This window comes from Pseudomonas sp. RIT411, from assembly GCF_003057735.2.
Lineage (GTDB): Bacteria > Pseudomonadota > Gammaproteobacteria > Pseudomonadales > Pseudomonadaceae > Chryseomonas > Chryseomonas oryzihabitans.
Map to the genome: position 1 here is coordinate 1 of NZ_QBIZ02000028.1, position 48,331 is coordinate 48,331.

Genomic DNA, 48,331 nt, shown 5'->3' on the forward strand with positions numbered 1-48,331 from the left:
AAGAAAGTCGAACGGAGTTCGGGATGCCGTTGCTGAAACTGCTGAGTGATGGAAAATTTCATTCCGGCGTCGAGCTTGGTGAAGCCTTGGGCGTCTCCAGAAGTGCCATCTGGAAGCGGCTGAAGACGCTGGAAGATGACTTGGGCGTCGAGGTGTTCAAGGTTCCGGGACGGGGTTACCGCCTGGAGGAGCCCCTGTCGCTGCTCGATGCCGAGCGGATCGCGCAGGAGGGCGGTTGGCCGGTAACGGTCCTGGCCTCCATAGACTCCACCAATGCCGAGGCGCAACGCCGTCTGCCTCAGCAGCAACCGCCATTCGCCTTGCTGGCTGAGCATCAGCAGGCCGGTCGTGGTCGTCGTGGCCGCGCCTGGGTCAGCCCCTATGGCAAGAATCTCTATCTCACCGCCGTGGTCTCCAGCCCGGGCGGGATCCAGAAACTGCAGGCCCTGAGCCTGACCATGGGCCTGGCGGTGATCCGTACCCTGCAACAGCTGGGCGTCGAGGACGCCTGCCTGAAGTGGCCCAACGACGTCCTGGTCCGGGGGCGCAAGCTGGCCGGCATCCTCATCGAGTTATCGGGTGATCCGCAGGACGTCTGCCAGGCCATCATCGGTATCGGCATCAACGTCAACATGCGCCTCGCTGACAACATCGATCAGCCGTGGATCTCCATGGCCGAGGCCTTGGGCGGTCTGCAGGACCGCAACCAGGTCGCCAGCCTGCTGCTCCGGGAAATCGACAGTCTGTGGCAGATTCATCGCCGGTCCGGATTCGCCGCCCTGCGCAGCGAGTGGGAGCGTTATCATGGCTGGCAAGGTCGAGCGGTAACCCTTTCTTCGGGGGTTCGCTGTATCCAGGGCACAGTGGCAGGAGTTGCCGAAGATGGGGCTATTCTCATGCATGTAGACGGTCAGACGCAGGCATTCAGCGGTGGCGAATTGAGCCTGAGCCTAGATCATGATTCTTGAACTCGATTGCGGTAACAGCCTCATCAAGTGGCGCCTTCTCGCGGCCGGTGCCGAGGTGGTGGATACCGGCATCGTCGACAGCGACGACGCCCTGATCGCGGCGCTTTCCCAGTCGGACAGTCCTGCCCTGGCGGCCTGCCGGCTGGTCAGCGTGCGCAGCGACGAAGAGACCCAGCAGCTCAAGGAGCGGCTCACCGCCACCTTTGGCATCGCCTGTCACCAGGCCCTGCCGGTCGAGGTATGGAATGGCGTGCGCAATGGCTATCGTGACCATCAGCGTCTGGGCATGGATCGCTGGCTGGTGATCCTGGCCGCGGTGCAGTTGGCCGAGGGCAAGGCCTGCGTGGTCCTGGACCTGGGGACGGCGGTCACCGCGGATCTGGTCGATGCCCAGGGCGAGCATCAGGGAGGGTTCATCTGTCCGGGGATTCCGTTGATGCGTCGGGAACTGCAGACCCATACCCGTCGGATCCGCTACGATCCACATTGGGCCAGTGGTGAACGCTACGAGGCGCCGGGACGCACGACCATCGAGGCCGTGGAGCGTGGGTGTCTGTACATGCTCAAGGGTTTCGTCCGTACCCAGTACGAACTGGCTCAGGAAATGTTCGCCGAAGGGTGCGAGATCTTTCTGACCGGGGGTGACGCGGAACTGGTCAAACATGTCGTTCCGGGCGCGCGGATCGTGCCCGATATGGTGTTTGCTGGATTGGCTTTGGCGTGTCCGCTCGAGAACGAATGATGCGTTGGTTGTTTCTGCTATTGGTGGTACTGAACGTTTTCTACTACATATGGCACCAACAGCAGGTGCCGTTGCTGGGTAAGGAAATCGCCCCTCTGGCGCTGTACAAAGGCGAGCGTGAGAACATTCGCCTGTTGAACGAGACGGCATCTGGTGACGCTGCGCGGCGTCAGTGACGGCGGTACCCTTCGATGAGGAGCGAAGATGCTGACGCTAGGTAATCTCTGCCTGTTGCTGGGCGCGGTCGGCATTGGTCTGTGGTTCTGGCATGCCCATGGCATTCGCGAGCGCGCGCTGCTGCTGGCCGAGCAGGAGTGTCGTCGGCGCAAGGTGCTGCTGCTCGATGGCGCCGTGGCTTTCTCGCGCTTTCGCTGGCTGGCCGATGCCAAGGGACGCAAGCGCCTGGCGCGACTGTTTTCCTTCGAATTCACCGTGACGGGGGAGGAGCGGCTCGACGCCTCTCTGGCCCTGTTCGGCAAGACCCTGGCCAAGGTCGAATTCGCCCCCTTCGTGGTACCCGAGGTCGAACGCCCGACGGCCGATTCGGTAGTGGCTTCGGCGCCTGCCTATCAGGCCAAGCCCGAGCATGGCCAGGTGGTCTATCTGGACCAGTGGCGGCAGCGCCAGCGTACCGAGACCAATCGGCGGCAAGAGCCGGAGTAGTCCGGCATACCTGCATTCGACAGCTTTCCCTTCCCCCATCCCGACGCTCAGCACCGCTGCTCCGCTCCGGCTTTTTCGTTTCTCTTCATGTGATCCCTGATGTTCAGCCCTCTCGTTACCTTTCCTGCGCTCTATTTCGCCACCCTCCTGATGCTGGCCGGCTCCGGTCTCTTCACCACCTATATCGGTCTGCGACTGACCGAGCAGGGGGCGGGGGACCTGTGGACCGGCGCCCTGATGGCGGCCTATTACTTCGGGCTGGTGTGCGGCGGCAAGTTCGGCCATCGACTGATCGCCAGTGTCGGCCATATCCGCTCCTATGTGGCCTGCGCCGGTGCGGCAACGGTCACCGTGCTCATCCATGCCCTGATCGATGACCTGAACGTCTGGATCGCGCTCAGATTCGTCATGGGCGTGGTGATGATGAATCAGTACATGGTGATCGAGAGCTGGCTCAACGAGCAGGCGGAAAATCACCAGCGTGGCAAGGTGTTCGCCGGCTACATGGTGGCGGTGGACCTGGGGCTGGTGATCGGCCAGGCGCTGCTGGCCTGGCATCCGCAACTCGACTACAAGCCGCTGCTGCTGGTGGCCATCTGCTTCGCCTCCTGCCTGATTCCCCTGGCCATGACCCGGCGGGTGCACCCGGCCAAGCTGGTGGCGGCACCGCTGGAGATCCGTTTCTTCTGGCAGCGGGTGCCCCAGTCGCTGGTGACCATCTTTACCGCGGGGCTGCTGGTGGGGGGCTTCTATGGCCTGGCGCCGGTGTTCGCCAGTCGCAGTGGCCTGGATACGGCGCAATCGAGCTTCTATGTGGGGCTGTGCATTGTCGCGGGGTTCTGCGCCCAGTGGCCGCTGGGCTGGCTGTCGGATCGCCTCGATCGCTGCAAGCTGATCCGCGCCAATGCGGTGTTGCTGTGCCTGGCGGCGGTACCGCTGTGGGGACTGATCACCTTGCCCTATCCCTGGCTGCTGGCCGCGGGCTTCGTCTCGGGCATGCTGCTGTTCACCCTCTATCCGCTGGCGACGGCCTTTGCCAACGACCATGTCGAACCCGAGCGGCGCGTGGAATTGTCGGCGATGCTGCTGACCACCTATGGCGTGGGTGCCTGTATCGGGCCGCTGCTGGCCGGTGCGGCCATGGAGCATTTCGGCCCGGGCACCTTCTATGTGCTGACCTCGGCCTATGCCGTGATTTTGATCGTCTTCGTGCAGCCCCGCTTCGTCAGTGGCGAACACCGGCTGGACGAGGCGCCGCTACATCACGTGGCCATGCCGGATACGGTGAGTCCGATGGCAGCGGCACTGGATCCGCGCATCGACGAGGTGCCGCAGGAGCTGGTGGTGGAGGCGCCGGCCAGTATCGGGCCGGGTAGCGAGAAGAGCCACTGAGCGAGCCCGGCGCAAGGCCGGGCAGGAAGGGACGGCTAGGACTCAGGCCTGGCGGGTCTGGCCGGCCTTGATCAGGCGGTCGAGGGTCTGGGCCGAACCGTTTTCGGCCAGGGCGTCATCCTGCAGGCGATGCTGCTGACGGTCGATCAGCCGACCCATGGGACGCTGGCTGGATTCTTCGGCCACCGTATCGTCACCGAGGCGCTGTTGCTGGCCTTCGATTACCTGGCCCAGGGGGCGCAGGCTGGATTCCTCGGCGATCCGGCGTTCCTGCACCTCGCGTTGCTGCTGCTTGATGACTTCACCCAGGGGACGCAGGCTGGACTCTTCGGCCAGGGTGCGCTGCTGCAGGCGCTGCTGCTGTTGCTTGATCAGCTGGCCCAGCGGGCGCTGGCTGGATTCCTCGGCGACCTGGGTGGCGGCGCTGGGGGTGAAGGCGAAGTCCTGGGCGAAGGTGTTCAGGGCCAGGGCGGTCAGGGCGAAACCGAAGGCGATACGCAGGTTCATGATGGTGTCCTCTGGGGAAACTGTGCTGGAGTGAGTTCAGTATCCCGAGCAGGACCGCTCGAAAAAAATAGACTGGCGAGATAGTGACTATCAGCGCCGTCGATGCCTTTCAGAAAGTCTCTAGCCTCCCGTCGATGATTGCTCCTTTTCCGCTTCACTCAGGTGCGCGCCGCCGAACAGCTCGCGCAAGGCGGCGGCATAGTCGCGCGTGCCTATCACCATGCTGTTGGAGTGGGTCCCGCCGGGGATCAGCAGCAGGCGCTTGGGCGGCCGGGCCGCCGCATAGAGGGCTTCGCTGAAGCGGGGAGGGACATAGCGATCGTCGCTGCCGTGGACGATGAGCACCGGGATATGGATGTCCGGGATCTTGTCCAGGGAATCGAATTTCTCCGACATCAGCCAGCGCAGGGGAAAGCGGGTGTCGACCACCGCCGAGGCGGCATCGGCCAGGGTGGTGAAGGTGGATTCGATGATCAGACCGGCCGCGGCGGGGTAGTCGCCGGTGGGATCCCCGTCGCGGCCGATGCGCCAGGCCAGGTCCACCGCCACGGCGCCGCCCAGTGAGTGGCCGTAGATGTATCTCTTGCGGGGATCCGGCTGCAGGCTCTGCAGGTGCTTCCAGGCGACCCGGGCGTCCTGGTAGACGCTGCGTTCGGAGGGCACGTCGCCAGGACTTTCGCCAAAGCCGCGATAGTCGATGGCCAGCACCGAATAGCCGAGTTGCCGCAGGGTGGCGATGCGCCGGACCTGGGCGGTGAGATTCCAGCGGGTGCCGTGCAGATAGAGCAGGGTGGGGGCGTCCGGACGGCGGGCGGGCCACCACCAGGCGTGCAGGTAGTCGGTGCCGGTCAGGCCGTCCGGCACCGGCAGGTTGAACTGGCGGACGCCTTCCGGCACGCCGGTGAACCAGCTGGCATTGCCCGGCTCGATGCTGAACACCCACTGGCGTTCGCGATAGGCCAGTTCCGAGCAGCCATAGGGGACCCCGACCCCGACCAGCAGGGTGACGAAGAGCAGCGGGATCAGGCGACGGCGGAGCAGGGTGGCGAGGGACATGGCTTTCTCTGGATACCGGAAGACGCAGGGTAGGGGCATTCGTCGCCTGGCGCGAACCCCCGTTTCGGTTGGACAGTCATCCTAGAGACAGCGACTGCAGTGACCCCCAACCTGAGGTGAGCCATGAGTGCGACGGCCAAGAAGAGCGATCCCGAACTCTGGGAAAAGGTGAAGAAAGAGATTACCGAGGGCGACAAGGGCGGCAAGCCCGGTCAGTGGTCGGCGCGCAAGGCGCAGCTGGCCTCTCAGGAGTACCAGAAGCGCGGTGGTGAATACCAGGGCGGCAAGGGCAAGGACAATCATCTGCAGCAGTGGACCGACGAGAAGTGGGATACCCGCTCCGGCAAGAAGTCCGAGGAGACCGGCGAGCGCTATCTGCCGGAAAAGGCCCGCGACTCCCTGAGCAAGGAAGAGTACCAGCGCACCACCGCCAAGAAGCGCCGTGACACGCGCCGCGGCAAGCAGCATTCCAAGCAGCCGGCCGACGTGGCGCGCAAGACGGCGGCGGCGCGTGAGTCGGGCCTGGCCGGTCTGACCAAGGACGAGCTGATGAAGCGTGCGGCGCGTCGCGAGGTGCGGGGCCGGTCGCGCATGAAGAAAGACGAACTGGTGAAGGCGTTGCAAAAGGCAGGTGAAAAATGAGCACCAAGAAGGCTTCCAACGACGACAAGAAAGACGACAAGAAAGAGGTCCGCAGCGAGTTCAAGCAGGTGGTCAACATGACCCCGAGTCAGCTGCGCAAATGGCTCAGCGGTGACACCAGCAAGGGCGTGGGCATGACCAAGGGTGGCAAGAAGGTCAAGGCCGCCAACGACGGCAAGGCGGTCGGTCATGCCATGGGTGAGCGCATCCTCGAGCTCAAGGGCAAGCGCCAGGCCGAGCTGGAAGACGACGACTACAAGGCCATGCGCAAGGTCATCGGCTATGTGCATCGCCACCTCAAGCAGCGACCGGACGGCGACATCGAAGACTCGCGCTGGCGCAAGTCGCTGATGAACTGGGGTCATGACCCCCTGCGTGACAAGCGCAGCGCCTGATCCCGACGAACCGCAGCCCAGGCTGCGGTTTTTCTTTTCATGCAGAGTGACTGGCCGAATTTGTGTGCAACTGTGACGCCGCAGCGCGGGCGCAAAGGAGTAGGGTAGCCGCCTAACTATCTGAATGCGTTCAAGGAGTTGTCGATGGCACCCCGGGATCTGTTGCTGGCACTGGTCGTCATTCTGGCCTGGGGGGTGAACTTCGTCGTCATCAAGCTCGGCCTGCATGGCGTGCCGCCCATGCTGCTGGGCACCCTGAGATTCTGCCTGGCGGCCTTTCCGGCCATCCTCTTCGTGCGGCGTCCCCAGGTGTCCTGGCGACTGCTGCTGGCCTACGGCCTGACCATTTCCCTGGGTCAATTCGCCTTCCTGTTCTCGGCCATGTACGTGGGCATGCCGGCGGGGCTGGCCTCGCTGGTCTTGCAGGCCCAGGCCTTCTTCACCCTGGCATTCGCGGCGACCTTTCTCGGTGAGAAGGTGCGCCGGGCGAGCCTGGTCGGGCTGCTGGTGGCGGCGCTGGGCCTGCTGCTGATCGGTACCGAGCATGGCGTCACCATGACCCTGGCCGGCTTCCTGCTGACCCTGGCAGCGGCGGCCATGTGGGGACTGGGCAATATCGTCACCAAGAAGATCGGCAAGGTGGACATGCTCGGCCTGGTGGTCTGGGGCAGCCTGATTCCGCCCATTCCCTTTTTCGTCCTGTCGCTGCTACTGGAAGGTCCCGAGCAGATCGCCACGGCGCTGACCTCGCTGTCGGCCGGTTCGATCTTCGCCATCGTCTACCTGGCCTTTATCGCCACCCTGGTCGGCTACGGCATCTGGAGTCGGCTGCTGTCACGCTATCCGGCTGGCCAGGTGGCGCCCTTTTCCCTGCTGGTGCCGGTGGTGGGGCTGACCTCGGCCGCCGTGTTGCTCGGTGAGCAGATGACCCTCCAGCAGGAGGTGGGTGGCGTGGCGGTCATGCTCGGCCTGCTGATCAACGTCTTTGGCGGCCGCTGGCTGGATGCCAGGAGCAAGATGTCATCCAGTGCATGATGTTGCACGTTCGTAAATGATTGTGCATGATCTGCTGATCCTCCTGGAGTATCAGCCATGACTGCCATTCACCTTCCCGAAGAACGCCAGGCCGCGATCCTGGCCCTGCTGCGCGAACAGGGCCGGGTCCTGTCCGCCGAGTTGGCCGCGACCTGGGGCATTTCCGAAGACAGCGTGCGTCGCGACCTGCGTGAGCTGGCCCGCCAGGGGCTGTGCCGCCGGGTGTATGGCGGGGCGCTCTCGCTGCTGACGCCACCGGAGGCGCTGCCGGCGCGTATCGGCCAGGACGAGGCGGCCAAGCAGGCGCTGGGCCTGGCCGCGGCCAGGCTGGTGCAGCGCGGGCAACTGCTGTTGCTGGATGCCGGCTCGACCAATCTGGCCATCGCCCAGGCGCTGCCCACGGATCTCGACCTGACCGTGGCCACCAATGCGCCGGTGATCGCCGCGGCGCTGCTGCAGCGCCCGGGCATCCGGGTGCTGATGATCGGCGGCCTGGCCGCGCCGGAATCGGGTGCCTGCCTGGGTGCCCGGGCGCTGCGCGATCTGCGCGGCGTGCGCGCCGATCTGGCCTTTCTCGGGACCTGCGCCCTGGCGGTGGAAACCGGGGTGACCGGCTTCGACCTGGAAGAAGCCGAATTCAAGGTGGCCGTGGCCGAGCAGAGCGGTCAGGTCGCCGTCGCGGTGACCGCCGAAAAGCTCGACAGCGTGGCCTTCTATCACGTGCTCCGCCTCGATCAGCTGAACCACCTGGTGCTGGAACCGGGGCTGAGCGAGGAGCGTCTGCAACCCTATCGTGACGCCGGGCTGCAATTGCATTCGCTCGCCAGCGACCGCTAGCCCGCTCACCCAAGGATCGCCATGACTTCCGCCGTTTTGCGTCGCCAGCGCCGCGCCACCTTTACCGTCTTTCTCGCCAACGGCTGCGGGATCGGCGGCTGGGCGGCGGCCATTCCCGAACTCAAGCGCGATCTGCTGCTGGGCGACGGCCAGCTGAGTCTGGTGCTGTTGGCGGTCGCCCTCGGCGCCCTGCTGACCATGCCCTTCGCCGGGGTGCTGGTGCCGCGCCTGGGAGGGACCGGCCGCCTGACCCGCCTGGGCATCCTGACCTTCGTGCTGGTGCTGAGCGGGCCCGGGGTGGCGCCGTCGCTGGGCTGGCTGCTGCCCTGCGCACTATTGCTCGGCGCTTGCAACGGATTGATCGACGTGGCCATGAACGCCCATGCCAGCGATGTCGAAAGCCGCTGGAACGGTCCGCTGATGTCGTCCTTCCATGCCGCCTTCAGCCTGGGTGGCTTTCTCGGCGCCGGCCTGGGGGCGCTGGTGCTGCACCTGGGCGCCTCGGCACTGGCGGTACTGCTGGCCGCCGCCCTGGTGGCGCTGGTGCTGGCCCTGCCCGCCGCCCTGGCGCTGGACGAAGGCGATCGCAGTCCGGTCAGTCATGCCCTGCGCCTGCCAGATCGGCGAGTGCTGGCACTGGGGCTGATCGCGCTGGGCTGCCTGATGCTGGAAGGCGCCATGACCGACTGGAGCGCCGTCTACCTGGGCCAGGTGGGCGGGGCGAGTCCGGTGGTGGCCACCCTGGGCTATGCGGCCTTTTCGCTGACCATGCTGGTGGGCCGGCTGTTCGGCGACGGCATCCGCGGCCGCTTCGGCGGTCCTCGGGTGATCGTAGGCGGCGCCCTGCTGGCGACCCTGGGGCTGGCCCTGGCGGTCCTCCTGCCGGCGCCCGGGACCGCGATCCTCGGCTTCGCCCTGGTCGGCCTGGGCCTGTCCAATGTGGTACCGGCGGCCTTCAGCGCCGCCGGCCAGGTGGCCGAGACACCGGCTGCCGGCATCGCCATGACCGCCACGGCCGGCTATCTCGGCTTTCTGCTCGGTCCGCCGCTGATCGGCGCCGTGGCGGGGCAGGTGGGCCTGCGCGGCAGCCTGCTGCTGCTGACCCTGATCGGGGTGGCGGTGGCGCTGCTGGCACTGCGTCAGCGCAAGACATGATGTCTATCCAGGGAACCCCGCTGCGCTGAGCAGACCCAAGAGGGAACGGAAATCCAAGGAGGCGGCCATGACGCGCCCACGCAAGATCCTCGCCTGGCTGCTGGGAATCATCCTGCTGCTGCTCGTAGTGCTGGTGGTGGTGCTCGCCACCTTCGACTGGAATCGGCTCAAGCCGACCATTAACGAGCAGGTGTCGAGCGCCTTGCACCGCCCCTTCGCCATCGAGGGCAACCTGGGCGTGGTCTGGCACCGCGAGCCGGATCAGGGCGGCTGGCGCGCCTGGATTCCCTGGCCGCACATCGCCGCCGAAGACCTGACCCTGGGCAATCCGGACTGGGCCAAGGAAAAGACCTTCGTTCACCTCGACCGGGTGCAGCTGCGGATCTCGCCGCTGGCGCTCTTGGCCAAGCAGATCTATATCCCGCGCATCGACCTCACGGGGCCGGTGGTCAATGCCCAGCGGCTGGCCGATGGCCGCAACAGCTGGACCTTCGAGACCGCGGAGAAGGACCCCAAGGCCGAACCCTCGGCCTGGACCGTGGACATCGGCACCATCGGCTTCGACGCCGGCCAGGTCGGCTTCGACGATGCCCAGACCGCCACCCGGCTGCGCGCGCGGATCACCTCCCTGGACGCCCCCATCGCCTATGCCGACCTGGTGGGCAAGCAGGGCACCTCGCGCCAGCGCTCCCACGTCAAGCAGACCCAGCCCTTCCAGTTCGCCCTGGCGGTGGAAGGCAGCTACAAGCAGGTGCCGGTCAGTGGCCGTGGCCAGATCGGCGGACTGCTGGCGCTGCAGGACGCCGATGTGCCTTTCCCCATCCAGCTCGATGCCCGCGCCGGCGAGACCCGTGCCCAGGTCTTTGGCACCCTGACCGATCCGCGGCGCCTGGGCGCCCTGGATCTGCACCTGGTGCTGGAAGGCAAGAGCCTGGCGCAGCTCTATCCGCTGACCGGGGTCACCCTGCCGGAGACGGCGCCCTATGCCACCGATGGCCATCTCACGGTCAAGCTCAACGATCCGGCGGGCGCGCGCTTCAGCTACGAAGACTTCAATGGCCGGGTCGGCAAGAGCGACCTGCACGGCGAGGTGCTGTTCACCGGCGGCAAGCCACGGCCCAAGCTCAGTGGCACCCTGCGCTCCGATCAGCTGCTGTTCGAGGACCTGGCGCCGCTGATCGGCGCCGATACCAAGGAACAGCAGGCGGCCAAGGGCGAAACCAGCAAGCAGCCGGCGGACAAGGCCCTGCCGGTCTCCGAATTCCGCACCGAGCGCTGGCGCGCCATGGATGCGGACGTGCGTTTCACTGGCAAGCGCATCGTGCAGAACGCGCAGCTGCCGATCACCGATCTCAACACCCACGTGCGCCTGACCGATGGCGTGCTGCTGCTCGACCCCCTGCGTTTCGGCGTGGCCGGGGGTGATCTGAACACCACGGTGCGCCTGGAAGGCGACAAGACGCCCCTGCAGGGGCGGGTCGATCTGCATGTGCGCCGGGTCAAGTTGAACCAGCTGTTCCCCACCGTGGAGACCATGAAGCGCAGCATGGGCGAACTCAATGGCGATGCCACCCTGAGTGGCACCGGCAACTCGGTGGCGGCGTTGCTCGGCACCAGCAACGGCGAACTCAAGCTGCTGATGAACGACGGCCGCATCAGCCGCAGCCTGATGGAGCTCGCCGGACTCAACGTCGGCAACTATCTGGTCGATCGGCTGTTCGGCGATGACGAGGTGGAGATCAACTGCGCGGTCGCCGATCTCGATTTCAAGAAGGGCCTGGTGCAGCCCCAGGTCTTCGTGCTCGACACCGAGAACGCCCTGATCAACATCACCGGCACCATCAACCTGGCGAGCGAACGACTGGATCTCACCGTCGATCCCCACAGCAAGGGCCTGCGCATCTTCTCGCTGCGCTCGCCGCTCTATGTGCGCGGTACCCTGAAGAATCCATCGCCAGGGGTGAAGGCGCTGCCGCTGGCGGCCCGCGGCGCGGCGGCGGCACTGCTCGCCACCTTCGCGGCGCCGGCCGCCGGTCTGCTGGCACTGGTGGCGCCGAGCAACGAGCAGGGCGCCCAGTGCAGCACCCTGTTGCAGCAGATGCGCGCAGGGCGTTGAACTCTTGCGCTAGAGCGGGTTCGCGGTACTTGACAGACGACCGTTCGGCGGCGTCTGACGGGCGGAAAAGAACCGCTCTGGTTGCCCGGGCTCTATAGAAATAACCCGAGTCGGGCAGCCTTTTCGCGGAGACCTCTCATGCGTGACGACACCGATAGCCAATACGAAATCCACTACAAGTTGCTGGGCGAAAGCTATACCGACCGTATCAGCAATCTCGACGTACCCATCACCGACGTGGTCCGCGAACTGGCCTGCCGGCACCTGGATGCGATCAACGACGAGCGCTTCCACCTGGCCGATATCGAGTCCGGTCAGGCGCTGGTGGCGCTGCACGATGTGTCCATCCATCGCGTCTCGCCGGAAGCGCCATGAAGCGCCTGCTAAGCGGTGGATTGCTGGCCCTGACCCTGCTGGGGCTGACGGCCTGTTCCACCGAGACGGTGGTGACCCTGCAGGACGGTACCCAGTACATCACCGAAGATCGTCCCAACACCAAGACGGCCGACGGCTTCTATGAATTCACCGACGTGGCGGGTCGTCATGTACGGGTGAAGGCAGCCGATGTGGCCACCATCAAGGCGGAAGACTAGCCAGGAGACTGCCATGCCCCGCGGCGACAAGTCCAAGTACAGCGACAAACAGGAACGCAAGGCCGAGCACATCGAGGAGAGCTACGAGAAAAAGGGCGTCTCCAAGGAGGAAGCCGAAGCGCGGGCCTGGGCGACGGTGAACAAGCAGTCCGGCGGTGGTGAAAAGGCGGGCTCCGGCAAGAGCAAGAGCGGGACCGCCAAGCGCGCGGATCGCAAGGACTCCGCGCGGCGGGCGGTGGCCACCAAGCAGGGCCAGTCGCCCAACAGCGGGCGGGCCTCGGCACGGCGTTCGCGCAGCGGCAGCACCTCGCTCAGCGACATGACCCGCGACGAACTGGTGAAGAAGGCCGCCGAGCAGGATATTCGTGGTCGTTCGCGGATGAAGAAGGACGAGTTGATTCGTGCCTTGAGCTGACAGTCGAACACGCAAGAAAAAGCCGGACGTGGTCCGGCTTTCTTTTTGCCTGGCGCCTTAGCTGGGCAGCAGCCGGCAGGTGAGGCTCTTGATGTAGCGGGTCTCCGGGATCGCCGGGTGTACCGGGTGATCCGGGCCCTGGGCACCGCGTTCGAGGATCTGCAGGTTGCGGTCCAGATGACGGGCGCTGCCGAGCAGGATGTTCTGCAGGTCGTCTTCGGGCAGGTGCATGGAACAGGAGGCACTGACCAGGATGCCGTCCTTGTTCAGCAGCCGCATGGCCTGTTCGTTGAGGCGACGATAGGCGGCTTCGCCGTTCTTAAGGTCCTTGCGCTTCTTGATGAAGGCCGGCGGGTCGGCCACGATGACGTCGAATTTCTCTTCGCCGGCCTTGAGTTCCTTGAGCGCCTCGAAGACATCGCCTTCGACGCAGACCAGCCTTTCCGCCAGGCCGTTGAGGGTGGCATTGCGCTCCACGCCGTCGAGGGCGAAGCCCGAGGCATCCACGCACATGACCTCACTGGCGCCAAAGGCCGCGGCCTGCACGCCCCAGCCGCCGATGTAGCTGAACAGGTCGAGCACCCGCTTGCCTTGGACATAGGGCGCCAGGCGCGCCCGATTCAGGCGGTGGTCATAGAACCAGCCGGTCTTCTGGCCTTCGCGCACCGGCGCCTCGAAACGCACGCCGTTCTCTTCCAGCGCCACCCAGTCGGGGACCTCGCCATAGGCCACTTCCACGTAGCTGGAAAGGCCCTCGGCCGCGCGGGCGCTGCCGTCGTTCTTCCACAGCACGCCGTGAGGCTTGAACACCTGCAGCAGGGCGGCCAGGATGGCGTCGCGCTGGCGCTCCATGGTCGCCGAGGCGATCTGCACCACCAGGATGTCGTTGAAGCGATCCACCACCAGACCCGGCAGGAAATCCGAATCGCCATAGACCAGGCGATAGCAGTGGCTGCCGAACAGCCGCTCGCGCAGGCTCAGGGCGACCTTGAAGCGGTGCACCAGCAGCGACTTGTCCAGCAGGTAGCCGGTGTCGCGGGAGAACAGGCGGGCGCAGATCAGGTTGTTGGGCGACAGCGCCACCAGGCCCAGCGGCTTGCCGCTGGTGGTTTCCAGGATGGCCTGATCGCCCGGCTCGAAGGCGGTCAGCGGGGTGGCGACGACGTCCACCTCGTTGCTGTACACCCAGAGGTGCCCGGCGCGCAGACGGCGGTCGGCATTGGCTTTGAGGCGCAGGCGAGGCAGGGTCATGAAGGTCTCCGGCGAAGGGGGCAAAAGCGCGGAATTATAGCGCAAAGCTACCCGCCCGGGCCGGCCGTCAGTCCCGCTGGCTGACCTCGATGTCGCTCAGCCCGGCTTCCTGGGCGCGCCGGGCGATGCTCGGCTGAGCATGGCGTTCCCAGGGCGCATCGACCACCACCTGGGGTTCCTCGACGTGCTTGATCAGCAGCTGCAGTACGGCTTCCTCTTCGGTGACCGGCTCGAAGCTCTCCAGCTCGTGAGTGAGGGGTTCGCCGTTGAAACGGTAACTGATCTGGTAGTGGTGCAGGGTATGCATGGACTCGACCTCGGCAGCGGGGAGATAGAAAGATGGACCCCGCGAGCCCTCGGCGGTTGCGTCAGCCGCCGAGGGTATCGAGGATCGGACACTCGGGGCTGGCGTCGCCATGGCAGCAGGAGACCAGCTCGCCGAGGGTGCTGCGCAGGCGGGTCAGTTCGGCGATCTTCAGATCCAGCTCGGCGATGTGCCGCTTGGCCAGCGCCTTGACGTCGGCACTGGCGCGTTGCCTGTCCTGCCAGAGGCTGAGCAACTGGCGGATCTCTTCCAGACTGAAGCCCAGCTCCCGCGAACGGCGGACGAAGGCCAGCACCCGCAGGTCTTCGGCGCCGTACTGGCGATAGCCGCTGTCGGTCCGTCCGGCGGGGGCCAGCAGGCCGATCCGCTCGTAGTAGCGCAGCATCTTGGCGGTGAGCCCGCTGGCCTTGGCGGCCTGACCGATGTTCATGAGGGGAGGTCTCCGGACGGGCGCCAGCGGCCGAGCAGCAGGGCATTGGCCAGGACACTGACGCTGGAAAAGGCCATGGCGGCGCCGGCATAGACCGGGTCGAGCAGACCCAGGGCGGCCAGCGGCAGGCCGATGACATTGTAGATGAAGGCCCAGAACAGATTCTGGCGGATCTTGCGTTGGGTGCGGCGGGCGATGTCCAGCGCCGCGACGACCTGGCGCGGGTCCTCCTGCAAGAGGGTGATGCCGGCCGCGTGGCGCGCGGCGGCGGTGCCCGAGCCCATGGCGATGCCCAGTTCGGCGGCGGCCAGCGCCGGGGCATCGTTGAGGCCGTCGCCGACCATGGCCACGCCGCCCCGGGTCGCCTGCAGCCGGGCCACCAGGGCCGCCTTGTCGGCGGGCAGCACCTCGGCCTCCCACTGGGTGATGCCCAGGGCCGCGGCCACCTGGCGGGCGCTGCCACGGTTGTCACCGGTCAGCAGCCAGCTGTCGATGCCGTCGCGGCGTAGCTGGGCGATGGCCGCGGCAGCACCCGGGCGCAGCGCATCGCCAAAGGCCAGCAGCCCCAGCACCCGCGGCTGGCCGCCGCCTTCCAGCAGCCAGGACAGGGTCAGCCCCTGGTCTTCCCAGGCGCGAGCGGCCTCGACCAGGGGGCCGGCGTCCAGCTGTCGTTCGGTCAGGAGCCGCGCATTGCCCAGCAACAAGGCGCGACCCTGCCAGCTGCCCTGGAGGCCACGACCGGGCAGGGCGCGGATGTCTTGGGCGGGTGGGGTGTCCAGGCCGCGGTCACGACAAGCCCGCAGCACCGCCGCGGCCAGGGGATGCTCGCTGCCGCGTTGCAGGCTGCCGGCCAGGCTCAGCAAGTCGGCTTCCTCGATGCCGGGGGCCGTGGCCAGCTGGCAGAGGCGCAACTGGCCGGCGGTCAGGGTGCCGGTCTTGTCGAAGACCACGGTGGTGATGCCCTGGGCACGCTCCAGGGTCTCGGCGTCCTTGATCAGGATGCCGTGACGCGCCGCCACCCCGGTACCGGCCATGAGGGCGGCGGGGGTGGCCAGTCCCAGGGCACAGGGGCAGGCGATGACCAGCACCGCTACGGCCGCGAGCAGACTGGGCTCCAGGGGGTGGCCGCTCAGCAGCCAGCCGAGCAGGGTGACCAGGGCCAGGCTCACCACCACCGGCACGAACACCCGGCTGATCCGATCCACCAGCTGCTGGATGGGCGCCTTGGTGGCCTGGGCGTCTTCCACCAGGCGGATGATGCCGGCCAGCACCGTCTCGCCACCCAGGGCGGTGACCTCGATCTGCAGATTGCCCTCGCCGTTGATGGCGCCCCCCACCACCTCGTCACCGGGGCCCTTGGCGACCGGGCGGCTTTCGCCGGTGAGCAGGGCTTCGTCCACCTGGCTTTCGCCCTGCAGGATGCGGCCGTCGGCGGGGATGCGCTCGCCCGGGCGCAGCTGCAGGCGGTCGCCCAAGCGCAGGCGATTCAGGGCGACCTCTTCTTCCTGGCCGGCCGCATCCAGGCGCCGGGCGCTTTCCGGGCGCAGGGCTTCCAGGGCGCGCAAGGTCGCGCCGGTGCGGCGCTTGGCGCGGGTCTCCAGGTATTTGCCCAGGCGCACCAGGGCGATGACCATGGCCGCCGTCTCGAAATAGAGATGGGGGCTGTCCTTGACCAGCCAGAGATAGAGGCTCAGCCCATAGGCGGCGCTGGTGCCCAGGGCGACCAGCACATCCATGTTGCCGCTGCGGGCGCGCAGGGCATGCCAGGCACCGCGATAGAAGCGCGCGCCGACGATGAACTGCACCGGCGTCGCCAGCAGGAATTGCAGCCAGGCGGGCGGCATCAGGTGCCAGCCGAAGGGCGCCAGCAGCATGGGCAGGATCAGCGGTGCGGTCAGCAGCAGCGCCAGGGTCAATTCGAGATGCTCCCAGGGCACCCCCTGCCGCGCCGGGGCTGAACGCTCGTCTTCGGCGCGGCGATCCTGGGCGCCGTAGCCGGCGCCTTCCACCGCGGCGATCAGGGTGTGGGTGTCGACCGCGGCCAGGGTCCTGACCCGCGCTTTTTCGCTGGCCAGGTTGACTTCGGCGGCCAGCACCCCGGGCACGGCACGCAGGACCTTTTCGATCCGCCCGGCGCAGTTGGCGCAGCTCATGCCGGACAGCGCCAGGTCATGCTCGGCCTCGGCTACCCGGTAGCCGGCGGCGGTGACGGCTTCGGCCAGCGCCGGCGCCGCGTCGCCCGGTGCGCTGACGCGGGCCTTTTCGCTGGCCAGGTTGACGCCGGCCGCGCTGACCGCCGGGACCTTCTGCAGGGCGCGCTCGACCCGACCGGCGCAGGTCGCGCAGGTCATGCCGCTGATGGAGAGTTCGAATTCGTGCATGGGCACCTCCTGATAACAGTGTTGACCTTGACCTCGGGTCAAGGTCAACACTGGAACCCGGTCCTGGCGCTGGCGTCAGGAGAGAGAGGTCAAGACAGACAGGAGCAGACCATGCATGTCATCAAGGTGATCGGAATGAGTTGCGCCCACTGCGTGAGCGCCATCGAGGCCGCAGTCCTCAAGGTGGACAATCGCGCCCGGGTGGAGGTGGATCTGCAGGCGGGCGAGGTGCGCATCGACAGCGCCGAGGTGGCTGCGCCCTTTCGCGCGGCCATCGAGCAGGCGGGCTATACCGTCGGCGACTGAACCCAGTCGCGCACGATGGCGCGGAAGAAGGTGGTGAACACCTGATCGGCGGCCAGCAGCGGGGCGAAGGTCTGTTCGTCGCGCAGCAGATCCGAGAGGGTGCCGAGAAACAGGCTGTGCAGCATCCGGCTGGCCAACTGCGGCGTCACGCCCGGCTGCAGGCGATGCGCCTGGGCGGTGAAGAGGGCGTCGGTGATGCGGATGAACTGCCGCAGGAACTGCAGATCGCGCTCCTCGGCCTCGCGCAGTTCCTCGGTGAATTCGCAGCGGTGCAGCATGATGGTCATCACCCGTTGCTCCCGGCCGGGCTGGGTGAATTTCGTCATGCCTTCGATGCACAGTTTGAACAGCCGTTGCAGGCTGTCTTCCTCGCCGTCGACGCGCAGGCGCTCGGTCAGTTCGTCGGCCGGGATCCTTATCTGGCTAAGCATTTCGTGGAACAGGTGGGCCTTGTTCTGGAAATGCCAGTACACTGCACCCCGGGTGACGCCGCATTCGCGGGCGATCATTTCCAAGCTGGTACGCGCCACGCCATTGGTCAGGAACAGGGCTTCCGCCGCATCGAGAATGGCTTGGCGGGTCTGTTCGGCTTCTTCTTTCGTACGACGCATGGGCGATCTGACTGGCAGTGGGTCTGCCACGCAGTCTAGCGCGCCTCGCCGCTTTTACAAACATGATTGTATGTAACTGCGTGACACTTCCGCTTCCATCGGATCAGGCTTCATGACCTTTCGCTTATTGTTGATTCTCGGGGCCCTCTCGGCCTTCGCCCCCTTCGCCATCGACATGTACCTGCCCAGCTTCCCGTCGCTGGCCCGGTCGTTCGCCACCGATATCGAACACGTGCAGCTGAGTCTGGCGGTGTATTTCGCCGGTCTCGCCAGCGGCCAGCTGTTCTATGGCCCCCTGGCGGACCGCTTCGGCCGCCGCCTGCCGCTGCTGATCGGCATCGGCCTGTTCTGCCTGGCGTCGCTGGGCTGCGCCCTGGCGCCCAGCCTGCCCTGGCTGATCGCCGCGCGTTTCGTCCAGGCCCTGGGCGGCTGCGCCGGCATGGTGATCGCGCGGGCCGTGGTACGGGATCTCTGCGAGCCGATGGCCGCGGCGCGGGCCTTTTCGCAGATCATGCTGGTGACCGGCATCGCGCCCATCATCGCGCCCTTCGCCGGCAGTCTGCTGCTCAGCACCTTTGGCTGGCAGGCGATCTTCGTCAGCCTGGCGCTGTTCGCCGCCGCCTGCGGCACCGCGGTGGCGCTGTGGCTGCCCGAATCCCTGCCGGCGCATCATCCGCGGCCGCCGCTGCGAGGTGCCCTGCGCAACTACCTGCGGCTGCTGCGCGATCGCACCTTCATCGGCCACACCCTGACCGGCGGCATCGCCATGGCCGGGATGTTCGCCTACATCTCCGGTTCGCCCTTCGTGCTGATCGAGCTCTATGGCGTCGCGCCCGAGCACTACGGCTGGGTCTTCGGCCTCAACGCCGCCGGCTTCATCCTGCTCGGGCAGCTCAATGCCCGCCTGGTGGTCCGCCAGGGACCGGCCTTCTGGTTGCGCCGCGCGGTGGTCGCCTATGCCGCGGCGGGGCTGATCCTGTTGCTGGTCGGGGCCTTCCAGCCCAAGGCGCTGCCGGTGCTGATGATCCCGCTGTTCTGCGCCATCGCCCTGCTCGGCGGCATCGTGCCCAACGCCTCGGCCTGCGCCCTGGCCGGGCAGGGCGCCAATGCCGGCAGTGCCTCGGCGCTGATGGGCAGTCTGCAATTCATCCTCGCAGCGCTGGCCTCCAGCAGCGTGGGCGCGCTGCACAATGGCACCGTGGTGCCCATGTGCGCGGTATTGGCACTCTGCGCGGTGGCCACCGCACTCATGGCGCGCTGGACCCACAGCCGCACGCCTGCCTGAAGCGGAGTGGATTTTTCCCGGTCGGGCGGGTCAGATAGGCGAACCCTCACACTTCCAGGGACGCCGACATGACCTTCGCCTACTGGTGCATCTTCCTCGTCTACCTCGTGCCCTATGGCGCGGCCTACTACGCCAAGTTCAAGGGCAGCGGCTTCACGCCCGAGGACAACCGGGATCCGCGCAGCTTTCTCGGCAAGCTGGAAGGGGCCCGGGCCCGGGCCAACGCCGCCCAGCAGAACGCCTTCGAGATCAATCCGCTGTTCGCCGCCGCGGTGATCGTCGCCCACGTCACCGGTGGCGCCGAGCAGGGCACCATCAACTTCTGGGCTTTTCTCTTCCTGCTCAGCCGTATCGCCTACACCTGGCTATACATCCGCGATCATGCCACCCGCCGCTCGCTGGTCTGGGCCGGCGGCATGTTCTGCTGCCTCTGCCTGTTCATCGCCGCGGCCTGAGTGCACCGTCGCTGCCGGTCTTGACCGGCAGCGACGGCTGTAGCTTCATTAGCGCCCTATCTTTCTCGGCTGGCCGCCTGCATGACGTCTCCTTCGCCCGCCCAGCAGGTGCTGGCACACTTCGCCCAGCTCGCCCAAGCCCGTGGCTACACCCTGGATGCCGCGCAACAGGCCGCCATCGACCGTTTCGCCCAGCTTGCCGACGAGTTGCTGCGTCCGCGGCTGTTCCGCCGCCAGGCGCCACGCAGTCTCTATCTCTGGGGGCCGGTAGGCCGTGGCAAGAGCTTTCTGCTCGACGGCTTCTTCGCCGCCCTGCCATTCGCCGAGAAGCGCCGGGTGCACTTCCATGCCTTCTTTCGCGAACTGCACGAGCGGATGTTTCGCCAGCCGCCCGGCGGTGATGCCCTGGCCGCCAGCCTGGACGAACTGCTCGACGGTTGCCGACTGCTCTGCTTCGATGAATTCCATGTGCATGACATCGGCGACGCCATGCTCATCACCCGGCTGTTCAAGGCCTTGTTCAGCCGCGGCGTGGTGCTTATCACCACCTCCAACTATCCGCCCGAGGGGTTGCTGCCCAATCCCCTCTACCACGAGCGCTTCCTGCCGGCGATCAGGCTGATCGAGACGCGCATGGACATCCTCTCGGTGGCCGGTCCCCAGGACTATCGCGGCTCCAGTCCCGCCGAGCCCGATCCCTTCGGCGTCGGCGCCTATCTCTGGCCTGGCACTCCGGCGCAGCGCCAGGCGCTGGGATTGCCGCCGCTGGCGCAGACACGCGTGGAGGTACCAGTCGGGCATCGCAGCCTGCCTGCCGTCAGCGCCGCGGATGGGCTGCTGCACTTCAGCTTCGCCGATCTTTGCGAAGGCCCCACCGCGGTCCTCGACTACCTGACCCTGAGCGAAACCTGGCAGCGCTGGCTGCTGGACGCCGTGCCGCCGCTGCGCGACGCCAGTCCCGCCGCCCGGCAGCGGTTCATCAATCTGGTGGATGTGCTCTACGACCGGCGCCTGGCGCTGTTCCTGGTCAGCGCCGCGCCCCTCGACGAAACCCTGGCCGACAGCGACATCGCCGACATGTCACGGACGCGCAGCCGGCTGTCCCAGCTGCGGCAGATCGGACCGGACTAGCGCTCGGCCTTCAGCTGCGCACCTTCCAGGTGCCAGCGGCGCTGCTCGGCCGAGGCGCCGTCGACGTCGTTGACCCGGCGTAGTTGATAGTGGCCGCTGAAGGTCTGGCGGGTGCCGTCGACCAGGCGCGCCCTGACCGTCACCGGGATGCTGACATGGCTCGAATCGGCCGCCCCCTCGACCGGGCCCGGTTGGCCGAGGGTCACCTGCACGCCGCGGGTCCTGGCATAGCCCTGGCGGAATTTCTCGTAGCTGTTGCCAGGCTGGCCGTCCAGGCCCCACTGCTGCCAGGCGGTGCCGTAGTCCCGCGCATCCAGTGCCCGGTAGTAGCGCTGGACCACGGCGGCCGCCGCCTCGGCGCTGCTGGGCAGCGGACCGCAACCCGGCTCCTTGGCCGCTTCGCCATCGCCGTACAGGGCGCAGCTGCGGGCGATCTCGTCCTGCATCAGGGCGCAGCTGTTGGCGGCGTTGCACGGCGGATGGGTGGCGGGGGAGAGCGCCCGGCAGCGGGTGGCCAGGGCCTGGGCCGGCTGCCGCCCGATTTCCTGGGCGCAACTGCGCGGTGAAGGCTCCGTGGCGGCCAGGGCGCCAGAGACAAGGGGCAGCAGCAAGACAGGGCAGAGCAGCCAGCGGGGGGACATCGACGCGATCCTCGGGCAAAGCCCCCAGCCTAGCAGGCCGGGTCTCTGTTGAAAAAAAAGCCCGCGGCGGTCATCCGTCGTCTGGCCATCTGGCTGACGTAAAAACGTCATGCCGGCAGCGCAGGGTGGGTGGATCCCGTGTCGGAGTTCGCCCCAATGCCTTCGTCCAGTCCAGCCGCTTCCCTGTCGCCGCTGTCCCATCCCCTGCACAGTTCACGCAAACCCGGTCCGCTGCGGATCGTGCTGTTCATCGTGCTGCTGCTGACCGGTCTGGCGGTGACCCTCGGCGGTATCCACAACGACGTCAGCGATACCCAGTCCCCGCCCACCACCTGGTTGCCCTTCGCTGGCCTCGCGCTGGCGCTGGTGATCGCCCTCGGCTTCGAATTCGTCAACGGCTTCCACGACACCGCCAACGCCGTGGCCACGGTCATCTACACCCACTCGCTGCCGCCCAATGCGGCGGTGCTCTGGTCCGGCTTCTGCAACTTCCTCGGGGTGCTGTTCTCCAGTGGCGCGGTGGCCTTCAGCGTCATCGCCCTGTTGCCGGTGGACCTGGTGGTTGAGATGGGCGCGGGCAAGGGCTTCGCCATGATCTTCGCCCTGCTGATCGCCGCCATCATCTGGAATCTCGGCACCTGGTGGCTGGGCTTGCCGGCGTCCTCGTCCCATACCCTGATCGGCTCCATCATCGGCGTCGGCCTGATGCACGCCTGGTTGGGCGGCCTGGATGGCAGTAGCGGGGTGGACTGGGGCCAGGTGGCCAAGGTCGGCTATGCGCTGCTGTTCTCGCCGCTGATCGGCTTCGTCTGCGCGGCGCTGCTGCTGGTGCTGCTCAAGCGGATCGTGCGCGACCAGACGCTCTACCAGGAGCCGAAAAGCGCCGAGCCGCCGCCGCCGTGGATCCGCGGCCTGCTGATCCTGACCTGCACCGGGGTGTCCTTCGCCCACGGCTCCAACGATGGCCAGAAGGGCATGGGGCTGATCATGCTGATCCTGGTCGGTGCCCTGCCGACCGCCTATGCGCTCAATCGAGCGGTACCCGCCACCGCGACGCCGGCCTTCGCCGCCGTGGCCGAGGTCACCGCCAGCGGACTGCGCCAGGCGGCGCCCCAGGCCGCGCCGGCCGATCCCCATGGGGTGCTGTTGGAGTTCGTGCGCAAGCGGCAGAGCAATCCCGAGGTGCTGCCTGCGCTCGCGGCCATCACCGACGACATCGCCCGCGAGGTGCGCCAGTACGGCGCCCTCAACAACGTCCCGGCGCAAAGCATGCCCAACGTGCGCAACGCCATGTACCTGGCTTCGGAATCCATCCGCCTGCTGGAAAAGGAGCACCTGCCGGGGCTGGCGCCCAAGGCGCAGGAGGATCTCCGGGAATTCAAGCGGCAGATCGACCAGGCCACCCGTTTCATCCCGCTGTGGGTCAAGGTGGCGGTGGCCATCGCCCTGGGCCTGGGCACCCTGGTCGGCTGGCGGCGCATCGTCATCACGGTCGGCGAGCGTATCGGCAAGACCCACCTGACCTATGCCCAGGGCGCCTCGGCGGAGCTGGTGGCCATGGGCACCATCGGCGCGGCGGACGCCTTCGGCCTGCCGGTCTCCACCACCCATGTGCTCTCGTCCGGGGTGGCCGGGACCATGGCCGCCAACGGTTCCGGACTGCAGTGGGCGACGGTGCGCAATCTGCTGCTGGCCTGGGTGCTCACCCTGCCGGTGGCCATGGCGCTGTCCGCTTCACTGTACTGGCTGCTGGTGCAGCTGTTCTAAGAGCCTGATCAAAATCTGCTGCGCGTCGGCCAAACTGCGTTGAAAATGGCCTGGAAGGCCAGCCCCGTCGGAATGCTCATTTACCACTCGTAAACCCGAGCGCGGGTCCGATCCGCTTCCTCAGCTATTTTCGCGGGGCCGCCCAGGCCTTGTTTGTCTCTAGCTCGCGAGACTTTAATCAGGCTCTGACACGGCTTCGGTCAGGCAGCGGCGAAACAGTGCCACGGCTGGCAGGTCACGCCCCGCATGGCGGGCGATGACCTGCAATTCACGATGGAAGGTAAGGGCGCCCAGGGACAGCCGCCGCACCCGCGGATGCTCCAGCCAGAGGCCGGCGCAGGGCACCAGGGCCACGCCCAGGCCGTGCTCGACCATCTTGACGATGGCATCGAGTTCGTCGAGTTCGAGCACCTGGCGCACCGCCAGGCGCTGCTCGCGCAGAAAGGCGCTGACCCGCCGCCCGCCAAAGGAGTGGCGGTCGTAGCGGATGAAGGGCTGGGTTTCCAGCAGCAGGCGCGGATCGTCGCCGGGCAGGTCCGGCGGGGCGATGAGCACGAAGGGTTCCTGCAGCAGGGTGGTGGCGTGCAGTTCCTTGGGCAGTTCGAAGGGCGGGCGGATGAGGACGGCCAGATCCAGTTCGCCGGCATCCACCTGGCTGAGCAGGGCCAGCGAGACGCCGGGCACCAGCCGCGGCTCCAGGCGCGGCGCCTGCTGGCGCAGCCGCACCAGGGTGCCGGGCAGCAGGCCGGTCTGGACGCTGGCGATGGCGCCGATGCGCAACTCGCCCTGGATCTCCTCGCCGGCGCCGGCCATGCGCGCATAGGTGGCGAGCATTTCCTCGGCCAGCGGCAGGGCGCGACGTCCGGCGGCATTGAGCAGGGCGCTGCGGCCATTGCGGTCGAACAGCTGCACGCCCAGGTGCTGCTCAAGGTTGCGGATCTGGGCGCTCACCGCCGAGGGCGTGAGGCCCACGTGCAGCCCGGCCGCGGCAAAGCTGCCATGGCGGGCCACGGCGAGCAGGGTCTTGAATTCGCGAAGCATGGGGGTGGCCTGCAGTCCGGTGCGGTCACTGTAGCGAGATGGCTGTCGAGCAACAAAATTTTTGTCGCTCGGAGGCAGGAAAATGCGCTTCATGCACAGGAAAACCTGGGGTGAGAATGGCTGCATCCCCCTCAACAGGATTTCCCCCATGGCCCTGTCGCCCTTTCACCTCGCCATTCCCGTCTACGACCTGGCCGCCGCCCGGCATTTCTACGGCGACGTCTTCGGCCTCGCCGAGGGTCGCTCCAGCGACCACTGGGTCGACTTCGACTTCTATGGCCACCAGCTGGTGATCCACGAGCACCCCAAGACCGCGTCCCAGGAGGAGGCCCATACCAACGCCGTGGACGGCCACAACGTGCCGGTGCCGCACTTCGGCATCGTGCTGGGCTGGGACGAATGGGAAGCCCTGGCCGACCGTCTGCGGGCACGTGAGACGCAGTTCGTCATCGAGCCCTATATCCGCTTCCAGGGCCAGGTCGGCGAGCAGGCCACCATGTTTCTCTTCGACCCCTGCGGCAATGCCCTGGAGTTCAAGGCCTTCAAGGACATGAGCCAGCTGTTCGCCAAATAGGGCGACTCGGCAGGTCGGATGTCGCGCAACCTAGGCAAAAGACGCGGCAGCGGCCATCCTTGAAGCCTTGCCCGTCGCACGGTTGCCGTCATGAATGCCCGCCAGCCCTTTCTCGATCCCTATCACCAGACCATTCGCCAGCTGTCCGACCGCATCGTCGCGGCCCAGGCGCCGATCCGCATCCTCGATGCGGTGAAGTGGGACGACGGGGTGCGCCAGGGCTTCCTGGAGGGCAAGGGCAAGCGCCTGCCGGCGGTGGATCGCGCCTTCTACGAGGGGCGGCCGCTGGGCTTCGACGGCGATGCGCTCAAGGGCGAATTCCAGAGCATCGAGCGCGAGGTCACCCGCCGGCTCGGCCAGTTCAATCCGGTCGGCCAGATCATGAGGCGCATGTGCCGCGAATACCGCATGGTGATCCGCATGCTGCAGGCGCGCGGCACCCCGGACTTCGGCCTGATCTCCCAGGAACTCTATGGCGCGGCCTCGGATGCCTTCCACGCCGGCGATCCGACCCTGGCCGACCTGGGCATGATGATGTCCAGCTACTTGGACAACATCGCCCATCGCGGCGCCCTGGAAGACGAACCCAAGACCCTGACCGCCAAGGACGCCGTGCCCATCCTGCAGGCGCGGCTCAACCGGGTGTTCGGCGAGACGGAAGGCACCATCCGGGTGTTCGAATCCGACGGCATCGTCGCCGACGCCGCGGCCGGCGCCGACTACATCAAGGTGCGCGCCGACGCCCTGTTCAACGAGCGCGACGTCCGCGCTCTGGAGGTCCATGAAGGCCTGGTACACGTCGGCACCACCCTGAATGGCCAGAACCAGCCGATCTGCACCTTTCTGGCCAAGGGCCCGCCGTCGTCCACCGTGACCCAGGAAGGCCTGGCGATCCTCATGGAGGTGATCGCCTTCGCCTCCTATCCGACCCGGCTGCGCAAGCTGACCAATCGCACCCGCGCCATCCACCTGGCCGAGGGCGGCGCCGATTTCCTCGAGGTCTTCCGCTTCTTCCAGGAGCAGGGCTACGACTTGGAATCGGGCTACCAGAACGCCAGCCGGGTGTTTCGCGGCTCGACGCCGACGGGGCTGCCCTTCACCAAGGACCTGTCCTATCTGAAGGGCTTCATCCTGATCTACAACTACATCCAGCTGGCGGTGCGCAAGGGCAAGCTGGAGCAGATCCCGCTGCTGTTCTGCGGCAAGACTACCCTGGAAGACATGCGCATCCTGCGTCAGCTGGTGGACGAAGGCGTGGTGGTACCGCCCAAGTACCTGCCGGCGCAATTCCAGGACCTCAACGCCCTGGCGGCCTGGATGTGCTTCTCCAACTTCCTCAACCACCTGAGTCTGGATCGGATCGAGGCGGACTACGCCAATATCCTCTGAGGCTTGCCCAAGCGACATGAAAAAGCCCCGGCGGACCGGGGCTTTTTCGTTGCAAGGCGTCGCGGGTATCACTCGCCCTTGAAGGCGGCCGCGATGCTGCGTTCGCCGTCACCCGCGCGCGGGTCGGTCGAACGCTCCGGCACGAAGGCCAGGGCGCGATTGAGGGCGCCGCAGGCTTCCAGGCCGCTGGCGCGGGCGATGGCTTCGGCCACGGCGCTGCCGGGGATGGTCTCGTCGCGCAGCAGCTGGTCGGTGATGTCGTCCAGCGCCGGCTTGAGCTCGGTGATCAGCGCCAGGCAGCGATGATCCAGGCTGTGCAGCAGCTGATCGGCGGCGGCGATACTGGGCGCGGCGTCGAATTCGATACCGGCATCGCGCAGGGCCTGCAGGCTGAGCAGCGAGCCGCTCGGACCCATGCCCAGCGAGGCGACCATGGACAGCGCCAGCTTGGAGGCTTCCTGCAGATCCTGGGCGGCACCCGAGGAGACCTCGTTGAAATACAGCTGCTCGGCGCAACGACCGGCCAGCAGCATCTGGATGCGGCCTTCGAGTTCCGACTTCAGATGCAGGCGCTTGTCTTCGGTGGGGGTGATCAGGGTCACGCCCAGGGCCTGGCCACGCGGCAGCAGGGTGACCTTTTCCACCCGACCGACATTGAGCACCGCGGCGACCAGGGCATGACCGGCTTCGTGCACGGCGATGCGGGTGCGCTCGGCCGAACCCAGCGGGGTGACGCCGACGGGTTGCTCGCCGATGCGGCAGGTCTCGATGGCCTCGACGAAGTGGGCCATGGTCACGGCGCTGGCGTTCTCGCGAGCGGCCAGCAGGGCGGCGTGGTTGCTGATGTAGGCGATGGCCGCCGGGGTCAGGCCCACGGTGCCGCGGGAGAGGGCGGCCAAATCCAGTTCGCCCTGGCAGGGCAGCTTGCCGGCATAGAGTTCGAACAGCGCGCGGCGGTCTTCCAGGCTCGGCAGCGGCACGGCGATGGTGCGGTCGAAGCGACCTTCACGGCGCAGCGCCGGATCCAGGGAATCGGCGAAGTTGGTGGCACCCAGCACCAGCACGCCGCTGGTGCCGTCGAAGCCGTCCAGCTCGGTGAGGAACTGGTTGATGATGCGGTTGGCCTCGGCATCGCTGGAGCGCGACTGCTCGGCGCGGCGGCCGATGCCGTCGATCTCGTCGATGAAGATGATGCAGGGCGCCTTCTTGCGCGCGGTGCGGAACAGCGACTTGACCTTCTGGATGCCGACCCCGAAGAACATCGAGGAGAAGTCGCTGCCGGTCACCTGGATGAAGTGGGCGTTACACTCGGTGGCCAGGGCCTTGGCCAGCTGGGTCTTGCCGGTGCCGGGTTCGCCGGTCAGCAGCACACCCTTGGGCGGACGGGCACCCAGGGCGGCGAAGGCCTTGGGATTGCGCAGGCAGGTGGTGACGTCTTCCAGCGCCCGCTTGGCTTCGGCGGCGCCGACCACGTCCTTGAAGGAGATGCCGGTGCCCTTGCGGTGCAGCTTGAAGGGGCTGGCGAAACGCAGCGCCAGGGGCACGGCGAGCAGCAGCAGGAGCAGATAGCCCGGCAGGTTGATCAGCAGGGCGTCCAGCCAGGGATGGCGCTGCCCGGATTCGCTCCAGGTGGCGACCGGGAACAGCGGCTCGGCCTGGGTGGCGTAGTCGGCCAGCAGGCGATCGGCGATGCGGCCGCCGTTGTCGGCCACGGCATAGTGTTCGCCGCGGGTGGTGTCTATGTAGAGGGTGTGATCCCCGATCACGGCGCCGCTGATGGCCTGGGCGCGCAGATCGGCCAGCAGCACGGAGAGGTCACGTGGCTGCCCGGTCCAGTGTTCGGGCGCCTGCTGCACGCTGGCGAGCATGGCGGTGGCGGTCGGGGCCGGCGTGGCGGGCTTGAGCCACAGCCAGCTGGCCAGGCCGAGGACGGTGACGAGGGCCAGAGCGCCGGCGACGAGCAGGCGCGGATACTTGGAAACGACGGACTTCTTCATTCACATACCGTTAGGGTCGGAGCGACATCGGACGCGGACTCCCGGATTATCGGCCTGTGGCGAAAAGGGTGAACCTCAGTTCCCCGGAAAACGATGAGTGGACTCACCATCCGTCGAGTAGCGTCACACTTCTGGCCTTTTTCGCGGTCCGCAAGACCCTGTTGTTTTGCCGCAGATGTCAGGAGTGAACGCATCCATGCCCGATCCCATCGATTGTCGAAGCGGTCTCGCCGCCTTGCCGGCGGTGTTGCTCGACCGCCTGCGCCAGGCCGACGAGGTGCTGGTCCTGACCGGTGCCGGCGTGTCGGCGGAAAGCGGCATCGCCACCTTTCGCGAAGCCCTGACCGGGCTCTGGGCGCGCTTCGACCCGGCGCAACTGGCCACCGCCAAGGCCTTTATCGAGGATCCGGTGCGGGTCTGGAGCTGGTACGAGGGGCGCCGCGCCCAGGTGCTGGCGGCCCAGCCCAACCCGGCCCACCGCGCCCTGGCGCAGTGGGGCGACAGGCACGGCCGCTTGCACCTGGTTACCCAGAATGTCGACGACCTGCACGAGCGCGCGGGCAGTCGCGCGGTGATCCATCTGCACGGCAGCCTGCACGCGCCGCGCTGCTTCGAGTGCGCGCGACCGCTGACGGCGCCGGCGTTGCCGGAAGCGGCGGAGCAGCTCGTGGCGCCGCCGCGCTGTCCCGCCTGCGGCGGCCTGGCCCGGCCGGGCGTGGTCTGGTTCGGCGAGTCGCTACCGGAAGAGGCCCTGGCCAGCGCCTGGGCCCTGGCCGAGCGTTGCGACCTCTGCCTGGTGGTCGGCACCTCCGGCCTGGTGCAGCCGGCGGCCAGTCTGCCAGGGGTGGCGCGCCAGCAGGGCGCCACGGTGGTCCGCATCGATCCGCAGCCGGTGGTGGACTTCAGCCATGACTGGCAACTGCTGGGCGCGGCCGGGGTGATCCTGCCGGCGCTGCTGGAGCGCCTCTAGACCCTCAGTGCAGCGCCTGGCCACCGGTCCCCAGGGCATCCAGGGTGCGCTTGAGGGCGGTGTAGGCCTGGCGCTGGTCATCGTCTTCGGTTAGCAGGCCGTCGAACAGGGTGGCGACCAGCGCCGGATCCTGGGCGACGAAGCGATCGATGAGAACGTCGTTGTCCTGGCGCCCGGCGGTGATCAGCAGCACGGCGAGCTGGGCGACATAGCGCGCCGCCAGCGGATAGGCCTTGAGAAAGACCTTGAAGGGGGCATCGGCCAGCCCGGGGGCGAAGCCCTTGGCCAGGCCCTGCTGGGCGGCGGCGATGGCCTGGCGGACGGCGTCCTGCCAGTTGCCGGCGGTCACGGCACCCGCCGGCAGGGCGCGGCGCATCTGGCCGAGCAGGCTGTTGAGGAAGATGCGGCGGTTGGCCTGGTAGTCGTCATCGGTGTCGAGCAATTCGCGGCGAATGCGGGTCAGGACCCGGTCGTCCTCGGCATCGGCGGTCACCGCCTGCTTGAAGGCCAGGGTCAGTTCGCGATCCAGCAGGCCGGGCTTGCGGCCTTCCAGTTCGGCCTGCAGCAGCGGACCGCTGGAATCGGCGAAGAAGAAGCGCTCGGCGTGGGGCGCCAGGCGTTCGCGCAGGCGCGGCCAGAGCTCCGCCGCGAACAGTTGCTCGGCCGTGCCGCCGGAAACGATGACGCGGTGCTGCGGCGCCTCGGCCAGATAGTCGAACAGCGCGGGGGTATCGAGCGCGGTGCGATCGACGATGAGGTAACGGTGCTTCACGGCAACTCCTGAACGCGACGGCCGCACCTGTCGAGGTACGGCGGGGATGGCCATTAGTCTATAGGAAGGGGGGAACGCTTGGCCCGGCCTTTGGCCTAACCAGCAGGGTGCAGCCCGCGACACCCTTCCTTTCGCGGCCGGAGGACACCAAGATGCGCAAGACCCCGCTGATCCTTGCCCTGAGCGCTGCCCTGGCCCTGGTGGCCGGTCCCAGCCTGGCCGCCAGCAACAACAACGACGCCGGGGTGACCGGCAACGGCATAGGCGCGCCGGGCAGCTCCAACACCAGCAACAGGGACAGCGCGGACGACACCTCCAGCGCCACGCCCTCGACCCAGAAGAAGGTAGACAAGACCCCGGCCACCAAGGCCCAGGGCAGTCAGCAGAAGCGCGTGCTCAACGATTGAGGGTCAAGCAAAAGGCGCCTCTCGGGGCGCCTTTGGGCTGGTTGGCATCTGACCGCAGGAAGCGGCTTCAGGAGGCGCGGGTGTAGCGTACCTGCCAGTCGAGTCGCTCATGGGTCGCCCGCTCGATGCGGGCGCGACTGTCGCAGATGAAGGCTTCCAGCAGGGAGTTGTCCAGCAGATCGACCCGGGCGATGCGGCGTTGCAGGAGCGCCGTGCCGTTGGGCGCATAGACCTCGACGTTGAAGGTCGCCGGATCCTGGGCGGTCATGGCGCACAGCATCGGTTGAAAAGCGCCCTTGATAATGGTGTTCGCATCCGTGAACTTCAGCGGCTCGGCCATCGCAATCACTCCTGTCAGCTATAACGCTTCGACCGATTCTTGCGGTACCCGTTCGACTTTTGCCATGACCGGCTGGCAGATTTTTGATCCAGGCGGTGGCGCTGGCCCGGCAAGGGACGGCCGGTCAGTTGATCAGGGTACCGAAGGCCTTGTCCGCCTCTATGACCTCGGGCAGCTCGCCCAGTAGCAGCTCCAGATCCACGCCTTCCAGCAGGGGATTGGCCAGGGCCGCCTTGGCCTGGTCGTTGATGCCGCCATGACGACGCAGGACAAAGGACACCAATCGCGCCTGGGCGACCATGCGCGCCTGGGTGGAATCCTCCGGCGCATCCTGGGGGTGCAGCTGGTAGGCGATGGCATGCTGGATCACCACCGGCAGTTGCCAGCGACGGGCCAGCTCGGCGCCCACCTCCGGATAGCCGAAGCCGATGGCCTGGTCGGCGGGCACCGGGGCGCGCTGCTCGGCGTCGATGCGCACGGCGATATCGGGCGCCGCCGTCCTGATCAGCAGCTCGCCGATGCTGTGCAGCATGCCGCAGGTGAAGGCGGTCTCGGCATCGGCACCGGCCTGGCGGGCGAGGACGCGGCAGATGCTGGCCACGTCGAAGCTGTGCTGCCAGAAATCCCGCGGATCGAAGCTGGGGTTGTGGCGGAAGGCGGCGGTTACCGCCGAAGCCAGGACCAGGGTGCGCAGGGCATCGAAGCCCAGGCGGATGGCCGCGCCTTCGATGCTGGTCGAGGGGCGCACGCCGCGAAAGCGCACCGAGTTGGCCAGGCGCAGGACCTTGGCCGAAAGCACCGGATCCAGCGCCAGATTGCGGGCGACGTCTTCGATGCTGCTGTCGGGATCGTCGAACTGCTGGATCAGCTCCTGAGCCACCTTGGGAATGCTGGGAAGGGTATGCAGGTGATCGAACAGAGCATCGATTTCCATGATGGCGCCTGGTTGGTTCTTTACCGATGGTGGGAGCTTATGAGTCGTCGAAAGCATGAACGACGGCCTGGGCACTGCCAAGCCTAGTCGAAGATCCACGAGCGAAGAGCTTAGCGGGCCGGGCGAGCCGGTTTGCAGGGCGAGCTGACCGGTGGCGTCATTTCGCCGCCGTCCGTTTGCCTGGTTCGCGTGCGACCGTGGTCCTATGCGGTCTTGTCCAAGGCGAAGCGATGATCAGACGTCTATTGTCTTTCTTGAGTCCGCTTTCCGCCGACGACGGGCCCCGAATGGGATAGCATCAGGTGATATCAGTTGGCCACAAAATTTGGCGTTCGAGTTGTGCAGTGACTTACCAGACTCACATTCGCCAGATGCTGCAACTACCCAATGTGCTGGCGCAGAGCACCGGCATCCTGGGCTGGTTGATCAGCGTGCTGATCAACCCCTTCCTGACCGCCGGGGTGCCGGCCTGGGGCTGGCTGGCCTTCGCCGGCATGATCGGCTCCTGCCTGGCCATGACCACCGCCCGGCGCTTTGCCGTCTGGCGCCTGTTCGCCCTGGTGTTCGTGCTGTTCGAGGCCCTGGCCTTCCGCTTCCAGATCCTGGGCATGGGCGAGGCCGGCTATGCCTGGATGATCCCCATGGCCATCGTCATCATCCTCGGCTCGACCATTCTGTTTTCCCATGTGCTCGACTACGGCATCGCCGCCTGCGCGGTCTGGCTGCTGCTGTTCTATGGCGAACTGGACAACATCACCGCAGCGGCCCTGCCGCTGTTCTGGGTGATGCTGGGGGCCAGCCTGGCACTGGGGCTGCTGCTCAATGCCACCTTCGTACGCATCGTCGCCAGCACCCTGGAACTCAAGGAACGCTATCGGCTGCAGGCGGAAACCGATGCCCTCACCGGGATCAGCAACCGCAGGGCGCTGATGCTGGACATGGAGCAGGTCTGCCGGGATGGCTCGCCATCCTGGTATTTCGTCATGCTCGACATCGATGACTTCAAGCGGATCAACGACAGATTCGGCCACGACGTGGGCGATCAGGTGCTCAAGGAGACTGCGACCATCCTCGGTCGGCATTTCCCCGATGGACGCTTCGGGCGCCTGGGCGGCGAGGAGTTCGGTGTGCTGCTCAAGCCCGAGGACGAGCGCCAGCTGGCGCAGCGGCTGCAGGCGCTGCTGGACGATATCCGCAGCAACACCCGCACCGGCAGCTGTTTTTCCTTCAGTGCCGGGGTGGCGCGCCTCGCCCCGGGCTATCAGCCCTCGGATCTGCTCAAGCAGGCCGATGGCGAGCTCTATCAGGCCAAGCGCGCCGGCAAGGACCGGGTGCACCACCGCGGCGGCATGATCTGCGGATGAAGGGGGCTAGCCGGCGCCCAGTGGGCTCTAGCTGACGTCCGCCTCCGGCGGCGGATGGGAGCGATTGCGGCCCAGGTGCTTGGCCCGGTAGAGCGCGGCATCGGCGCTGGCCAGCAGGTCGGCGGGCTGGGGCGGCGGGGTCTGCCCGGGCGGCTGCACGGCGATGCCGAGACTGACGGTGATGCGGCCGAAGGGACTGGTGGCATGGGTCACTTCCAGCACCTGCAGGCGTTCCTGCACCGTGGCGGCCACGCGCTGGGCGCCGTGCTCGTCGCAATTGGGCAGCAGCAGGACCATCTCCTCGCCGCCATAGCGCGCCGCCAGGTCGCCCGGGCGCCGCGCCGCCGAGGCCACCACGCCGGCCACCGCCTGCAGGCAGCGATCCCCCGCCGGATGGCCATAGTGGTCGTTGTAGGCCTTGAAGTGATCGATGTCGATCATCAGCAGGCTGAGCGGCTGGCCATTGCGCTGCGCGCGCGCCAGCTCCACCGGCAGCAGGTTGTCGAACTGGCGGCGATTGCCCAGCCCGGTGAGGCTGTCCTTGAGGGTCAGCAGGTGCAGCTCGTCGTGGGCCTGGCGCAGGGCTGCCGCGCTGCGCTCCCCGGCGCGGATCTCACGGAGTAGCCGAAAGCCGAAGACCAGCATGCCGAGGATGATCAGGCCGACCACCGTCACCGATCTCAGCATGTCCTGGCGCCAGCCGGCGAGGATGTCGCGCCGGGAGATACCGGCCAGGGCCACCAGCGGATAGCCCTCCAGGTGCTGGAAGGCATAGAGGCGCTCCTGGCCATCGAGCATGGCGCGCACCAGGGCGGTACCGTTGGGCGCCTGGTTCACGTATTGGCGAAACAGCTCGCCATCGGCCAGCGGGGTGCCGACGTGCTCGGGCACATAGGGACGGCGGACCATCAGGGTGCCGTCGTCCAGCGCCAGGGTGATGGCGCCCCGGGCATCCAGCTTGAAGCGCTCGTAGTAGTCGACGAAATACTGCAGGCGGATGGTGGCGAGCAGGACGCCGGCAAAGCGCCCGTCGCGGTCTTCCAGGCGCCGCGACACCGGGATGATCAGCTCGTGGGTGCTGCGGCTCTCGATCACCGCGCCGACGTGCAGCACATCGGCCGGATGCTGCCGGTGAAACTGGAAATACTCGCGATCGGCATTGTTGGCCCGCGGCGGCTCGCTGCTCTTGTCGGTCACCCGCCATTCGCCGTCGCGATCGTAGACGAACAATCCGTGCAGTTGCGGCAGGAGGGCGGCCTGGCGCGCCAGCAGGCGATGCACCCGCAGGCGGTCCAGTTGCTCGAAGGGTTGATCCTCCAGGCGATCGCGAATGCTGACCAGCAGCGAATCGGCTTCCTTGATGGCGTCATCGGCGTGCTGGGCGGCGGCCACGGCGATGTTGCCGACGTCGCTGCGGGCACTGGCGAAGGCATTCTGGTAGTTGCGCCACACCTGCCAGGATTCCAGTGCCAGGATCACCGCAACGGCGCAGACCAGCAGCCACAGCGCCCGGCGCTGGGTGGCCGGATTGCGCGGTGGAAGGGGGGTGTCGTCGGCGTCGACCATGGCGGGGCTGCTTCCTCGTCCTCGGTGTGCAGGAGACCGCGAGTCGACCGATTCACGCCACCGCACAGGGATAAAAGTCAGACAAGTCTACAGTTTCGTCGGAATCTTGCAGAGCGCGCGAATCCCTGCGCCATCGCCGTGGTCACTAGCGATACAGCCGTCTCCGGGACGGCGCCCCGTTACTGCCCCGACCAGGAGGTCACAGATGTCGCAGATCGCCGAACAGATCGTCGAAGACGCCATGCAGCGCATCGAGGAAAACGAGTCGCAGCATGCCGCCGATCCCGTGCGCAATTTCTCCCTGACCCTGACCGATCCCGCGGAGATCCGGGTCGGCGCGGAGATCTACTTTCTCTTCGAACAGCGCCTCAAGGGTTTCTACCCGGATGCCCGGGTCGTGGTGCGCGGCCATGCCGCCGAAGGCTACAACATCACCGCCCAGGTCGAGCGCCGCCGCTCGGCCTGAGTGCCAGGCCCGCACCTCGGGTCAGGTGCGGGCCAGCTTGACCAGCTGCCGGGCCAGTAGCGGCCCGGTCAGCACCACCCCGATCAGCCGCAAGGCCTGCATGGCCAGTACCAGGCCGACATCGGCGTGGGCATCCACCGCGATGATGGCCATGGAATCCAGGCCGCCTGGACTGGTCGCCAGGTAGGCGGTGAGAAAGTCCACGTGCATCAGCCGCGCCATTAGCAGCGCCGACAGGGCGCAGAGCGCGATCAGCAGCAGCGAGGCGAAGATCATCTTGGGCAGGGCGCGCCAGACATAGGCGACCGTGGCCCGATCGAATCTCAGGCCCACATAGCAGCCCATGGCGCCATAGGCCGCCGCCAGCAGCAGATGGGGCAGGGTGATGTCCAGCCAGCCATTGAGTTGCAGCAGGGTACCCAGGGCGATGGGCAGCAGCAGGGCGCCGGCGGGAAACAGCCGACCGCCCAGCCAGCTGCCGGCCAGGGCCACCGCCAGGGTCAGCGCCAGATTGACGGCGAAGTGGCCGTCCAGGCTGAACACGGTGGCCTGATGGCCGGTGCCGCTGCCTTCGGCGCCCAGTAACCGGCCGACCAGCGCACTGATCAGCACCACGCAGACGACCCGCACATATTGCATGGTGGCGACGATGCGTGGATCGGCGCCGTATTCCTCGGCCATGGCCACCATGGCCGCTGCCGCGCCAGGCGTGGTGCCCCAGGCGGCGGTGCTGCCCGGCAGGCCACCGAAGCGCACCAGCAGGGCACCGGTGAGCAGGCTGAGCAACACGGTCAGGGCGGTGGCCAGCAGCATCACCGGCCAGTGCTCGGCGACGGTGAGCAGCACCGCGGCAGTCATGGCATGGGCGATCAGGCAGCCCACCACGCCCTGGCCGGTCTGGAACAGCCGGCGCGGCATGCGGATGGTGGCGCCGCCGACGCCAAAGGCGATGGCCACCAACATGGGACCGAGAAAGAGGGCCGCGGGCACCTGCAGCCAACTGAGTCCGCCGCCGACCAGGGCGGAGCAGAGGATTAGGGCCAGCCATTGCACCAGGGGCGGATAGGGCGAGGGGACAGAGGGGGTGGACAAAGCAGTCTCCGGACGGCGGGGAGCCGGCGCGGCGTACCGACCCCGGGGCCGGCTCGGGGCCGGCCCTGGAGGCGATTATACGACCTTTGCGGCTTTCAATGGCCTTTCAGTCGCTGAAAAAACCGCCCTGTCAGCGCACCAGATGCAGGAACTGCAGGTGGCGCTCGTACTGGTCGAGCATGTCGTTGAGGATCTGCTCGCGGTTGTAGCCCACCAGGTCATAGTCCTGGCTGCCCTCGGTCAGGTGCACCTCGGCGCGGTAGTAGCGCCGATTCTTCAGGTGCAGGCCGCCGATGCCGGCGCGGGCGAAGGAGGGCGTGAAATAGCCCTGCATGATCACCTGGTAGATGAAGGGGTGCTCTTCGCCGTGGCCGATGGTCAGCTGCAGATTGGCGTTGGTGGAATCGAACTGGGTCTCCACCACCAGGCCCTTCTCCCGCGAGACCTCGACCATCTCTTCCATGGCCGGGCGCACGGTGCTGTCCATGAAGCGATAGACCTCGTCCCGCGAGGGGAAGTACACCGCCTGGGACAGCCGCTGGCGCCAGCCGCCATGCCGGGCCTTGCCGTTGGTCGCCACCGGCGCGAGGGAGTGCAGCCGCGCCCGCTGGCGCTGGGACTCCAGGTGCAGCGCCTTGTGCAGGCCCCACATCATCAGCAAAACCACCACCGAGAAGGGCAGCGAGGTCAGCACCACCGCCGACTTCAGGGCATCCATGCTGCCGGCGAACAGCAGGCCGCCGGTGACCACGGCCACGGCCGCGCCCCAGAACACCCGCAGCCACTTGGGACCGTCTTCGTCGGCCTCGCCGCCCTTGGACGACAGGGTCGAGAGCACCACGGTGCCCGAATCGGCCGAGGTGACGAAGAAGACGAAGCTCACCAGCACGGCGACGCTGATCACCACGCGGCTGGCCGGATAGGTCTCCAGCACCTGGTAGAAGGCCATGGCCGGATCGGTGAGGGCGGTCTGCGCCAGGCCGGTCATGCCCTGCCCAAGGACCAGTTCCAGGGCGCTGTTGCCGAAGATCGACAGCCAGGCCAGGGTGAAGCCCAGCGGGATGAACAGCACGCCAAAGACGAATTCACGGATGGTGCGGCCGCGCGAGATGCGCGCGATGAACAGCCCGACGAAGGGCGCCCAGGCGATCCACCAGGCCCAGTAGAACACCGTCCAGCCGCCCAGCCAGTCGGAGGGCTCGTCATAGGCATAGAGGTCGAAGCTCTTGCCCGGCAAGGCCGAGAGGTAGTCGCCGATGTTCTGGATCAGGGTATTGAGCAGGTGCTGGGTCGGCCCGGCGAACAGCACGAACAGCAGCAGGGCGACGGCCAGCACCATGTTGATGTCGGACATGATGCGCACGCCCTTGTCGACGCCGGACACGGCGACGGCGATGGCCGCGCCCATCATCAGCACGATGAGGATCAATTGCACCCAGTGGCTGTGGCTGATGCCGAACAGGTAGTCCAGCCCGGCATTGAGGTGCAGCACGCCAAAGCCCAGATCGGCGCCCAGGCCGAAGATGGTGGCGATGATGCCGAAGGCGTCCACGGCGTGGCCGATGGGCCCGTTGATGCGCTTGCCGATCAGCGGATAGAGCGCCGAGCGCAGGGCCAGCGGCAGATTGTGGCGGTAGGCGAAGTAGGCCAGGGCCATGGCCACCAGGGCGAACACCCCCCAGCCGTGCAGGCCCCAGTGCAGGAAGAGGATCTGCATGGCCTGCCGCGCGGCTGCCGGATTGCCCCCTTCGCCGGCCGGCGGCTGGGCGAAGTGGGTCAGGGGTTCGGAGACGCAAAAGAAGAACAGGGTGATGCTGATGCCGGCGGCGAACAGCATGCCGGCCCAGGACAGGTAGCTGAATTCGGGTTGGTCGTGGTCGGCACCGAGCTTGATCTTGCCGTAGCCGGACAGCGCGGTGACCACCACGAACACCAGATAGAGCGACATGGCCAGCAGGTAGTACCAGCCGACCGTATTGGCGGCCCAGGTCTGCGCCTGCAGCAACCAGGCGCCGGCCTGCTCTGGACGGCCGATGACGGCCAGGGAAAACAGTAGAATCACCGCGGCCGCGCAGTAGAAGGCGGGAGGATTCAGTTTTACGGTGCCGGATGAGGGCGTCGCACTCATGAGGACTCCTTGCGCACTGTCAAAGGGAAGAATGCTTTTTTAATTGATCGTTCGATTAAAAAAGAATACCACAGGCGACCCCTGAGGTGAACGCTTCGAGTCAGCGCAGCCTTGAAAGTTGCCGTCTAGAGGTCTTGCCTATGCCGGTGGTCGACTTTGGTCGAGACCAGGCCGAGCGGTCAGAACCGCGACCCCTTGGCAAAGTCTGTTGGTTATGACTCAGGCATCTTCTCCCTTCGGCTCCTATCGTCCGCTACTGCTTTTGGTAGAGGACGAGCCGTTGCTGCGGGAACTGGCCACCGAGGCGCTGGAGTCGCTGGTCGACCTGCAGGTGGTGGCCGTGCCGACCGCCGATGCGGCCCTGAGCTATCTGGAGCAGAACGGCGCCCGCATCGACGTGCTCTTCACCGACGTGCGCATGCCGGGGCGCCTCGACGGCGAGGCCCTCGCCCAGCTGGTCTCCCAGCGCTGGCCCCATATCCCGGTGATCCTCACCTCCGGCGATCGACTCACCGTGCCCCGCGGCGCCGGCCGCACCCGCTTCATGCCCAAACCCTGGCATATCGACGACATGGCCAATTGCGTCAACGAGGTGCTGGGGCAGAGTCGGGTGGCGTGAGGGGCTGGCTTCCCGACGTCGTCGCCATCAGTGCTCGAAGTTGACCGGTAGGAGCGGCCCATGGCCGCGATTGCAGCTAAGCAGGCTGCACGATGCAAACCCTGAATGACTTACTTGTGATCTTGCGGCTCTGGCCCCTCACCCCAACCCTCTCCCAGGGGGAGAGGGGGCTGCCCGAGCAGGCGTTTGGCTACCTTCGTTTGGCACCGTAGCGTGGAAAACGGCGCAGCCTTTTCCACAGTAGCTACGTACTGCACTATGCCCTCACCCCAACCCTCTCCCAGGGGGAGAGGGGGCTGCCCGAGCAGGCGTTTGGCTACCTTCGTTTGGCACCGTAGCGTGGAAAACGGCGCAGCCTTTTCCATAGTAGCTACGTACCGCGCTGTACCCTCATCCCAACCCTCTCCCAAGGGGAGAGGGGCTGCCCAAGTAGGCGTTTGGCTACCTTCGTTTGGCACCGTAGCGTGGAAAACGGCGCAGCCTTTTCCACAGTAGCTACGTACCACGCTGTGCCCTCACCCCAACCCTCTCCCAAGGGGAGAGGGGGCTGCCCGAGCAGGCGTTTGGCTACCTTCGTTTGGCACCGTAGCGTGGAAAACGGCGCAGCCTTTTCCACAGTAGCTACGTACTGCACTGTGCCCTCACCCCAACCCTCTCCCAAGGGGAGAGGGGGCTATCCGAGCGGGTTTCCGGCTTTATCCGCTCCGGCAGGATTGTGATCAGCTATCGGGCTGCACCCGCAGGGGCGGCCGCATCGGCTCGCCCTACGGCTGCCACTGCGGATCCTTGCCGCTCAGCTTGCGATCCAGGAAGAAGGCGGTGCTGATCAGCGCCAGGTGCGACAGGGCCTGGGGCAGGTTGCCGAGGGGGTAGCCGCGCTTGTCCAGTTCCTCGGCATAGAGACCCAGGGGGTTGGCGTAGCCCAGCAGCTTTTCGAACTCCAGGTGGGCTTCGTCGACGCGACCGGCGCGGGCCAGGCATTCGACGTACCAGAAGGAGCAGGCGACGAAGGCGCCTTCTTCGCCCTTGAGGTTGTCCGCTGGCGTGTCCGCCGGGTTGTAGCGGCGGATCATGCCGTCGTAGGCCAGGTTGGTCTTGATGGCGTCCAGGGTGGACAGCCACATGGGATCGGTGGCGCTGACGAAGCGCACCAGCGGCATCAGCAACAGGGCGGCATCCAGGCTCTTGCCGTGGCGGGTCGAGGTGAAATGACCCAGTTCGGCGTTCCAGAAGTTGTCCCAGATGTCTTCCTGGATGGCAGCGCGAGCGGCGTACCAGCGTTCGTAGGGCATCGGCAACGAGCGCTTGACCGACAGCCGCATCGCGCGGTCGATGGCCACCCAGCACATCAGCCGCGAATGCAGGAAGTGCTCGGGATCGCCGCGCATCTCCCAGATCCCGGCGTCGGGCTGGTTCCAGTGCTCGCAGACGTGGTCGATCATCCGCACCACCTCCTTCCAGCCCTGGTGGGAGATGGCTTCGCCATACTTGTTGGACAGGTAGATGGCGTCCATCAGCTCGCCATAGATGTCCAGCTGGATCTGCTTGTAGGCCTCATTGCCGATGCGCACCGGACTCGAGTCGGCATAGCCGGCCAGGTGGTCGAGGGTTTCCTCGGGCAGGTCCAGGCCACCGTCCAGGCGATACATGATCTGCAGCTTTTCCGGGGCGCTGTGGCTGTTTTCCACGCACTGGCCCACCCAGTGGGTGAAGTCCTTGGCTTCCTGGGTGTAGCCCAGGCGCATGAAGGCATAGACGGTAAAGGAGGCGTCGCGGATCCAGGAGGCGCGATAGTCCCAGTTGCGTTCACCGCCCAGGGCTTCGGGTAGGCTGAAGGTGGCGGCCGCGGCGATGGAGCCGTGCTTGCAGGAGGTCAGCAGCTTCAGCGCCAGGGCCGAGCGGGTGACCATCTCGCGCCAGCGCCCCTGGTAGTGGCTCTTGGCGGCCCAGGAGGTCCAGTAGGTCAGGGTGTCCTCGAAGCAGAGATCGCTCTGGCCGGCGACGACCTTGTCGTCCTTCTCGCAGCCAAAGACGAAATCCAGCTGCTCGCCCTGTTCCAGTTCGAATTCGGCCAGGGCGGCGTTGCCGTCCACCTGCAGGGTGACGCTCGACGCCAGGCGCAGGGTCGGCTGGCCCGCAGCCTCGAACAGGGCGCCGCCGTCCACCAGGCGGGCGCGGGTCTCGGCGCGGGCATAGTCGTGGGCCGGGGCGCAGACCAGGCGGAAGCGGCAGCGCCCAGCCACCACCTGCACGCGGCGGACGATGCGCGGCTGGGTGTCCTCGCTGCTGCACACCGGCATCAGATCGGTGATCTCGGCGACGCCTTCCGCCGACAGCCAGCGGGTCTGCAGGATATTGGTGTCCGGCAGATAGAGCTGCTGCTCGCGGGCGTCTTCCCAGACCGGCGCCAGGCTGAAGTAGCCGGCCTTTTCCGAGTCGAGCAGGGCGGCGAATACCGAGGGGCTGTCCAGATTCGGCCAGCAGAAGTGGTCGATGGTGCCGTCGGTGGCGACCAGGGCGCAGGTGCGCAGGTCGCCGATGACACCGTGGGCGCCGATACTGCGGCGGGCGTGCACGGAGGTGGAATCAGCCATTGTCTTCGAATCCCGGATAGAGGCACATGCCACCGTCGACGAACAGGGTGGTGCCGACGATATAGTCGGCCAGGTCGCTGGCGAGAAAGACCGCCACGTTGCCCACGTCGTCGACGTGGCCGACACGCTTGTAGGGGATCAGCTTGAGCAGTTCGCGGGCCTTGGCCTCGTCACCGGTCACCTCTTCGTTGATGGCGGTGGCGATGGCGCCCGGGGCGATGCTGTTGACGCGAATGCCCTCGGCAGCGACTTCCTGGGCCAGGCTGCGCATCAGCAGATTGACCCCGCCCTTGGAGGCGGCGTAGTTGACGTGGCCAGCCCAGGGAATGACCTCGTGGACCGAGCTCATATGGATGATCTTGCCCAGGGCGCGGGAGATGCTTTCGTCGCGGCCCTGCTTGCGGAACTGGCGGATCGCCGCCCGGGCGCAAAGGAACTGCCCGGTGAGGTTGGTGTTGATCACCGTGTTCCAGTCCTTGAGCGACATGTCGGCCACGGCCGCATCCTTTTGCAGGCCGGAGTTGGCGACCAGGATGTCCAGCCGGCCGAAGGCTTCCAGGGTGCGGTTGAACAGCGCCTGGACCTCGGCCTCGTCGCCGACATCACCGCCAACGGCGATGGCGCGACCGCCGGCGTCCTGGATGCGCTTGGCCAGTTCCTCGGCCGGTTCGGCGCTGGAGTGGTAGTTGATGGCGACGGCGGCACCGGCCTTGGCCAGGGCCTCGGCGACGGCGGCGCCGATCCCGGAGCTGCCGCCGGTGACCAGGGCGACCTGGCCGTTGAGGGAAAGCTGCATGTCCAGACTCCTGCACGGGAAAAGGTGTCTGACTGCTGACCGTCACGCGCGCGTCTAGGTTCAGCCCGCGAGCGTTGCCGGATATTCAGGCCGAGGCCGTGCGGAACAGGCTCATGCGGCGCTCCAGGTCCTCGGCCAATTCGGCCAGCTGGCGACTGGCGCCGGCGATCTGCTGCGAACCGCTGGCGGTTTCCAGGGTGGCCGCGTGGATGCGGTTGATGTTCTCGTTGACCTCTTCGGCCACGGCGGTCTGCTGGGCCGCAGCGGTGGCGATCTGGGCATTCATGGCGTTCACCGAGCCGACGTCCGCCTGGATGGCCGCCAGGGCCGCGACGGCGCGCTGGGTCAGTTCGGCGGTCTCGTGGGCCTGGCCGCGACTCTCCTCCATCTGCGCCGCGGCACGCCCTGCACCTTCCTGTAGGGTGGCGATCATAGCGCGGATCTCGCGGGTCGATTCCTGGGTGCGGGTGGCCAGGTTGCGGACCTCGTCGGCGACCACGGCGAAGCCGCGACCCTGCTCGCCGGCCCGGGCCGCCTCGATGGCGGCGTTCAGCGCCAGCAGGTTGGTCTGCTCGGCGATGCCGTTGATGACGGCGACGATGTTCTCGATGCTGGCGCTGTCGCTGGAGACTTGCTGCACGGTGACGCTGGCCTGTTCCAGGGCCTGCACCAGCTGGCCGATGGCCTGGCCGGAGCTGGCGACCAGCCGGTTGCCGGTGTCCACCTGGGCGCTGGCATTGCCGGTGGCCTGGGCGGCCTGGGCCGCGTAGCCGGCGACCTCGCCGATGGTGGCGGCCAGCTCGGTGACCGCGGCGGCCATGTGCTGGGCCTGGTTGGATTGCACATCGGTGTGGCGCTGGTTGGTCTGGGCGGTGCCTTGCAGCTGGGCTGCCGCCGCGGCGACCGAGCTGGCGGTATGGCGTACCTGGACGATGGTCTCGCCGAGGTGCGCGGTGGCGCTGCCCAGGGTGCCCATGACGCTGTCCGGATGGCGGGTGGCGGGGCGCTCGTCCAGGCGGCCCTCGGCCAGCCGGCGGATGGCGGCGGCCACGGCGTGGGGTTCGCCGCCCAGGGTGGCACCCATCTGGCGAATGATCAGGATGGAGACGGTGACGCTCAGCAGCAGGGCGAGGGCGCAGGTGACCAGCATCAGCCAGCGGAAGCCGCCGGCGATGCCGCGGACCTCGCCCAGGTGGCCGCTGGCGATGGCTTCTTCGTGATCGATGAGCGCATTGATGCGCTTGAGCCACTCGACATAGGCCGGCGAGACGCGCTCCAGCAGGAACACCCGGGCGCCTTCCAGATCGCCGGCCTGGCGCAGCTGCAGCAGGCGCTCGGTCAGCGGCAGGGCGGTGCCTTCGATGTCCTTGATGGCCGCCAGCAGGCGCTGTTCCTCGGCCGTGGCGCCCTGGCTGGCGAACAGCTGATCCATGGGCTCGGCGGACTGGCGATAGAAGGCCTTGAGCCGGTCGATGTCGGCCAGGCGACTGGCCAGGGGCGCGGCGTCGTGGATCAGCACCGTATCGCGAATGGCGATGGCGCGGTCGTGCACACTGCCGCGGAAGTTGATGGCGTAGCGCTGCTTGACGCTGGCGCCCTGGCTGACGGCGGTCAGGGTGTCATCGATGACGCCGACGCGCTGGACGCCGACGAGGGTGATCAGCAGCATCAGCACCAGGATCAGGCCGAAGCCCAGGCCCAGGCGGGCGGCCATGGAAAGGGGGGTACGCATGAAAACCTCAACGCTTCAAAGTGTGTGACATGGATCACATTTTGCGTTAAAGGTTTGCGCGATAAGTTTACTTCGGGCCGAGCGGTCATCCCCCAGGTATGAATGGCCCGTTGGCGGCAGGGCTGGATTCAACTGTCCTGGCGCGGCTCCGTCAGCCGGTCACGCCTGGCCAGACCGGGGAACAGCTTCATCCAGACCCCGGTGATCACCAGGGTGCCGACGCCGCCCAGCACCACCGCCGGCACCGTGCCGAAGAAGTGCGCGGTAACCCCCGACTCGAACTCGCCGAGCTGGTTGGAGGCGCCGATGAACAGGCCGTTGACCGCACTGACCCGGCCGCGCATGGCATCGGGGGTCTCCAGCTGGACGAAGGAACTGCGGATCACCACGCTGACCATGTCGGCGGCGCCCAGCACCACCAGGGTGGCCAGCGAGAACCACAGCGAGGTGGACAGCCCGAAGGCGATGGTGGCGACGCCGAACAGCGCGACCGAACCGAACATGATGCGCCCCACGTGGCGATTGAGGCTGACGTAGGCGAGCAGAAAGGACATGCCCAGGGCGCCCACGGCCGGCGCCGAGCGCAACAGGCCCAGGCCCCAGGGACCGGTGAGCAGGATGTCGGCGGCGAACACCGGGAGCAGGGCGGTGGCACCGCCCAGGAGCACGGCGAAGAGATCCAGGGAGATGGCGCCGAGCACGTCCGGGCGACTCTTGATGAAGCGGATGCCGGCCAGCAGGTTGTCCAGGGTCGGCTTTTCCTTCTGGCTGGGCGTCTGCCGCGCCGGCAGGCTGGAGACCAGCAGGATGGCGATGCCATAGAGCACCAGCGCCGGGCCATAGACCCAGGCGGCGCCCAGGGCATAGAGCAGGCCGCCCAGGGCGGGGGCGATGATGGTGGCGCCCTGCATGGCCGAGGCCGCGGCGGCGATGGCGCGGGGAAAGATCGCCGGCGGCACGATGTTGGGCAGCAGCGCCTGAGTGGTGGGCTGTTCGAAGGCGCGCGCGGTACCCAGGCAGAAGGCCAGGATGAAGATCAGTTCGCGGGTCACCGCCTGATTGAGGCTGCCCACCAGCAGCACCAGGGCGATCAGGCCCTGGCCGGTCTGGCAGAGGGCGGCGACCCGGCGGCGGTCGTAGCGATCGGCGACATGCCCGGTGTGCAGCATGAACAGTACCCGCGGCAGGAATTCCACCAGCCCCACCAGGCCGAGATCGAGCACGTTGCCGGTGAGGGAATAGAGGTGCCAGCCGATGGCGACGGTGAGCATCTGGAAACTGCCGGCGGTGCAGATGCGGGCGAACCAGAAGGCGACGAAGGGACGGTGGTGACGCAGCTGCAGGGTATCGCCGGACATGACTGGGGCTCGCAGGGACAGAGGCGGCATCTTAAGCCACCCGGGGACTGATCGTCATACAACTGCGGGGTGCGACAGCCTGCCCGATGCGACATCCAACCACGTAAGCAAATGTATCGAGGAGGTCTATCCTAAAGCCTGACGTTGATCCACGTCAGCTTCCGACCTGGTCCAATGGGCTAGCGGCGGTGGCGCCTTTTTAGCGTCCCGCTAGAACCCCAGGCGACGCCGGAGGTTCGAACCTCGGTCAGCGTCAACTCGACCGGCTACCCTCAATGGCCGGCGTGCCTGAGAGGAAAAGCTATGTTCGGCCTCGAAGCCCTGGATCTCGCCCGGATCCAGTTCGCCTTCACCGTGTCCTTCCACATCGTCTTCCCGGCGCTGTCCATCGGTACCGCGAGCTTTCTCGCCGTGCTCGAAGGGCTGTGGCTGAAGACCGACAACCACGTCTACAAGGATCTGTATCACTTCTGGCTGAAGATCTTCGCGATCTTCTTTGGCATGGGCGTGGTGTCCGGTCTGGTGATGGCCTATGAGTTCGGCACCAACTGGAGCGGCTTCGCCGACTATGCCGGCGCCGTGACCGGTCCGCTGCTGACCTACGAGGTGCTGACCGCCTTCTTCATCGAAGCCGGCTTCCTCGGCGTCATGCTGTTCGGCTGGAATCGCGTGGGCCGCGGCCTGCACTTCTTCTCGACGGTGATGGTGGCCATCGGCACCCTGATGTCGACCTTCTGGATCCTGTCCTCCAACAGCTGGATGCACACCCCGAGCGGCTACGAGATCGTCGATGGGCGTATCGTCCCGGTGGACTGGCTGGCGGTGATCTTCAACCCGTCCTTCCCCTTCCGCTGGGCGCACATGACCATCGCCGCCTACCTGTCGGTGGCCTTCCTGGTCGGCGCCTCGGCGGCCTGGCACCTGCTGCGCGGCAACGACAACCCGGCGGTGCGTAAGATGTTTTCCATGGCCATGTGGATGGCCCTGCTGGTGGCCCCGGTGCAGGCCTTCGTCGGCGACGCCCATGGCCTCAACACCCTGGAGCACCAGCCGGCCAAGATCGCCGCAATGGAAGGCCACTGGGAGAACCCCCCGGGCGAAGCGACCCCGCTGATCCTGTTCGGCTGGCCGGATATGGAGCGCGAGGAAACCCGCTTCAAACTGGAAATCCCGGTACTGGGCAGCCTGATCCTCAAGCACAGCCTCACCGAGCCGATCCCGGCGCTCAAGGACTTCCCCAAGGAAGACCGGCCGCCGGCCTATGTGGTGTTCTGGTCGTTCCGCATCATGGTCGCCCTGGGCATGCTGATGATCGCCGCCGGCCTGTGGAGCGCCTGGCTGCGCTGGCGCGGCAAGCTGTTCGAGACCCGCGCCTTCCTGCGCCTGGTCACCTGCATGGGGCCGGTCGGTCTCATCGCCCTGCTGGCCGGCTGGTTCACCACCGAGGTGGGCCGTCAGCCGTGGATCGTCTACGGCCTGTTGCGCACCAAGGACGGGGTGTCCAACCACAGCGTCACCCAGCTCAGCATCACCCTGGTGGCCTTCGTGGTGGTCTACTTCGCCGTGTTCGGCATCGGCACCCTCTATGCGCTGCGCATGATCGGCAAGGGTCCGCACACCGGTGAAGGCGACCTGCCCACCTCCGGCGGTCCGGGCACCGATCGTCATCCCAAGCGTCCGCTGTCCGGCGCCGATGGCGGCCTGGAAGAAGACAACCCCACCGACCAGCTGACCGGAGACCGCACATGAACGGCATCCCTGGCATCGACCTCCCGCTGATCTGGGCGATCATCATCATCTTCGGCCTCATGATGTACGTGGTGATGGACGGCTTCGACCTGGGCATCGGCATCCTCTTTCCCTTCGTCAAGGGCAAGGAAGACCGCGACGTCATGATGAACACCGTGGCGCCCATCTGGGACGGCAACGAGACCTGGCTGGTGCTCGGCGGGGCAGGGCTCTATGGCGCCTTCCCGCTGGCCTACTCGATCATCCTGCCGGCGCTGTACCTGCCGCTGATCTTCATGCTGATCGGCCTGATCTTCCGCGGCGTGGCCTTCGAATTCCGCTTCAAGGTCCAGGAAGGCAAGGAAGCCCTGTGGGACAAGTCCTTCATCTTCGGCTCGCTGCTGGCCAGCTTCTGCCAGGGCGTGGCCCTGGGTGCCTTCATCGAAGGCTTTCCGGTGGAAAATCGCCAGTACGTCGGAGGTCCGCTGGACTGGCTGACGCCCTTCTCGGTGTTCTGCGGCCTGGGCGTGATCGCCGCCTATGCGCTGCTGGGCAGCACCTGGCTGATCATGAAGACCGAGGGGCCGCTGCAGGCGACCATGCGCCGCCTGACCAAGCCGCTGCTGTTCCTGTTGCTGGCCTTTACCGCGGTGGTGAGCATCTGGACCCCGCTGAGCCAGGCGGCCATTTCCGCCCGCTGGTTCAGCATGCCCAACCTGGTCTGGTTCCTGCCGGTGCCGATCCTGGTCGGCGTGGTGACCCTGGCCCTGCTGCGCGCCATCCTGCGCGAGGATTCGCACCATGCGCCCTTCCTGCTGACCCTGGCGCTGATCTTCCTCGGCTACAGCGGTCTAGGCATCAGCCTCTGGCCGAACATCATCCCGCCGGCGGTTTCCATCTGGGAGGCCTCGTCGCCGCCGCAGAGCCAGCTGTTCCTGCTCATCGGCACCCTGTTCATCATCCCCATCACCCTGATGTACACCTTCTGGGGCTACTACGTGTTCCGCGGCAAGGTACGCGCGGGGGAGGGCTACCACTGATGGTCGGCCGCTCGCGCGAACCCAATCCCGCGGACAACAAGCCGCTCTGGCAGCGGCTGGCCTGGATGGCCGGCATCTGGGCCTGCAGCCTGGTGGCACTGGGCGTGGTGGCCTGGGTGCTGCGCCTGGTACTGACGGCGGCGGGGCTCAAGTCGCACTGACCCCTCGGGTGTTTCGGTGGATGAGGCTGCGCCGTCATCCACCCTACGCGGGGTTTGCCCTTTCGTAGGAGGCTTATCCCTCACACCGGATTACCCCCTCTCCCGCTTGCGGGGGAGGGGGCTGTCCGGCGTGACGGGATCGAACGCCGCGAATCAGCCCGGCT

General features: G+C 66.9%; 49 protein-coding genes. 29 read left to right on the top strand and 20 right to left on the bottom strand.

Annotation, left to right across the window (positions count from 1 at the left end; genetic code table 11):
• Window positions 1–23 precede the first annotated feature (23 nt).
• The 5 genes from birA to DBY63_RS23510 all read left to right on the top strand — a co-directional run bounded on the left by birA (window position 24) and on the right by DBY63_RS23510 (window position 3,765).
• Window positions 24–968, top strand: coding sequence for a bifunctional biotin--[acetyl-CoA-carboxylase] ligase/biotin operon repressor BirA (birA, locus tag DBY63_RS23490; protein WP_027601356.1), 945 nt, complete (start codon window positions 24–26; stop codon window positions 966–968).
• Window positions 958–1,710 (top strand): type III pantothenate kinase, encoded by a 753-nt coding sequence (locus tag DBY63_RS23495; protein ID WP_027599087.1) that lies wholly within the window; start codon window positions 958–960, stop codon window positions 1,708–1,710. Before birA ends, DBY63_RS23495 begins: the two co-directional genes overlap by 11 nt.
• Entirely contained in the window at window positions 1,707–1,886 is a 180-nt protein-coding gene (locus DBY63_RS23500) for a hypothetical protein (RefSeq protein WP_037006863.1), read from the top strand. The genes DBY63_RS23495 and DBY63_RS23500 overlap by 4 nt, the downstream gene beginning before the upstream one ends.
• A gap of 28 nt (window positions 1,887–1,914) precedes the next feature.
• Window positions 1,915–2,373: a DUF3301 domain-containing protein gene (locus DBY63_RS23505; protein WP_027599086.1), complete on the top strand. Its 459-nt coding sequence runs from the start codon at window positions 1,915–1,917 to the stop codon at window positions 2,371–2,373.
• 99 nt (window positions 2,374–2,472) lie between these two features.
• Window positions 2,473–3,765 (top strand): MFS transporter, encoded by a 1,293-nt coding sequence (locus DBY63_RS23510; protein WP_007162608.1) that lies wholly within the window; start codon window positions 2,473–2,475, stop codon window positions 3,763–3,765.
• A 42-nt stretch (window positions 3,766–3,807) separates the two neighbouring features.
• Here DBY63_RS23510 and DBY63_RS23515 read toward each other — a convergent pair whose 3' ends face one another.
• Together DBY63_RS23515 and DBY63_RS23520 are read right to left on the bottom strand one after the other, a co-directional pair.
• Window positions 3,808–4,272, bottom strand: a complete 465-nt coding sequence (locus DBY63_RS23515) for a hypothetical protein (RefSeq protein WP_108582971.1) — start codon at window positions 4,270–4,272, stop codon at window positions 3,808–3,810.
• 120 nt (window positions 4,273–4,392) lie between these two features.
• Window positions 4,393–5,328 carry an alpha/beta fold hydrolase gene (locus DBY63_RS23520; protein WP_108582970.1) on the bottom strand — a complete coding sequence of 312 codons (936 nt, stop codon included), beginning with the start codon at window positions 5,326–5,328 and terminating at the stop codon, window positions 4,393–4,395.
• Window positions 5,329–5,451: 123 nt separating this feature from the next.
• On the opposite strand from DBY63_RS23520, the gene DBY63_RS23525 reads away from it, so the two are divergent.
• The 9 genes from DBY63_RS23525 (at window position 5,452) to DBY63_RS23565 (ending at window position 12,516) form a co-directional block, all read left to right on the top strand.
• Complete coding sequence (locus tag DBY63_RS23525; protein ID WP_007162605.1) at window positions 5,452–5,970, top strand: hypothetical protein; 519 nt, start codon at window positions 5,452–5,454, stop codon at window positions 5,968–5,970.
• A complete protein-coding gene (locus tag DBY63_RS23530; RefSeq protein WP_007162604.1) occupies window positions 5,967–6,365 on the top strand; it encodes a DUF3140 domain-containing protein in 399 nt (132 codons plus the stop codon). The genes DBY63_RS23525 and DBY63_RS23530 overlap by 4 nt, the downstream gene beginning before the upstream one ends.
• 144 nt (window positions 6,366–6,509) lie before the next feature.
• Window positions 6,510–7,400: an EamA family transporter gene (locus DBY63_RS23535; protein ID WP_027601352.1), complete on the top strand. Its 891-nt coding sequence runs from the start codon at window positions 6,510–6,512 to the stop codon at window positions 7,398–7,400.
• A 57-nt stretch (window positions 7,401–7,457) separates the two neighbouring features.
• Window positions 7,458–8,237 (top strand): DeoR/GlpR family DNA-binding transcription regulator, encoded by a 780-nt coding sequence (locus tag DBY63_RS23540; protein WP_027599082.1) that lies wholly within the window; start codon window positions 7,458–7,460, stop codon window positions 8,235–8,237.
• A gap of 21 nt (window positions 8,238–8,258) precedes the next feature.
• Window positions 8,259–9,392, top strand: coding sequence for an MFS transporter (locus DBY63_RS23545; protein ID WP_074585000.1), 1,134 nt, complete (start codon window positions 8,259–8,261; stop codon window positions 9,390–9,392).
• 67 nt (window positions 9,393–9,459) lie between these two features.
• Window positions 9,460–11,508: an AsmA family protein gene (locus tag DBY63_RS23550; protein WP_007162600.1), complete on the top strand. Its 2,049-nt coding sequence runs from the start codon at window positions 9,460–9,462 to the stop codon at window positions 11,506–11,508.
• A gap of 138 nt (window positions 11,509–11,646) precedes the next feature.
• The gene (locus DBY63_RS23555; protein ID WP_007162599.1) at window positions 11,647–11,883 is read left to right on the top strand and encodes a hypothetical protein; all 237 of its coding nucleotides are present in this window, start codon (window positions 11,647–11,649) and stop codon (window positions 11,881–11,883) included.
• Window positions 11,880–12,101, top strand: a complete 222-nt coding sequence (locus DBY63_RS23560) for a YgdI/YgdR family lipoprotein (protein ID WP_042138265.1) — start codon at window positions 11,880–11,882, stop codon at window positions 12,099–12,101. The genes DBY63_RS23555 and DBY63_RS23560 overlap by 4 nt, the downstream gene beginning before the upstream one ends.
• 13 nt (window positions 12,102–12,114) lie before the next feature.
• Entirely contained in the window at window positions 12,115–12,516 is a 402-nt protein-coding gene (locus DBY63_RS23565; RefSeq protein WP_027601347.1) for a Rho termination factor N-terminal domain-containing protein, read from the top strand.
• Window positions 12,517–12,573: 57 nt separating this feature from the next.
• Here DBY63_RS23565 and DBY63_RS23570 read toward each other — a convergent pair whose 3' ends face one another.
• From DBY63_RS23570 to DBY63_RS23585, 4 genes are all read right to left on the bottom strand, one after another.
• Complete coding sequence (locus DBY63_RS23570; RefSeq protein WP_077171738.1) at window positions 12,574–13,767, bottom strand: class I SAM-dependent rRNA methyltransferase; 1,194 nt, start codon at window positions 13,765–13,767, stop codon at window positions 12,574–12,576.
• Between the two features lie 67 nt (window positions 13,768–13,834).
• Entirely contained in the window at window positions 13,835–14,074 is a 240-nt protein-coding gene (locus DBY63_RS23575) for a hypothetical protein (protein WP_027599076.1), read from the bottom strand.
• A gap of 61 nt (window positions 14,075–14,135) precedes the next feature.
• Entirely contained in the window at window positions 14,136–14,522 is a 387-nt protein-coding gene (cueR, locus tag DBY63_RS23580) for a Cu(I)-responsive transcriptional regulator (protein WP_007162594.1), read from the bottom strand.
• Entirely contained in the window at window positions 14,519–16,903 is a 2,385-nt protein-coding gene (locus DBY63_RS23585; RefSeq protein ID WP_108582969.1) for a heavy metal translocating P-type ATPase, read from the bottom strand. The genes cueR and DBY63_RS23585 overlap by 4 nt, the downstream gene beginning before the upstream one ends.
• 111 nt (window positions 16,904–17,014) lie before the next feature.
• On the opposite strand from DBY63_RS23585, the gene DBY63_RS23590 reads away from it, so the two are divergent.
• A complete protein-coding gene (locus DBY63_RS23590; protein ID WP_027599074.1) occupies window positions 17,015–17,209 on the top strand; it encodes a cation transporter in 195 nt (64 codons plus the stop codon).
• Here DBY63_RS23590 and DBY63_RS23595 read toward each other — a convergent pair.
• A complete protein-coding gene (locus DBY63_RS23595) occupies window positions 17,191–17,820 on the bottom strand; it encodes a TetR family transcriptional regulator (protein WP_027599073.1) in 630 nt (209 codons plus the stop codon). The two genes, DBY63_RS23590 and DBY63_RS23595, sit on opposite strands and share 19 nt — an antisense overlap.
• A 112-nt stretch (window positions 17,821–17,932) precedes the next feature.
• On the opposite strand from DBY63_RS23595, the gene DBY63_RS23600 reads away from it, so the two are divergent.
• The 3 genes from DBY63_RS23600 (at window position 17,933) to zapE (ending at window position 20,691) form a co-directional block, all read left to right on the top strand.
• A complete protein-coding gene (locus DBY63_RS23600) occupies window positions 17,933–19,105 on the top strand; it encodes a multidrug effflux MFS transporter (RefSeq protein ID WP_027601344.1) in 1,173 nt (390 codons plus the stop codon).
• Between the two features lie 68 nt (window positions 19,106–19,173).
• Window positions 19,174–19,560 carry an MAPEG family protein gene (locus DBY63_RS23605; protein WP_007162589.1) on the top strand — a complete coding sequence of 129 codons (387 nt, stop codon included), beginning with the start codon at window positions 19,174–19,176 and terminating at the stop codon, window positions 19,558–19,560.
• A gap of 81 nt (window positions 19,561–19,641) precedes the next feature.
• A complete protein-coding gene (zapE, locus tag DBY63_RS23610; protein ID WP_108582968.1) occupies window positions 19,642–20,691 on the top strand; it encodes a cell division protein ZapE in 1,050 nt (349 codons plus the stop codon).
• On the opposite strand, the gene DBY63_RS23615 is transcribed toward zapE, so the two are convergent.
• Window positions 20,688–21,332 (bottom strand): hypothetical protein, encoded by a 645-nt coding sequence (locus DBY63_RS23615; RefSeq protein WP_108582967.1) that lies wholly within the window; start codon window positions 21,330–21,332, stop codon window positions 20,688–20,690. The two genes, zapE and DBY63_RS23615, sit on opposite strands and share 4 nt — an antisense overlap.
• Window positions 21,333–21,488: 156 nt before the next feature.
• Here DBY63_RS23615 and DBY63_RS23620 point away from each other — a divergent pair, with 156 nt between their 5' ends.
• Entirely contained in the window at window positions 21,489–23,099 is a 1,611-nt protein-coding gene (locus tag DBY63_RS23620; RefSeq protein WP_042138251.1) for an inorganic phosphate transporter, read from the top strand.
• 174 nt (window positions 23,100–23,273) lie between these two features.
• Here the strand turns inward: DBY63_RS23620 and DBY63_RS23625 are convergent, their stop codons facing one another.
• Window positions 23,274–24,140 (bottom strand): LysR family transcriptional regulator, encoded by an 867-nt coding sequence (locus tag DBY63_RS23625; RefSeq protein ID WP_108582966.1) that lies wholly within the window; start codon window positions 24,138–24,140, stop codon window positions 23,274–23,276.
• A 148-nt stretch (window positions 24,141–24,288) separates the two neighbouring features.
• On the opposite strand from DBY63_RS23625, the gene DBY63_RS23630 reads away from it, so the two are divergent.
• Both DBY63_RS23630 and DBY63_RS23635 read left to right on the top strand, forming a co-directional pair.
• Window positions 24,289–24,714 (top strand): VOC family protein, encoded by a 426-nt coding sequence (locus DBY63_RS23630; protein WP_027599066.1) that lies wholly within the window; start codon window positions 24,289–24,291, stop codon window positions 24,712–24,714.
• A gap of 90 nt (window positions 24,715–24,804) precedes the next feature.
• Window positions 24,805–26,103, top strand: a complete 1,299-nt coding sequence (locus DBY63_RS23635; RefSeq protein ID WP_108582965.1) for a flavohemoglobin expression-modulating QEGLA motif protein — start codon at window positions 24,805–24,807, stop codon at window positions 26,101–26,103.
• 68 nt (window positions 26,104–26,171) lie between these two features.
• On the opposite strand, the gene DBY63_RS23640 is transcribed toward DBY63_RS23635, so the two are convergent.
• A complete protein-coding gene (locus tag DBY63_RS23640) occupies window positions 26,172–28,100 on the bottom strand; it encodes an AAA family ATPase (RefSeq protein WP_027599065.1) in 1,929 nt (642 codons plus the stop codon).
• Window positions 28,101–28,296: 196 nt separating this feature from the next.
• Here DBY63_RS23640 and DBY63_RS23645 point away from each other — a divergent pair, with 196 nt between their 5' ends.
• The gene (locus DBY63_RS23645) at window positions 28,297–29,070 is read left to right on the top strand and encodes an NAD-dependent deacylase (RefSeq protein WP_108582964.1); all 774 of its coding nucleotides are present in this window, start codon (window positions 28,297–28,299) and stop codon (window positions 29,068–29,070) included.
• A gap of 4 nt (window positions 29,071–29,074) precedes the next feature.
• Here the strand turns inward: DBY63_RS23645 and DBY63_RS23650 are convergent, their stop codons facing one another.
• Window positions 29,075–29,842: a hypothetical protein gene (locus DBY63_RS23650; RefSeq protein WP_108582963.1), complete on the bottom strand. Its 768-nt coding sequence runs from the start codon at window positions 29,840–29,842 to the stop codon at window positions 29,075–29,077.
• Window positions 29,843–29,994: 152 nt separating this feature from the next.
• On the opposite strand from DBY63_RS23650, the gene DBY63_RS23655 reads away from it, so the two are divergent.
• The gene (locus DBY63_RS23655; protein ID WP_007162579.1) at window positions 29,995–30,249 is read left to right on the top strand and encodes a hypothetical protein; all 255 of its coding nucleotides are present in this window, start codon (window positions 29,995–29,997) and stop codon (window positions 30,247–30,249) included.
• Window positions 30,250–30,316: 67 nt separating this feature from the next.
• Here the strand turns inward: DBY63_RS23655 and DBY63_RS23660 are convergent, their stop codons facing one another.
• A complete protein-coding gene (locus tag DBY63_RS23660) occupies window positions 30,317–30,589 on the bottom strand; it encodes a hypothetical protein (RefSeq protein ID WP_007162578.1) in 273 nt (90 codons plus the stop codon).
• 124 nt (window positions 30,590–30,713) lie between these two features.
• Window positions 30,714–31,526 carry an HDOD domain-containing protein gene (locus DBY63_RS23665; protein WP_200893337.1) on the bottom strand — a complete coding sequence of 271 codons (813 nt, stop codon included), beginning with the start codon at window positions 31,524–31,526 and terminating at the stop codon, window positions 30,714–30,716.
• Window positions 31,527–31,867: 341 nt separating this feature from the next.
• Between DBY63_RS23665 and DBY63_RS23670 the strand changes: the two genes are divergently transcribed.
• Complete coding sequence (locus DBY63_RS23670) at window positions 31,868–32,887, top strand: GGDEF domain-containing protein (protein ID WP_042138237.1); 1,020 nt, start codon at window positions 31,868–31,870, stop codon at window positions 32,885–32,887.
• A 27-nt stretch (window positions 32,888–32,914) separates the two neighbouring features.
• Here the strand turns inward: DBY63_RS23670 and DBY63_RS23675 are convergent, their stop codons facing one another.
• Window positions 32,915–34,453 carry a sensor domain-containing diguanylate cyclase gene (locus DBY63_RS23675; RefSeq protein WP_108582962.1) on the bottom strand — a complete coding sequence of 513 codons (1,539 nt, stop codon included), beginning with the start codon at window positions 34,451–34,453 and terminating at the stop codon, window positions 32,915–32,917.
• 205 nt (window positions 34,454–34,658) lie between these two features.
• On the opposite strand from DBY63_RS23675, the gene DBY63_RS23680 reads away from it, so the two are divergent.
• Window positions 34,659–34,919 carry a hypothetical protein gene (locus DBY63_RS23680; RefSeq protein WP_007162574.1) on the top strand — a complete coding sequence of 87 codons (261 nt, stop codon included), beginning with the start codon at window positions 34,659–34,661 and terminating at the stop codon, window positions 34,917–34,919.
• Between the two features lie 21 nt (window positions 34,920–34,940).
• Here the strand turns inward: DBY63_RS23680 and DBY63_RS23685 are convergent, their stop codons facing one another.
• Complete coding sequence (locus tag DBY63_RS23685) at window positions 34,941–36,011, bottom strand: AbrB family transcriptional regulator (protein ID WP_027599059.1); 1,071 nt, start codon at window positions 36,009–36,011, stop codon at window positions 34,941–34,943.
• Between the two features lie 130 nt (window positions 36,012–36,141).
• Window positions 36,142–38,106, bottom strand: a complete 1,965-nt coding sequence (gene betT / locus DBY63_RS23690; RefSeq protein ID WP_085982657.1) for a choline BCCT transporter BetT — start codon at window positions 38,104–38,106, stop codon at window positions 36,142–36,144.
• A gap of 247 nt (window positions 38,107–38,353) precedes the next feature.
• On the opposite strand from betT, the gene DBY63_RS23695 reads away from it, so the two are divergent.
• Window positions 38,354–38,758: a response regulator gene (locus DBY63_RS23695; protein WP_256203982.1), complete on the top strand. Its 405-nt coding sequence runs from the start codon at window positions 38,354–38,356 to the stop codon at window positions 38,756–38,758.
• A 764-nt stretch (window positions 38,759–39,522) separates the two neighbouring features.
• Here DBY63_RS23695 and DBY63_RS23700 read toward each other — a convergent pair.
• The 4 genes from DBY63_RS23700 to DBY63_RS23715 all read right to left on the bottom strand — a co-directional run bounded on the left by DBY63_RS23700 (window position 39,523) and on the right by DBY63_RS23715 (window position 45,238).
• Window positions 39,523–41,352 (bottom strand): glycoside hydrolase family 15 protein, encoded by a 1,830-nt coding sequence (locus tag DBY63_RS23700; RefSeq protein ID WP_077171752.1) that lies wholly within the window; start codon window positions 41,350–41,352, stop codon window positions 39,523–39,525.
• Window positions 41,345–42,148: a glucose 1-dehydrogenase gene (locus DBY63_RS23705; RefSeq protein WP_108582961.1), complete on the bottom strand. Its 804-nt coding sequence runs from the start codon at window positions 42,146–42,148 to the stop codon at window positions 41,345–41,347. Before DBY63_RS23705 ends, DBY63_RS23700 begins: the two co-directional genes overlap by 8 nt.
• A gap of 85 nt (window positions 42,149–42,233) precedes the next feature.
• The gene (locus tag DBY63_RS23710) at window positions 42,234–43,880 is read right to left on the bottom strand and encodes a methyl-accepting chemotaxis protein (protein ID WP_223855408.1); all 1,647 of its coding nucleotides are present in this window, start codon (window positions 43,878–43,880) and stop codon (window positions 42,234–42,236) included.
• A gap of 128 nt (window positions 43,881–44,008) precedes the next feature.
• Entirely contained in the window at window positions 44,009–45,238 is a 1,230-nt protein-coding gene (locus DBY63_RS23715; RefSeq protein WP_007162567.1) for an MFS transporter, read from the bottom strand.
• 303 nt (window positions 45,239–45,541) lie between these two features.
• On the opposite strand from DBY63_RS23715, the gene DBY63_RS23720 reads away from it, so the two are divergent.
• The 3 genes from DBY63_RS23720 to DBY63_RS23730 are packed head-to-tail and all read left to right on the top strand — an operon-like array spanning window position 45,542 to window position 48,167.
• Window positions 45,542–46,987 carry a cytochrome ubiquinol oxidase subunit I gene (locus DBY63_RS23720; protein ID WP_074584987.1) on the top strand — a complete coding sequence of 482 codons (1,446 nt, stop codon included), beginning with the start codon at window positions 45,542–45,544 and terminating at the stop codon, window positions 46,985–46,987.
• Window positions 46,984–48,006, top strand: a complete 1,023-nt coding sequence (gene cydB / locus DBY63_RS23725) for a cytochrome d ubiquinol oxidase subunit II (protein WP_007162565.1) — start codon at window positions 46,984–46,986, stop codon at window positions 48,004–48,006. The genes DBY63_RS23720 and cydB overlap by 4 nt, the downstream gene beginning before the upstream one ends.
• On the top strand, window positions 48,006–48,167 hold the full coding sequence (locus DBY63_RS23730) for a DUF2474 domain-containing protein (RefSeq protein ID WP_017640936.1): 162 nt from the start codon (window positions 48,006–48,008) through the stop codon (window positions 48,165–48,167). The genes cydB and DBY63_RS23730 overlap by 1 nt, the downstream gene beginning before the upstream one ends.
• Window positions 48,168–48,331 lie beyond the last annotated feature (164 nt).

What these genes read in the sequence shown, in the direction of transcription:
- birA (WP_027601356.1), top strand. Translation starts at nt 24, where the DNA reads ATGCCGTTGCTGAAACTGCTGAGTGATGGAAAATTTCATTCCGGCGTC.
- DBY63_RS23495 (WP_027599087.1), top strand. Translation starts at nt 958, where the DNA reads ATGATTCTTGAACTCGATTGCGGTAACAGCCTCATCAAGTGGCGCCTT.
- DBY63_RS23500 (WP_037006863.1), top strand. Translation starts at nt 1,707, where the DNA reads ATGATGCGTTGGTTGTTTCTGCTATTGGTGGTACTGAACGTTTTCTAC.
- DBY63_RS23505 (WP_027599086.1), top strand. Translation starts at nt 1,915, where the DNA reads ATGCTGACGCTAGGTAATCTCTGCCTGTTGCTGGGCGCGGTCGGCATT.
- DBY63_RS23510 (WP_007162608.1), top strand. Translation starts at nt 2,473, where the DNA reads ATGTTCAGCCCTCTCGTTACCTTTCCTGCGCTCTATTTCGCCACCCTC.
- DBY63_RS23515 (WP_108582971.1), bottom strand. Translation starts at nt 4,272, where the DNA reads ATGAACCTGCGTATCGCCTTCGGTTTCGCCCTGACCGCCCTGGCCCTG.
- DBY63_RS23520 (WP_108582970.1), bottom strand. Translation starts at nt 5,328, where the DNA reads ATGTCCCTCGCCACCCTGCTCCGCCGTCGCCTGATCCCGCTGCTCTTC.
- DBY63_RS23525 (WP_007162605.1), top strand. Translation starts at nt 5,452, where the DNA reads ATGAGTGCGACGGCCAAGAAGAGCGATCCCGAACTCTGGGAAAAGGTG.
- DBY63_RS23530 (WP_007162604.1), top strand. Translation starts at nt 5,967, where the DNA reads ATGAGCACCAAGAAGGCTTCCAACGACGACAAGAAAGACGACAAGAAA.
- DBY63_RS23535 (WP_027601352.1), top strand. Translation starts at nt 6,510, where the DNA reads ATGGCACCCCGGGATCTGTTGCTGGCACTGGTCGTCATTCTGGCCTGG.
- DBY63_RS23540 (WP_027599082.1), top strand. Translation starts at nt 7,458, where the DNA reads ATGACTGCCATTCACCTTCCCGAAGAACGCCAGGCCGCGATCCTGGCC.
- DBY63_RS23545 (WP_074585000.1), top strand. Translation starts at nt 8,259, where the DNA reads ATGACTTCCGCCGTTTTGCGTCGCCAGCGCCGCGCCACCTTTACCGTC.
- DBY63_RS23550 (WP_007162600.1), top strand. Translation starts at nt 9,460, where the DNA reads ATGACGCGCCCACGCAAGATCCTCGCCTGGCTGCTGGGAATCATCCTG.
- DBY63_RS23555 (WP_007162599.1), top strand. Translation starts at nt 11,647, where the DNA reads ATGCGTGACGACACCGATAGCCAATACGAAATCCACTACAAGTTGCTG.
- DBY63_RS23560 (WP_042138265.1), top strand. Translation starts at nt 11,880, where the DNA reads ATGAAGCGCCTGCTAAGCGGTGGATTGCTGGCCCTGACCCTGCTGGGG.
- DBY63_RS23565 (WP_027601347.1), top strand. Translation starts at nt 12,115, where the DNA reads ATGCCCCGCGGCGACAAGTCCAAGTACAGCGACAAACAGGAACGCAAG.
- DBY63_RS23570 (WP_077171738.1), bottom strand. Translation starts at nt 13,767, where the DNA reads ATGACCCTGCCTCGCCTGCGCCTCAAAGCCAATGCCGACCGCCGTCTG.
- DBY63_RS23575 (WP_027599076.1), bottom strand. Translation starts at nt 14,074, where the DNA reads ATGCATACCCTGCACCACTACCAGATCAGTTACCGTTTCAACGGCGAA.
- cueR (WP_007162594.1), bottom strand. Translation starts at nt 14,522, where the DNA reads ATGAACATCGGTCAGGCCGCCAAGGCCAGCGGGCTCACCGCCAAGATG.
- DBY63_RS23585 (WP_108582969.1), bottom strand. Translation starts at nt 16,903, where the DNA reads ATGCACGAATTCGAACTCTCCATCAGCGGCATGACCTGCGCGACCTGC.
- DBY63_RS23590 (WP_027599074.1), top strand. Translation starts at nt 17,015, where the DNA reads ATGCATGTCATCAAGGTGATCGGAATGAGTTGCGCCCACTGCGTGAGC.
- DBY63_RS23595 (WP_027599073.1), bottom strand. Translation starts at nt 17,820, where the DNA reads ATGCGTCGTACGAAAGAAGAAGCCGAACAGACCCGCCAAGCCATTCTC.
- DBY63_RS23600 (WP_027601344.1), top strand. Translation starts at nt 17,933, where the DNA reads ATGACCTTTCGCTTATTGTTGATTCTCGGGGCCCTCTCGGCCTTCGCC.
- DBY63_RS23605 (WP_007162589.1), top strand. Translation starts at nt 19,174, where the DNA reads ATGACCTTCGCCTACTGGTGCATCTTCCTCGTCTACCTCGTGCCCTAT.
- zapE (WP_108582968.1), top strand. Translation starts at nt 19,642, where the DNA reads ATGACGTCTCCTTCGCCCGCCCAGCAGGTGCTGGCACACTTCGCCCAG.
- DBY63_RS23615 (WP_108582967.1), bottom strand. Translation starts at nt 21,332, where the DNA reads ATGTCCCCCCGCTGGCTGCTCTGCCCTGTCTTGCTGCTGCCCCTTGTC.
- DBY63_RS23620 (WP_042138251.1), top strand. Translation starts at nt 21,489, where the DNA reads ATGCCTTCGTCCAGTCCAGCCGCTTCCCTGTCGCCGCTGTCCCATCCC.
- DBY63_RS23625 (WP_108582966.1), bottom strand. Translation starts at nt 24,140, where the DNA reads ATGCTTCGCGAATTCAAGACCCTGCTCGCCGTGGCCCGCCATGGCAGC.
- DBY63_RS23630 (WP_027599066.1), top strand. Translation starts at nt 24,289, where the DNA reads ATGGCCCTGTCGCCCTTTCACCTCGCCATTCCCGTCTACGACCTGGCC.
- DBY63_RS23635 (WP_108582965.1), top strand. Translation starts at nt 24,805, where the DNA reads ATGAATGCCCGCCAGCCCTTTCTCGATCCCTATCACCAGACCATTCGC.
- DBY63_RS23640 (WP_027599065.1), bottom strand. Translation starts at nt 28,100, where the DNA reads ATGAAGAAGTCCGTCGTTTCCAAGTATCCGCGCCTGCTCGTCGCCGGC.
- DBY63_RS23645 (WP_108582964.1), top strand. Translation starts at nt 28,297, where the DNA reads ATGCCCGATCCCATCGATTGTCGAAGCGGTCTCGCCGCCTTGCCGGCG.
- DBY63_RS23655 (WP_007162579.1), top strand. Translation starts at nt 29,995, where the DNA reads ATGCGCAAGACCCCGCTGATCCTTGCCCTGAGCGCTGCCCTGGCCCTG.
- DBY63_RS23660 (WP_007162578.1), bottom strand. Translation starts at nt 30,589, where the DNA reads ATGGCCGAGCCGCTGAAGTTCACGGATGCGAACACCATTATCAAGGGC.
- DBY63_RS23675 (WP_108582962.1), bottom strand. Translation starts at nt 34,453, where the DNA reads ATGGTCGACGCCGACGACACCCCCCTTCCACCGCGCAATCCGGCCACC.
- DBY63_RS23680 (WP_007162574.1), top strand. Translation starts at nt 34,659, where the DNA reads ATGTCGCAGATCGCCGAACAGATCGTCGAAGACGCCATGCAGCGCATC.
- DBY63_RS23695 (WP_256203982.1), top strand. Translation starts at nt 38,354, where the DNA reads ATGACTCAGGCATCTTCTCCCTTCGGCTCCTATCGTCCGCTACTGCTT.
- DBY63_RS23700 (WP_077171752.1), bottom strand. Translation starts at nt 41,352, where the DNA reads ATGGCTGATTCCACCTCCGTGCACGCCCGCCGCAGTATCGGCGCCCAC.
- DBY63_RS23705 (WP_108582961.1), bottom strand. Translation starts at nt 42,148, where the DNA reads ATGCAGCTTTCCCTCAACGGCCAGGTCGCCCTGGTCACCGGCGGCAGC.
- DBY63_RS23710 (WP_223855408.1), bottom strand. Translation starts at nt 43,880, where the DNA reads ATGCGTACCCCCCTTTCCATGGCCGCCCGCCTGGGCCTGGGCTTCGGC.
- DBY63_RS23715 (WP_007162567.1), bottom strand. Translation starts at nt 45,238, where the DNA reads ATGTCCGGCGATACCCTGCAGCTGCGTCACCACCGTCCCTTCGTCGCC.
- DBY63_RS23720 (WP_074584987.1), top strand. Translation starts at nt 45,542, where the DNA reads ATGTTCGGCCTCGAAGCCCTGGATCTCGCCCGGATCCAGTTCGCCTTC.
- cydB (WP_007162565.1), top strand. Translation starts at nt 46,984, where the DNA reads ATGAACGGCATCCCTGGCATCGACCTCCCGCTGATCTGGGCGATCATC.
- DBY63_RS23730 (WP_017640936.1), top strand. Translation starts at nt 48,006, where the DNA reads ATGGTCGGCCGCTCGCGCGAACCCAATCCCGCGGACAACAAGCCGCTC.